The organism is Mesorhizobium sp. B2-6-2, assembly GCF_006440615.1.
Lineage (GTDB): Bacteria > Pseudomonadota > Alphaproteobacteria > Rhizobiales > Rhizobiaceae > Mesorhizobium.
The window spans coordinates 1-50,200 of record NZ_VFUG01000028.1 but is presented as its reverse complement, the minus strand read 5'-3'; the positions used below and the strand labels follow the sequence as shown (position 1 = coordinate 50,200).

The window sequence follows — 50,200 nt, the reverse complement described above, 5'->3', positions numbered from 1 at the left end:
AAGCTCCTGGTCGTCCTCAACGCCATCATTCGCGACAAAACCGCATTCGCGTGAACACAGTTGCCATTCCGTGACCTTAATCGTAGGTGTTGCGGAGCAGAATTCTGCACCGCTGCAACGCTTACAGGTCACGGAATGGATTCTATGGTCTGCGCCGCGTCGCTTCGCTCCTTGCTCCGCCATAGAATGACGAGGCGAGAGGCGTTTCGGCCAATCACGAAGGCAGGCGATCCCGCGGCGCCTTCGGCTCAGTTCACCTCGAAGCCCAGCTTCTGCCGCAATCTCAGCATCCGCTGGTCGGCGATCCTGAGGCTCTGCCCGCCGCCCTGCGCGACGCGGTTCAACATCCTGAGCAGGTCGTCCCGCTCATGCGGATCGAGGCGCTCGCGCAGGAACGGCGCCAGCTTGTCGATGACGATCGTCGTGTCGTCGATCTGCGCGGCGGCCCATTTGGCGTAGACGACCGCCTCGTCGGTCTTCTTCTGGCTGTCCGCGATCTGCGCGATCACCTCGCGAATGACCGCCTCGCGCTGCGGCAGGACCGGACCGTGCTCCGCGACGATCGCGGTGATCAGCGTCGCCGCCGCCACCACCGGATCGTCGATCGCCGTCAGCGGCGAGAGCGCGGCCTGATTGCGCAATTTCTTGCGACGGATGTTGCCTTGGACGCGTCCGACGACGTCGGCGACCTCGCGCGCGGCGTCGCTCATATATTTCAGCCGGTACCACCAGATGGCGGCCGCTCCAAGCAGGCCGAGGATGGCGATCAGAAAAGGCATGCCGATTCCCCCGAAAACGCGGCGACGATAAGAGAAGCGCGGCATCGCTTCAACACGCAACGGTTGCGGCCGGTGAAGAAACACTGAAGATGTTTCCCGCAAGAGACAGCTTCAACCGGCGCGCCGCGCCCATGCTGACCGGCGGCTATGAGCCCGGCACGTCGTAGATCGCCCTGATTTCGACCGTGCCGAGCTCCGCCAGCGGTATCTTGGCCGCAATGTCGAGCGCCTCGGCAAGGTCCGCCGCCTCGACCATGACGAAGCCCAGCAGTTGCTCCTTGGTCTCGGCGAAGGGACCGTCGGTCACCAGCGCCTTGCCATTGCGCCGCCGGAGCGATTTCGACTTTTTCACCGACTGCAGCGCCTGCGCGATGACCAGCTTGCCTTGCCGGTCGAGCTCCCGGTCATAGCCGAGCGAGTCGGCATCGAGCTTGGCCATGCGCTCGGGAGTCAGCGCGTAGAGGTCCTTTTCCTCGCCATAGACCAGCAGCACATATTTCATTTCGAGCTTCCTTTCGTTGACGCATTATAGGAGGCGACGGTGTCGGTTTTGCCTGCCGTCGCGGCATGGTCGAGCAGGCATGTCGCGACGCCTATGATGGCGATGGCCGCCGCCAGCCGGCCGAAGCCGAGCGCCGGCCGATCCAGCCAGAACTCTTCAAGTCGCCTCCCTTTTCGCTCGGGCTTTCCCCAGATCGCAAGAAACAGATTGTCCATCTTAACCTCCATCGGCCGGGAGTGGCCGCCCGCAGGACGGTCGGGCAGACGGATAGTCGACATTTTTGCATGCGCTTTTTTTGAGAATTTTCGAAGCGCCTCGCGCAAGCACAATCATACCGGGCCATGGATGGTCTTCCGCCGCACCCGCGCTATAGTTCCAGGAACGTCGGCGCCCGCCGGCGCAACCCCGACAAGGCAGGAGGATTCCATGGACCGCACCGCAAACGCCGTCTGGAAGGGCAATCTGAAGGAAGGCAACGGCACGCTGGACACCCAGAGCGGCACCTTGAAGGGCACGCCCTATTCGTTCAAGGCCCGTTTCGAGGACGAGAGCGGCAAATCCGGCACCAATCCGGAAGAGCTGATCGCCGCCGCGCATGCCGGCTGCTACGCCATGCAGCTGTCGCACTTCCTGGCCGAAAACGGCACGCCGGCCGCCGAGCTCGACGCCAAGGCAGTGGTGACGCTGGTGCCCGGCACCGGCATCACCGGCAGCGCCATCACCCTGGTCGGCAAGGTGCCGGGCATCGACGCGGCGAAATTCAAGGAATTGGCCGAGAAGGCCAAGGCCGAATGCCCGGTGTCGAAGGCACTGGGAGCGATCAAGGTGTCGTTGGATGCTAGGCTGGGGTGAGAAGCTTCTCCGCGAAGGCTGGCGATCCTTCGCCCCCCTCTCTGTCCTGCCGGACATCTCCCCCTCAAGGGGGGAGATCAGATGTCGCGTCGGCTTCCATCAATCGCCAACGGTGAAAGAAGGGCGCCGGCGCCGGAACTGCTAATCTCCCCCCTTGAGGGGGAGATGTCCGGCAGGACAGAGGGGGGCGCCTCGCGCCAACGTTTCTGGTGAGAGCCAGTCTAGCCCCCCAGCGCCTCGATCTTCGCCCGCAGCGCCGCGACCTCTTCCTCCAGCGCCTCCACCCGCGCCTCGAGGTCGGTGTCCGCAGTTGACGCCGCCGGCTGCCAGGGCGCCGCCGCCACCGCTGCTGCTTCCACCGGACCGCTCAGCAGATGCACATAGCGCTCCTCGCGCTGGCCGGGCGCGCGTTCGAGCAGCTGGATCAGTGGCGGCCGGCGGCCGATCATCAGGTCGAGATTGTCGCGCAGCTCCTCGATCGAAGCAAAGCGCGCCATGCGCTCCGAGCGCGCCAGCAATTCATGCGCCGTCTGCGCACCGCGCAACAGCAGCAGCCCGATCACCGCGATCTGCGGCGTGGTCAGCGAAAAGCGCTGCGCCATCAGGTGCTCGTAGCGTTCGACGCGCGAAGCGAAGGCCTGGCGCACGAGGCCTTTCTGCTCGAGCGTGCTCAAGGCCCGCCGGACCTCCGTCAGCTCCAGCGCCATCACCGGCTCGCGCGCCGTCTTTTGGTTGGCGGCCTGGTGCGCGCCGTTGAGCGTCAGCGGATAGACGTCCGGCGTCAGCTCCTTCTTCTCGATCAGGGAACCGAGGACTCGGGCTTCGACAGGTGAGAGGATGGGGAGATCGGTCATGGTTTGCCTATCCTTTCTGACACTGGCGGGACAGCGCCCCCCTCTGTCCTGCCGGACATCTCCCCCACTTGGGGGGAAATTAGCAGCTTCGCCGACGGCGCCTCATCCTTCAACCTTGGAGATTGGCGAAAGCCGCGGTGACGGCCAATCTCCCCCCTCGTGGGGGAGATGTCCGGCAGGACAGAGGGGGGCGCGAAGGATCGCTACCTGCGAGTAAGGCCGCGAGAAACTAAACCCTTCTCTCCACCATCATCTTCTTGATCTCGGCGATCGCCTTCGCCGGATTCAACCCCTTCGGGCAGGCCTGCGCGCAGTTCATGATGGTGTGGCAGCGGTAGAGCCGGAACGGATCTTCGAGATTGTCGAGCCGTTCGCCCGTCGCCTCGTCGCGGCTGTCGATCAGCCAGCGGTACGCCTGCAGCAGCGTGGCCGGGCCGAGATAACGGTCGCCGTTCCACCAATAGCTCGGGCAGGAGGTCGAGCAGCAGGCGCACAGGATGCATTCGTAAAGCCCGTCGAGTTTCTCGCGGTCCTCATGGCTCTGCAGCCATTCCTTGGCGGGCGTCGGCGAGACCGTCTTCAGCCACGGCTCGATCGAGGCGTGCTGGGCGTAGAAATTGGTGAGGTCGGGCACCAGGTCCTTGATCACCGGCATGTGCGGCAGCGGATAGATCTTCACCGCGCCGGAAATGTCCTCGACGCCCTTGGTGCAAGCCAGCGTGTTGGAGCCGTCGATGTTCATGGCGCAGGAGCCGCAAATGCCTTCGCGGCAGGAACGGCGCAGCGTCAGCGTCGGATCGATCTTGTTCTTGATCCACAACAGCGCGTCGAGAACCATCGGCCCGCAATCGTCCATGTCGACGAAATAGGTGTCCATGCGCGGGTTCGCGTCATCGTCCGGCGACCAGCGGTAGATGCGGTATTCGCGCAGGTTGGTCGCGCCTTCCGGCTTCGGCCAGGTCTTGCCTTGCTGGACCTTCGAGTTCCTGGGAAGCGTAAGTTCGACCATTACCTGCGGTCCTTTCGGATGACGAGCTTCAGCCCGGACCAGATTTCGTTCACGGCGGCGACTTTGACGTCAATCAGGTCGCGCTTCAGCGCCTCGGACCGGATGACGGCCTCGGTGACGTCGGTCGGCACTTTCGATGCCTTCTTCGGCCAGGAGACCCAGACCATGCCGTCGCGCTTGATCGCCGTCTCGATGCCGGCCAGGCCGTCCTCGACCTCGGCGCGCTGCCGGGTGAAGGCGTGCACGGCATCGTATTTCCGGCTGCCCGAGATCGCCGACCACGCGGCGAGCCGGTCGACGCCGGCAAAGGACACTGCCTCGGTCAGCGCATCGAGCTCCGGCGGCAGCGCGATGAAGGCGGCGACCATGCCGTCCCTGAGGCCAAGCTTGGCCGGGAGCGGCGTGCCGGAATATCCCGTGGTCGCCTGCGCCATAGTCAATACACCCGCGCCTTCGGCGCGATCTTGGCCACGCTGATGCCGCCGTCCTTTTCGGCCAGCAGCGGCTCGGTATGCACCGGCCGGTAGGTCAGCGTCACCTTGCCGTCCTCGCTCAGATGGGCCAGCGTATGCTTGCGCCAGTTGATGTCGTCGCGCGCCGAGAAATCCTCGCGCGCATGCGCGCCGCGGCTCTCCTTGCGCGCCTCGGCGCCGTAGACCGTGGTGATGGCGTTGGCCATCAGGTTTTCCAGCTCCAGCGTCTCGACGAGGTCGGAATTCCAGATCATCGAGCGGTCGGTTACCTTGATGTCCTTGAGCTCGCCCCAGAGTTCCGAAATGCGCCTGCAGCCGTTCTCCAGCGATTCCTGCGTGCGGAACACGGCGGCGTCTTCCTGCATGGCGCGCTGCATCTTCTCGCGCAGCACGGCCGTCGGCGTCGAGCCGTTGGCGTGGCGCAGCCTGTCGAAGCGCTCCATGATCTTCTCGACCGAGGCCGCGTTGGGCGACGGGATCGCCGACTTGCGGTCGATCACATGGCCGGCGCGGATCGCCGCAGCGCGGCCGAACACGACGAGGTCGATCAGCGAGTTGGAGCCGAGCCGGTTGGCGCCATGCACCGAGGCGCAGCCGGCCTCGCCCACCGCCATCAGGCCGGGCGACACGCGGTCGGGATTCTCGGCTGTCGGATTGAGCGCCTCGCCCCAGTAATTGGTCGGCACGCCGCCCATATTGTAGTGCACCGTCGGCAGCACCGGGATCGGCTCCTTGGTGAGGTCGACGCCGGCGAAGATCTTGGCCGACTCGGAAATACCCGGCAGCCGCTCGTGCAGCACGGCCGGGTCAAGATGGTCGAGATGCAGGAAGATGTGGTCCTTGTTCTTGCCGACGCCGCGGCCCTCGCGGATCTCCAGCGTCATGCAGCGCGAGACGACGTCGCGCGAGGCGAGGTCCTTGGCCGACGGCGCGTAGCGCTCCATGAAGCGCTCGCCCTCGGAATTGACGAGATAGCCGCCTTCGCCGCGCGCGCCCTCGGTGATCAGGCAGCCGGCGCCGTAGATGCCGGTCGGATGGAACTGCACGAACTCCATGTCCTGCAGCGGCAGCCCGGCTCTGGCCGTCATGCCGCCGCCGTCGCCGGTGCAGGTATGCGCCGAGGTGGCGGAGAAATAGGTCCGGCCATAGCCGCCGGTCGCCAGCACCACCATCTTCGCCGAGAAGCGATGGATAGTGCCGTCGTCGAGGTTCCAGGCCATGACGCCGGTGCAGGTGCCGTCCGGCTCCATGATCAGGTCGAGCGCGAAATATTCGATGAAGAACTGCGCGTTGTTCTTCAGCGACTGGCCGTAGAGCGTGTGCAGGATGGCGTGGCCGGTGCGGTCGGCGGCCGCACAGGTGCGCTGCACCGGCGGACCATCGCCATAGTTCATCATATGCCCGCCGAACGGCCGCTGGTAGATCTTGCCTTCCTCGGTGCGTGAGAACGGCACGCCATAATGCTCGAGCTCGTAGACGGCGGCCGGCGCCTCGCGCACCATGTATTCCATGGCGTCGACATCGCCCAGCCAGTCCGAGCCCTTGACGGTGTCGTACATGTGCCACTGCCAGGAATCCGGCCCCATGTTCGACAGCGAGGCGGCGATGCCGCCCTGCGCGGCGACGGTGTGCGAGCGCGTCGGGAACACCTTGGTGATGCAGGCGGTGCGCAATCCCTGCTCGGCCATGCCGAGCGTGGCGCGCAGGCCGGCGCCGCCGGCGCCGACGATGACGACATCGAATTTGTGGTCGACAAAGGTATAGGCGGAAGCCGCGTTGGCGGTGTTTGCATTGGCCAAGACGTCAGCCTCCGAATGCGAGTTTGAGCAGGGCGAACAGCGAAGCGACGCCGACTGCCACCGCGAAGAAGGTGTTGAGAGCGATCAGCGCCAGCCTCATGCCTTCGCCATGCACGTAATCCTCGATGATGGCCTGCATGCCGAGCCGCATATGGTAGAGGCCGGAGATCAGCACCAACGTCAGCACCAGCGCCACGAAGGGATTGGCGAGCGCCGCCCGCACTTCCGTGTAGCCGTGGCCGTTGACCGCGATGAGGAAGCCGACGAAGAACAGGATGAGCGGTATGTTGGCGATCGCCGTCAGCCGCTGGCGCCAGAAATGCTGCGTGCCCTCGCGCGCCGAGCCCAGACCCCGCACTCTCGCCAACGGCGTGCGCATGTCCGAATTGTTCGCGCTCATCACAAAGCTCCCCGCGCCATGTAGCCGGCGATCCAGATCAGCAGCGTCAGCACGATCGAGCCGGCGAGCGTCGACCAGGCGATCCTGGATGCGGTGTGTTTTTCCAATCCCGCGCCGGTGTCCCAGACGAGGTGGCGCAGCCCGCCCAGCATATGGTGCATCAGCGCCCAGGTGTAGCCGAACAGAACCAGCCGGCCGAGCCAGGAGCCGAAGGCCCAGTTGACCCAGTCGAATGCGGCCTGCGAGCTCGAAGCGGCAATCAGCCAGGCCGCCACCAGCAGTGTCCCGAAATAGAGCGCGCCGCCGGTGATGCGATGGATGATCGACATCGTCATCGTGATCGGCGGCCGGTAGATCGTCAGATGCGGCGAGAGCGGCCGTTCACGTCTGGCAACTGCGCGGGTGGCTGGTGATTTGCTCATGGCTCCCCCAGATCGGCATCCTGAATGCCGCGATGGGAATACGGCGTTTGCCGCCCTCATTTATGGCATCGGACAGCCGGTTTCTAATGCTCTTTTTGCACCGCGTCAAAGCCGGAAAATCGTTTTGGAAACATCATTTAGTCTGACAAATTGAGGGCCGCGCGCTTCAATCGATTAGCGGCTGTTTTGAAGCCGGCGCATGGTTCGCTGCAGCGCAGCAATCAGATGACCGACGCTGCGGCCGGTCGCGTCGGGATCCCGCGGGCCGGCCTCACCCGGATATCGTCGCACCTCAGCGCCTGCAAGTCTGCGGGGTGGATCCCCTCTTCATCACCAGCGCCTCGCGTCCGTCGATCACAATTGCGTCATGGGTCGCTGCTTCCTGGTAGCGGCTGCTCTGGTTGGCGGGCGAGGCCGCGAACTCTTCGGCCGTGCCATCGGGCCGCATGACGCGCAATGCGTTACCCAGATTCTGGATGGTGATCATGCCGCCATTGCCGCATCTGTAGGTGGCCGTGCCGACGCCGGAACGCGGCATGGTAAGGTCGGTGACGATCCTGGTTGCGGGCGCAGGCGTTGCAGGCGCCTTCGCCGTCGCAGGTACCGGCGCCGTTGTGGCTGCCGGGGCCGTTGCAGGTATGGCGGGCGTTGCAGCTGCCGGCGTCGTCGCGGGTGCGGCGGATTGCGGAGGAGGAGCAGGCGAGGCGGCGGGCGCCGCGGCATTCGCCACCTTCGGCGCGCCGTCCTGCGGCACGCAGGCCGCGGCCGCCAGAAGCAGCGGGATGGCGATCGACACTCGAACCGTGCGGCCAAAGCTCATGCGCTGCCCTTTCGTGCGCGGCACGCTACAGCAATTCCAGGAAATGTGTGAACGGTTGGGTTCGGCGCCTTCGCCGTGGTCTTCCGTCCGGAATTGCGTCGAAACAAAGAGATAGGCGGTTGCCCTTTCCGTGAGACGGTGGACCGCTGTAGCCATGCGGCGCCGCAAGATCAAGTTGACCCTGGGTCAGCCGGCTATCCAGAACCGCGCCCGTCGCCGGGAAGCCCGACCTTCGAAAATTAACCATGTTCTTTAAGAACCGGCGCCGAAAGCCTCCCGCCTCTTAACAAAGGTTAAGAAAGAGTTAATTTCCGATTCGAACCGGATTTCAGGCGCGATCTGCGCGCCGACCAAGGGAGAGCGACATGCGTTCGAATTCAGTGCGGATAGGCTTCGCGGCCGCAACGCTGGCGGCGCTGGCGATCGCCGCGCCGGCCGAGGCCGGCTTGCGCCATCACGACCGAGTCTATGCCGATTCCTTCGGCAATCTCGTCATCGACAGCGCCGCCGGCTACAAGCGCATCGTCGTCGGCGAAGGCAAGCTCGCGAAAAAACTTTCCGAATACACCGGCACCGGCCAGCCGGATGTCGCCTATGACGATGCGGAAGAGCCTGGCGCGCCCGGCTGCTACCAGCCGCCGGTGCTGGTCAAGGGCCGTTCCTACATGTACGGGCTTTCCGACGGCGAGATGCCCAATCTCAGCCCTTGCCGTTGAAGATAGCCGGCGTGTGGCGCCGCGCCGACACGCCTGATACGCGCACGCAGTCGCGGCCGGCATTCTTGGCGTGGTAGAGCGCGGCGTCGGCGCGCCGCAAAAGATCGGCAAAACCTTCGTCGTCGGCAAGCTCGGCCACGCCGAAGCTTGCGCTGCAGCGATGGTCGGCAGGTAGCCCGTCGATCGGCAGGGCGCCGAACGCGTTGCGCGCGCCTTCGGCAAACAGCCGCGCCGCGGCGAGATTGGTGCCCGGCAGGATGATGGCGAATTCCTCGCCGCCGATGCGGCCGGCGACATGGTGTTCGGCGGCGGCTTCGCGCAGGAATCCGGCGAAGGTCTCGATCACACGGTCGCCGCAGGCATGACCGTAGCTGTCGTTGATGCTCTTGAAGTAATCGAGATCGGCGATCACCAGCGCCACCGGCACGCCGCGACGGACGGCGTCCCGCATGGCAAGGTCGGCATGGCGTTCGAAGCCGCCGCGGTTGAACAGGCGCGACAAAGCGTCGGTTTCCGATTTCGCCGTCGCGTCGTTGAGCGCGTCGCGCACCAGCACGGCCAAGGCAAGCAGCGCCAGCGCCAGCCCGAACACGGTGCCGAGCGATTGCGACACCAACGCATAGCTGGTTTGCACATAGGCCTGCGGGTTGGCGCCCCAGCCGCCCAGCGCGCCCGCGATGAGCGGCTTGGAGGCAAACTGCACGGCGCTGGCGCCAAGCACCAGCGCCAGCACATGGTCGAGCCGCGCGAGCCTTTGCCGGGAGGACAGCACGATGCCGAGCGCGACGAACTGCATGGCGGCGTAAGGAAGCTGGTAGGCCATCATGCGCGTCAGCGACTGGCGCGGCAGGTCCTGCACCAGATAGACGGCGACCGAGGTGACGACGAGAAAGCACAGCATCGTCGCCCAGGGCGGCCGCACGCCATATTTATGGGCCAGTCCGCCATTGAAGGCGATGGTTGCGCCGAGGAACACGGCAAAGGCGGCAACCACCGGCAGCCGCGCGTCCGCGAAGGCGGGGATGCTGAATTCGATGGCGAAATAGGCCATGCCGAGCAGATAGCTGAAGGCAAGCCAACGCGCCGATACGCGTCCGCTGTCATGGACGGCAATCGCCATGAACGCCGCCGCCAGAAGCCCGGCGACGAGCAGGTTGATCATCAGAATGAAGTCGGCGCTGCCCATATTTGCTCCTTGACCGAAAAGCAAATCATCGACCGGCGAAAATCACGTTAACGCCAGGCATGGCGGAAGGGCCACGGACCGTTGCGATTGGCTCAAAGGCCCCATCCGGTCGTCAGGGCATTTGGAACGCCGCTTAGAGGTCAATGGCAATCGCCTGGTTCCGCGATTGGCCGAGCCATCCCTCCGATCGTCATCCACGGGCGAAGCAAGGAGCGAAGCGACGCGCGCAGACCCGAGGATCCATTCCGTTACTTTCGAGAGCCGCTCACGGTGCAGAATTCTGCTCCGCTGCATTCTTCGGCGAAGGTCACGGAATGGATCCTTGGGTCTGCGCTCCGCTTCGCGTCGCTCCGCCCGTGGATGACGAAGGCGCGGGTGTCCACTTGTGTCACCCGGCTGCGAGCCGCTCGGCAACGAAGGCGGTCTCGGGCCGCTCGTAAGAGAGGCGCACGCTGTCGCGGCCATTCTTCTTGGCCTTGTAGAGCGCCTCGTCGGCGCGCCGCATCAACGGCATCAGCCCTTCCCTGCCGGTGCGGGCGGCAACGCCGAAGCTTGCGGTGACCCTCGTGTCGGGTGGCAGGCCGTCGACCGCGCCAGCCGAATAGAAGGAACGGATCGCTTCGGCGAAGAGCCTTGCCGACGCCAGGTCGCTCAGCGGCAAAAGCACGGCGAACTCTTCGCCGCCGATGCGGCCGGCGGCCCCGCGCGCGCCGGTGGCGGAACGCAGCTTGGCGGCGAAGTCGGCAATCACCCGGTCGCCTGCCTCATGGCCGTGCTGGTCGTTCAGCGCCTTGAAGTGATCGAGATCGGCAAGCACCAGCGCGACGGGAAATCCGGCCTTGCCGCACTGGTCGAGCAACAGGGTCGCCCGCTCCTCGAAGCCGCGGCGGTTGAGGATGCCCGAGAGCGGGTCGGTATGGGTCTCGTCCTTCAGCGCCCTCATCACATCGAGCGCCGCGGCCGTGAACAGGCTGAGCGCGATCAGCAGCGACAACAGCGCGTGCGAAAGCAGCGCCGTCGTCCAGTAGGACGATCCGTAGAAGCCCTCATAGCTGGGGAACGGCCCGTGCGCGATGACGACGACCAGCGTGCGGGCGATGAAGTTCAGCCCCGAAAGCAGCGACAGTGCGAACAGGATTTTCTCGGTTGGGCCGTTGTTGCGCACCGTTCTCAGTTCGGCGCCGACCAGCAGGCTGAGCGCGCCGAAGCCGAAATTCATCGCAAGCACGCGCCAGGTGAGATCCGGCTGGACGAACATGAACCAGATGAAGGCGGCGAGCCCGCCGCCGGTAATCACGCCGATGCCGACATAGGGCACGCGCCGCCCGTAGCGCGCGATGATCGCGCTGGAGAGGCAGCAGGCCGCGATCGTGAAGCAGATGTTGGAAACGAGCTTGGTCAGCGCCACGCCGAGCGGAAGCGTGAAATATTGCAGCAGGAAGCCCGGTGCCGACAGGCAGTAGCTCGCGCCGAGCGCGGCCAGATACGGGCGATGGCGCTGGTAGCACCACAGCACGAGGAACGCAGCGCCGAGCGCCAGCGCTATCGTCGGATTGAGCAGCGCTATGAGCAGACCGGTGTCCAAAGGACTGCGACTTTCCCCAACTTACCCAGGGGGAGATACTAGGACGCAAGCCCAAACAAGCGGTTAAGCCTCGATGGATACGTCGCATGCCGCGCGGAACCGGCCTGCCGGAGCGGCGTTGTCCGGCCAGGACAGGAGATGCCAGACGGGAGACGATCGAGATGGCCGGCACGATCACTTTGACGAACCACGATGAAATCCGCTCCTGGGCGGCGGCGCGCGCCGGCTTCCCGGCCATCGTCGACGTCTCGCCCGAGGCCGGAACGCAGCCCATGCTGCGGCTGGTGTTCGGGGAACAGGCCTATGAAGACACCGACCGACCGGAACGTCCGATCAACACCGGCGGCTACGAGCTCGTGGAATGGGACGAGTGGTTCAGGATCTTCGACGAGCGGCAGCTGGCCTTGGTCGTCGCCGCCGACGAGCCCGGCCGGCGCGAGGAATTTCACGAGATCATCCGCAGGTAGATAGCCGAAAAGCGAAAGGCCCGGACGTCCTGTCCGGGCCTTTGTTGAGCGACGCAGCCGGGGCGCCTATTTCCAGTCGCGGATGTCGACGAAATGGCCGGCGATCGCGGCGGCCGCCGCCATGGCCGGCGACACCAGGTGGGTGCGGCCCTTGAAGCCCTGCCGGCCCTCGAAATTGCGGTTCGAGGTCGAGGCGCAGCGCTCATGCGGCTTCAGCCGGTCGTCGTTCATGGCCAGGCACATCGAGCAGCCCGGTTCGCGCCAGTCGAAGCCGGCGGCGACGAAGATCTTGTCCAGGCCTTCGGCTTCCGCCTGTTCCTTGACCAGGCCGGAGCCGGGCACGATCATGGCGTTGACGCGCGGGTTGACCTTCTTGCCCTCGACCACTTTGGCGGCGGCGCGCAGGTCCTCGATGCGGCCATTGGTGCAGGAGCCGATGAAGACGCGGTCGAGCTCGATGTCGGTGATCCTGGTTCCGGGCGTCAGCCCCATATAGTCGAGCGCCCGGATCTTCGAGGTGCGCTTGTTCTCGTCCGCGATCGCTTGCGGATCGGGGACGATACCTTGCACCGAGACGACGTCCTCGGGCGAAGAACCCCAGGAGACGATCGGCGGCAGTTTTTGCGCGTCGAGCACCACGACCTTGTCGAAATGCGCGCCCTCGTCGGACTGCAGCGTCTTCCAATAGGCGAGCGCCGCATCCCAGTCAGCGCCCTTCGGGGCGCGCGGCTTGTCCTTGACATAGGCAAAGGTCGTCTCGTCCGGCGCGATCAGGCCGGCGCGGGCGCCGCCCTCGATCGACATGTTGCAGATCGTCATGCGGCCTTCCATCGACAGCGAGCGGATCGCCTCGCCGGCATATTCGATGACGTAACCGGTGCCGCCGGCGGTGCCGATCTCGCCGATGATGGCGAGGATGATGTCCTTGGCGGTGACGCCTTCCGGCAACTGGCCGTCGACGCGCACCAGCATATTCCGGGCCTTGCGCTGGATCAGCGTCTGGGTGGCGAGCACATGCTCGACCTCGGACGTGCCGATGCCATGCGCAAGCGCGCCGAACGCGCCATGCGTGGAGGTATGGCTGTCGCCGCAGACGATGGTCATGCCGGGCAGCGTGAAGCCTTGCTCGGGCCCGATGATGTGGACGATACCCTGGCGGATATCGTTCTCGGAATAATAGTCGATGCCGAAATCCTTGGCGTTCCTGGCCAGCGCCTCGACCTGGATGCGGCTTTCCTCGTTCTTGATGCCGAACTTGCGCTCGGGCGAGGTCGGCACGTTATGGTCGACCACGGCCAGCGTCTTTTCCGGATGCCGGACTTTTCTGCCGCTCATGCGCAGTCCTTCGAAGGCCTGCGGGCTGGTGACCTCGTGCACGAGGTGGCGGTCGATATAGAGCAGGCAGGTGCCGTCGTCCTGGCGGTCGACCGTGTGGTCGTCGAAGATCTTGTCGTAGAGGGTGCGCGGTGCGCTCATGTGCGTAAATCCGTCGATATGAGAATGGGAAAAGGACGCCGGCAACCCGGCGCGACGACTGCGATCGGTCGGTTCAGCGAAGTCGGCTGGTGAGCGCGCCGCAGACGCGCGCGGAGAAACGCGACGGCAGGCGCTTTCTGTCCTGCAGCACGAAACCCTTATAGGCCGGATCGCTGAAAAGCTTTTCCATGGCGCCGTAGATAGCAATGTTTTGGCTTTTCGGCAATCAGCGCCAGCTTGCCTTCTCCCCTTGTGGGAGAAGGTGGATCGGCGCGCAGCGCCGAGACGGATGAGGGGTGTTCCAGCGAAGTGAGGCGTCGGCATTCCCTGGAGCACCCCTCATCCGGCCGCTTCGCGGCCACCTTCTCCCACAAGGGGAGAAGGGAAAGCTGGCGCTCAAACCACCTCGAACACAAACGTCTTCACCAGCGCCTCCGGGTCGCCGATGGCATAGCAGCGGAACCACGGACTTTCCTCGACCAGCCGCCATTTGCCCGCCTGCGTCAGCTCGTCGAACACCGCCTGAAAACCGCCGCTCTCGAAAACCTGGTCGCGCACGGTGAAGATGGCGTGGCCGCCGGACTTGGTGATGCGCACCAGTTCATGCAGTCCCGATGCCGGCGCGTGGCCGATGGTGAAGACGCCGGTCGAGAAGAAGGCGCGGAAATGCCGGTCGGGCCAGGGCAACGGGCCGCCGAGCATCGCTTTCTTCAGCTCGCCATAGGCCGGCTTGCCATCGGCCTGGCGGCTGCCGGCGATCTTCAGCATGTCGTCGGAGAGGTCGAGGCCGGCGATGTAGCCATAGCCCAGAGCCTTCAGCGACGGCCCCGACAGACCCGTGCCGCAGCCGGCGTCGAGCAGCGGACCTTCGCTCGCCGGCACGTGCCGCGCCACCCAGGCGGTGATGAGGAAAGGCAGGAGATAGCCCAGCGAGGCGGTCTCGCTGTCATAGGTCGCGGCCCATTCGGCATAGGCCTTGGCGAGCCTTTCCGGCGAGTCGGCCGAATAGACGGAATCCAGCGCCGCATTGGCCTTGTCGAAATTCATGGGGCTTGTCCTCCGCGATGGTGAGCTGAAGGATCGTAGCGCGCTCCGAGGCGGCCGGCTATTCCTGATGCTGGCGACGTAGCCGCTGTTCCAGCCCCCTTAGCGCCAGCGACAGGCCGACGGTGAGGATCAGGTAGATATAGGCGACGATCGAATAGGTCTCGAAGAAGCGGAAGGAGCCTGCGGCATAGACCTTGCCCATCTGGGTGATGTCGGCGACGCCGAGCACCGAGACCAGCGAGGAATCCTTGACCATGGCGACGAAGTCGTTGCCGAGCGGCGGCAGGATGGTGCGGATCGCCTGTGGGAAGACGATCAGCCGGAAACGCTGGACGCGGCTGAGCCCGAGCGCCTTGGCCGCTTCGATCTGGCCCTTCTCGACCGACTGGATGCCGGCGCGGAACACTTCCGAGATGAAGGCCGAGTAGCCGATGGTCAAAGCCATGATGGCGCGCCAGAGCAGCGAGACGTCGCGCACCAGCAACTCGCCCATCAGGCCGGCGCCCTGCAGCGGCGCGGTCAGCGCATTCCAGGCGGCGACGAAGGCCGGCGCGCCGGCGAAGGCGATCCAGAACAACAGCACCAGGATCGGCACGCCGCGGATGATCTCGACATAGAAGCGCGCGACCTGGCGCAGCCACTGCGATCCCGACAGCGCCATCAGCGCGATGCCGAGCCCGAAGGCGGAGGCCAAAGCGAAAGCGACCGCGGTGACGAAGATGGTGATGCCGATGCCCTTGGCGACTGTGCCGAAGACTTGCGCATAGAGGTCGCTGGAAGCGACGGCGACAGCGGCGGCCAAGGCAAGGATGGCCGTCGCGGCCAACCACCAGGGGAATTCGGGTTTGGATTTGGATATGGGCATCAGGCGATGCCGATGGAGCGGACGTCTCGAGAAGATAGCGCCCAGGCCCCCCTCTCTGGCCTGCCGGCCATCTCCCCCTCAAGGGGGGAGATCGAACCTCGCGTGGGCTTTCGCCAATCACCGACGTTGAATGAGGAGCGCCGTGGTCGGAGCTGCCAATCTCCCCCCTTGAGGGGGGTGAGACGTGGTCCGCATAGCGGACGAAAAGCCAATTGCTTGGCTTTTCGAACGACGAACGCCCGGAGCGACAGCGTAGGGCCGGATCCGGCAGGGCAGAGAGGGGGGCCTGGGCGCAATGTCAGCGCAATTTCCTGCAAACTCTCTGCGCGCAACAAGACGGGTTCACTGCCCCATCTTGTAGTCGAGGAACCATTTCTTGTTGAGCTTGTCGATCGTGCCGTCGGCCTTGAGCGAAGCGATGGCGGCATTGACCGGCTTCACCAGCTCCGAGCCCTTCGGGAAGATGAACCCAAAATCCTCGGTACCGAGCGGACCGCCGATCAGCTTGAGCTTGCCTTCGGAGGCATCGACATAGCCCTGGCCGGCGGTGCCGTCGGTGAGCACCACGTCGACGTCGCCCGACTTCAGCGCCTGCACGGTCGCGCCGAACGTCTCGAACAGCTTTATCCGCGGGTTCTGCTCGTTGCCGTCGAGCACGCTGTAGACGGCGGTGTAGAACGGCGTGGTGCCCGGCTGGGCGCCGATCAGCCCGTCCTTGAAGGCGCCGAAGCTCTTGGCGTCGGTGAAGCGGTTCTCGTCGCCGCGCACCAGCATGAACTGCTCCGAGCGCATATAGGGGTCGGAGAAGTCGACCTTCTCCTTGCGGTCGTCCTTGATGGTGATGCCGGTCATGCCGATGTTGTACTGGTTGTCGGAAACCGCCTGGATCATCGCGTCCCAGGAGGTGTTCTGGTACTCGACCTTGAAATTCAGCCGCTTGGCGATCTCGTCCATCGCGTCATATTCCCAGCCGATCTGCTTGCCGGTCTTCTTGTCGATGAACTGCAGCGGCGGATAGGCGTTTTCCGTCACCACCACGACCTTTTTGCCGCCGAGATCGGGCAGGTTATCGGCGAGCGCCGCGACAGGCGCGAGAAGGCACGCCATCATGGCGGCCAGCAGCAGTTTCGACTTGGTCATGACAAACTCCCCGAATGTGATTTGGCCGCGCGATGTTCGCGCGCCAAGAGAAAACCGCGCCGACTTTAGCTTGCCGCAAGCGCCTTGCAAGCCGGCCCGCGCTGCCGGGGCTCGCCAATGTGAATTCCAATGCTCTTCAGCGATGATTTCGGGGACGGCGATTGCGGCGATCAGTCCTGATCGGCCGTGGCTTCGCGCAATCCGGCGACCAGTCGTGTCAGCGTGCCGTGCAGCACCTTGAGCTCGGCCCGCTCCAGCGGCATGCTGCAGGCAAGCCCTTCCTGCACGTTGGCGGGACAGAGGGAGGTGCGAAGGGAACGCTGACCTATCACCTTCGTCATTCTAGGGGCGGAGTAAGGAGCGAAGCGACGCGCGTAGACCCTGGAATCCATTCCGTGAAATAAGAGCGATACTGCGGTGCAGACCTATCTTTTCAGGAAGGTTCGACGGAGTTCCATTCTCTACCGCCGCATCCCTCGCGAAGATAACGGCATTCTAGGGGTCTCCGGTCCGCTCCGCTTCGCGTCGCTCCGCCCCAGAATGACGAACCGCGAAGGCTTCGATCAAAATCCTTGCGATATTCGCACAACAAAAAAAGGCGGCCGAAGCCGCCTTTCCAGAATCTGTCTCGCAAAAACCTTATTCGGCCGAGGCGGCCTCGGCGGCGGCCTTCTTCTCGGCGGCTTCCTTGGCGGCCGTCTCGGCGGCCAGCGCCTGGGCGGCGGCCACCTTCTCGGCCTCGATGCGGGCGCGCTCGGCGTTCAGCGCGTCGCGCTCTTCGTCGTTCAGCTTGCGGGCGCGCACGCCGGTGTTTTCCGAAATACGGGCCGACTTGCCGCGACGGTCGCGCAGGTAATAGAGCTTGGCGCGGCGAACCTTGCCGCGGCGCACGATCTCGACGCCCTCGACCATCGGCGAGTAGACCGGGAAAACGCGCTCCACGCCTTCGCCGTAGGAAATCTTGCGTACCGTGAAATTCTCCTGGAAGCCCGAGCCGGCGCGGGCGATGACGACGCCCTCATAGGCCTGGACGCGGGTGCGGGTGCCTTCGGTGACACGCACCTGGACGCGCACGGTGTCGCCCGGCTGGAATTCGGGCAGCTTGCGCTTGGCTTCGATCTTGGCGGCCTGTTCGGCCTCGAGCTGACGGATGAGATCCATCTCAAATATCCACTTCTTGTTCTTCCGACAGTCAGAGCGTCCTACGCTCGCATTGCAGTTCCAATGACCGCTCGGCTATGCCCTTTGTCGAAACACCGGGCAGGGACGGCTACACCGCACTTGTTGACGGGTCCGAAAGATTGTTCTTCCGGTTCGGGCGGGCACATACAGCCATTTTGCCGCTTTGTCACGCCCTAATGCATGTCGCCCGGAAGTGCGCGCGGTTCCGGGACCACGACATGCATCAAAACAAGGGCGTTGCGGCATATTTTGCGCCCATGGCCCACATTTACCGCGGCCGTGCCGGGTTGCGCGCGGCTTGCAAGCTTCCTAAGCGGGGAAAATGACTTTCTTCGATGCCGCCTTGCTCTTTCTCTCAGGCTTTGTCTCCGGCGCGGTCAATGCCGTCGCCGGCGGCGGCACCTTCGTCACCTTCGGCGCCATGACGCTGGTCGGCCTGCCGCCGATCGTCGCCAACGCCACCTCCTCGGTGACGCAGTTTCCCGGCTATATCACCTCGACGCTCGCCTATCTCGATGACATCAGGCATTTCTGGCGCCAGGCGCTGCTGCTCTGCGTCATCTCCGCCCTCGGCGCGCTGGCCGGCTCGCTGATCCTGCTTGCGCTCTCCAATCCGTCCTTCCGCGCACTGGTGCCCTGGCTGCTGATCGCCGCCACCGCGCTGTTCGCCGCCGGGCCGTGGCTGAAACCGACGCCTAAACCTGGGGCCGAAGCCAAGGTCGGCTCCTTCGCCGGATCGCTCGCCCAGTTCGCGACCTCCGTCTATGGCGGCTTCTTCGGCGCCGGCATGGGCGTCATGATGCTGGCGACGCTCGGCCTGACGCAGGTCGGCGACTACCACCGGCTCAATGCGCTGAAGAACATGCTGGCCGTGGTCATCGCGGCCATCGCCATCCTGGTCTTCGTTTCGGGCGGTGTCGTCGCCTGGCCGCAGGCGATCGTCATGATTCCGGGCGGCGCGCTCGGCGGCTATGCCGGCGTCTGGGTCGCCAAGCGCGTGCCGCAGGGCGTCGTGCGCGGCTTCGTCGTCGCCGTCGGCCTGTTTCTGGCCTTCTATTATTTCACCAAGGGCTGAGCAGCCCTCAGCAGATCCGGCCGCCGCTCCCGCGTCAGCTTCTCGGCCTCCGCGCGACGCCATTCGGCAATCTTCTTGTGGTTGCCGGAAATCAGCACGTCCGGAATCGGCCTGCCTTCGAACTCCTGCGGACGCGTGTAGTGCGGATGCTCGAGCAGCCCGTTCTCGAAACTTTCTTCCTCGCCGGACACCGCATTGCCCATGACGCCCGGCAGCAGCCGCACCACGGCATCGAGCAGCACAAGTGCTGCCGGCTCGCCGCCCGACAGGATGAAATCGCCGACCGAGACCTCCTCCAGCCCCCGCGCCTCGATCAGCCGCTGGTCGACGCCTTCGAAGCGGCCGCACAGGATGACCGCGCCCGGGCCGGCGGCCAGCGCGCGCACGCGGGCCTGCGTCAGCGGTTTGCCGCGCGGGCTCATCAGCAGCCTTGGACGCTTATCGCCGGGCGGCGAGGCATGGTCGATTGCCTTGGCCAGCACGTCGGCGCGCATCACCATGCCGGCGCCGCCGCCGGCCGGCGTGTCGTCGACGGTGCGGTGCTTGTCGGTGGCGAAATCGCGGATCTGGATTGCTTCCAGAGACCATGTGCCGGCCTCCAGCGCGCGGCCGGCCAGCGACAGGCCGAGCGCGCCCGGAAACATCTCCGGATAGAGTGTCAGCACCGAGGCGGCAAAGCTCAACGGTTGCCCCCAGCATCCTTCGGTCCGCGCGGCCGACCCTTCGGGTCGAAGCCGGCATCCCTGGGCGCTTCGTCGCCTTCTTCGTCTTCGACCAGCCCCGCCGCCTGAGGGTTGACCTCAACGAATCCGTCGGCGATCGAGACATGCGGCACCGCGGCCTGCGTGAACGGGATCAGCACGCCCTTGCGACCGGCAAGCGTGACGTCGAGTATGTCGCCGCCACCGAAATTATGCACGGCGACCACCTTGCCGATGACGCCCGTATCATCCCTGACATCGAGGCCGATGAGATCGGCGTGATAGAACTCGTCCTCCTCGCCGTCGTCGGGCAGCACCGAGCGGTCGACGAAAAGCTCGGTGCCGGCCAGCGCCTCGGCGGCATTGCGGTCGCCGACGCCCTTGAAACGCACGACCACCACAGTCCCGGCCGGCCTGATATCGGTGATCTGGAAGGCGCGGCCGTCCTTGGCATAAAGCGGGCCGTAATCGGCCAGCGCCAGCGGGTCTCCGGTGAAGGTTTTCACCCGCAATTCGCCCTTGATGCCGTGCGCGGCACCGATCACGGCCATCTGTACAGGGTTTTCGAGCTTCGACATCGGCGGCGCTTCCTTTGCTCTGCTCTAACGCCCTCAAGCCGCTAATTCAACGATGCGATCGGTCGTGCCTCGATTTGAGGTCCGTATGGGGATGGATACAATGGAGTGGGAAGGCGGGAGGATAAAAATGGGTGAAGCACGATATATGGATCGAAAAGAGGCCATCAGGGCCGTCCTCAAATATTGCGCGATACAAAGGCAGACAGTCCGCTATGGAGTGCTCGGAAAAGCTGTCGGGATTCCCGCTCAAGGTCCCTGGCAACCGGTTCTTGATGAAATAGCCAAGGAAGAGAACCCTGACATCACGTTTCTGGTAGTGAACAAGGACGGTCTATCGAGTCGAATTGGTTTCGAAGCAGCAAATCCTCCTACTGACAAGCAGCGGAAAGGTGCTGAACGGACGATACAAGCTGTGTTTACCCACTACGCAAAGTAGAGGCACGACCTGCCAGCTCCATCTTGATGGGCGATTCTGCGCGGCGAGAGCCCTCGGTCCCAGTCTCTTCACCGCTTCCTAACCTGCTGGGCGGAAAATGCCACCATGCAGGAATTCCTCATCCCGGCAAAACCCGACCTTCAGGCGGCCCGCAAAACCTGGCTGAAGACGCTGGCGCATGAGCGCCGCTTGTCGCCGGAGACGGTCGAGGCCTATGAGCGCGACACCCGCCAGTTCCTGCATTTCTTGACCGGCCATTGCGGCGGCGCGCCGGGTATCTCCGACATCGCCGACCTGCGGCCGGCCGATTTGCGCGGCTTCCTCGCCGCGCGGCGCAACACCGGCGCTGGCGCCCGTACGCTGGGGCGCGGCCTTGCCGGTATCCGCTCGCTGCTGCGCTTTCTCGAAAAACGCGGGATGGTCAACGCGGCAGGCGCCGCAGCCCTGCGCGCGCCGCGCCAGCCGAAATCGTTGCCCAAGCCGCTGACGGCAAGCGACGCGAAACAGGTCGTGGCGATGGAGGGCCAACTGGCGGAAGAGCCGTGGATCGCCGCACGCAACGCCGCCGTGCTGACGCTGCTCTACGGCTCCGGCCTGCGCATCTCCGAGGCGCTGGGCCTGACCGGCGCCGACCTGGCGACAGGAGCCGACAGCGTGCTGCGCGTCACCGGCAAGGGCGGCAAGACGCGGCTGGTGCCGGTGCTGCCGGTGGCCCGCAAGGCGGTTGCCGAATACCGCCGGCTCTGCCCTTTCCATATGGGTCCCGACGGCCCGCTGTTCCGTGGCGCCCGTGGCGGCCCGCTCAACCCGGCCATCGTCCAGCGCGAGATGGCGAAGCTGCGCTCGGCGCTCAACCTGCCCGACACCGCGACGCCGCACGCCCTGCGGCATTCCTTCGCCACCCACCTGCTCGGCCGCGGCGGCGACCTGCGCACCATCCAGGAACTGCTCGGCCACGCCAGCCTGTCGACCACCCAGATCTACACCGGCGTCGACACCGCGAGGCTGCTCGATATCTACGAGAAGGCACATCCAAGGGCGTGAAACCGCTGGGGTGGCGCGAAGCCCCGCGACTTCGTCATTCCAGGGCGAAGCGATAGACGTTTCGGTCAACGCATTCCTTCCGACAACCCGAGCGAACATCAAAGCTCACCGGATCGGAAACAATTTCATCCTCCCGGTTAACCGTTTTGCCGCTTTTCGGCGCTAAGACGCTTCTTCATGAAACGCGTCATCGCCATCGCCGACCGCGCGGCCCTGGTTTCGTTGAAGCTGCTTGCAGCGCTCAACCTGCTGTTTTTCCTGTCTTTCCTCGCCGTTCTGCTGCTCGCCAGCCGGGCCCATGCCGAGGCACCCAATTGCGCCGGCGCCGATCTGTTGACGGCGCTGGAGAAGAACGATCCCGCCGCCTTCAAGAAGGTCGAGACCGAGGCGGCGGCCGTTCCCAACGGCAAGGGCCTGCTGTGGAAGCTGGAGAAGCCCGGCGAAAAACCGTCCTATCTGTTCGGCACCATGCACATGACGGATACGCGCGTCACGACGCTGCCGGCAGCGGCGCAGAAAGCCTATGACGGCGCCGGCACAATCGTCATTGAAACCACCGACGCAATGGACAAGACCAAGATCATGGCCGCGATGGCCAGCGAACCCGGCCTGATGATGTTCACCGACAACACCACCCTGTCGTCGCTGTTGTCGCCGGACGATGCGGCGGCGCTGGACAAGGGGCTCGACGCGCGCGGCATCCCGCCGGCGACGGTCGCCAAGATGAAGCCGTGGATCCTGTCGGCGATGATGGCGTTGCCGGCCTGCGAGGTGGCGCGCCAGAGCGCCGGCGAACTCGTGCTGGACGTCAAGCTTGCCTCGGACGCCAAGGCTTCGGGAAAGGACGTCGAAGGGCTCGAAACCGCCGTCGATCAATTGCGCGCCATGGCCTCGCTGCCGATCGAATTCCACATGAAGAGCCTGGTCGAGACGATGAAGCTCGGCGACAAGGTGAACGACGTCAACGAGACGATGATCGTGCTCTACCAGCGTGGCGAGGTCGGCATGTTCTGGCCGCTGTTCCGCGCCGTGCTGCCGGAGACGGCGGACGACAAGGCCGGCTATGCCGCCTTCGAGCAGACCATGATCACCAGCCGCAACAAGGTGATGGCGGCGCATGCCGGGCCGATATTGACCAAGGGCAACGTCTTCATGGCCGTCGGCGCCATGCATCTGCCCGGTTCGGAAGGACTGGTCGAGGATTTTCGCAAGGCAGGGTATATTGTTACCGCCGTCAACTGAGTCGTCTGGCGGCTGGCGGACCTGAAAACGCCGGTTTTTCAGCGCTTTCCGTCCGTCCGCGTGAAACCCGATGCGGGCTCAGCGCGTTGATGGCTGTTATTTTGATGACTTTCATCCAAGGAGGACACGTTTCATGGCGAACCCTAACGACCCGTTCACCCCTTCGAGCACGCCTCCCACCTCGAGTGGCGGTGGTGGCGGCAGCGGATGGCTGATCGCCCTTGTTGTCATTATCCTGGCCGTGGTTGCGTATTATGTCTTTGGCAGAAGCGGCGGCGAGCATGCGCCCGCCCCGGCTGAGCCGCCGGCCGCCAGCACGCCGGCTCCGGCCCCTGCAACGCCTGCTCCGGCGCCTGAGCCAACTCCGGCGCCTGCCCCGGCTCCCGCGCCAGCTCCGGCACCTGCGCCCGCGCCCGCGCCCACCCCTGCGCCAGCCCCGGCACCTGCGCCGGCTCAGTAACCTGGCAACAGCTTGAAGATGAACGGCCCGCCGAGAGGCGGGCCGTTTTGGTTGGGGCAGGCAAATCGCGGAGAATGGTGGCATGACCGGGTGTTCGGTAGCGGAAGTTGCTATAATGTTCTCGTGCAACCGAGTCGGGCATCCTTATGACTGATGATGAAAATGAACCGGTACATCTGGTAGAAGACGAAGAGACTGGCGATCGGTTTCTCGTCTACAGCACCGAAAAAGGCATTCAGCTCGATATCCGCTTCGAAGGTGACACCCTGTGGATGACGCAGGCGCAGATTGCCGACCTATTTGGGCGGGATCGCACCACGATCACGCGGCATATCAACAATGTAATTGAGGAGGGGGAACTCGACGAAGCGACTTCTGTGCAAAAAGTGCACATAAGTCTGGGCAGGCCGGTCGCTGTCTACAACCTGGATATGGTGATCTCGGTTGGCTATCGGGTGTCATCGACCCAGGCCACTCTTTTCCGTCGCTGGGCCACGGGCATCCTGGTCCAGTTCGCCAAGAAGGGATTCATTGTCGATTCTCCACGTCTAAAGCGTCCCGAGAGTGCAGATCGGGTCGCTGAGCTACGTGAGATAATCCGTGACATTCGTTCCGACGAGGCGAACATCTACCGCGAGCTGCGCAGCATTTGCGCCATGTGCCAGGACTACGACGGCACCACCGAAGCGGCGCGCGAGTTCTATCAACGGACGCAAGCCAAGCTGGTCTACGCGGTCACATCGCAGACGCCCGCGGAAATAATCGCCGCCAGGGCAAACTACCAATTTGAAAACATGGGCTTACGGTCGTGGCCAAACGACAACATTAGAAAGACTGATGTCGCCGTTTCGAAGAACTATCTCGCTGAAGGCGAGATCAAAGAGCTAAACCGGCTCACGACCATCTTGCTCGACATATTCGAAGACCAGCTCGACATGGGCAGGCTTGTCGTGATGCAGGATGCGCAGACCCTTCTCGACCAACAGTTGCGTCAGCTTGGGCGAACAGTCCTGCGATCCGGCGGCTCCGTGAAAACCTCTGACGCAAAGCGTATCGCTGAAGCGCAGTACGAGAAATTCGATCGGCAGCGGAAGCTTGAACGCCATCAGGAAGCTGACGAACGCATCGCCTCCTTGGCCAAGGAGGCGAAGAAACTGCCGAAGTCGCCACGCCGATAGCAGACAAAGAAAGAAGAAGCCTATGACGCCTTTCAGATGTGAATAGGCTTGAAGAACGTGGCCAGCGCCGCTTCCTTGACCGCTTCCGACATCGTCGGATGCGCGTGGCAGGTCCGCGCCAGGTCTTCGGACGAACCGCCGAACTCCATCAGCACCGCCGCCCCGTGGATCATCTCGCCGGCGCCGAAGCCGACGATGTGGACGCCGAGCACGCGGTCGCTTTGTTTGTCGGCCAGGATCTTCACGAAGCCGTCGGTATGCAGCATGGCGCGCGCGCGGCCATTGGCGCTGAACGGGAATTTCCCGGCCTTGTAGTCGATGCCGGCCTTCTTCAGCTCCTCCTCGGTCTTGCCGACCGAAGCGATCTCCGGGCTGGTGTAGACGACGCTCGGGATGACGTCGTAGTTCACATGGCCGGCCTGGCCGGCGATCGTTTCGGCCACCGCGACGCCCTCGTCCTCGGCCTTGTGCGCCAGCATCGGCCCGGCAATGACGTCGCCGATGGCATAAATGCCGGGCACATTGGTCCTCAAATGCCCGTCGGTCTTGACTCGGCCGCGCTCGTCGACCTCGACGCCGGCTTCCTTCAGCCCGAGGCTGTCGGCATAGGGGCGCCGCCCCGTGGCGACCAGCACGACGTCCGCCTCGATGGTTTCGGCCGCGCCGCCCTTGACCGGCTCGAAGGTGACGCTGGCGCCCTTCTTGACCTTGGAGACGCCGGTGACCTTGGCGCCGAGCTTAAACTCGAAACCCTGCTTGGAAAGCAGCCGCTGGAACTGCTTCGACACCTCGCCGTCCATACCGCCCAGGATAGTGTCGAGGAACTCGACCACGGTGACCTTGGCGCCGAGCCGGGCCCACACCGAGCCGAGTTCCAGCCCGATGACGCCGCCGCCGACGACGACGAGGCTGGCGGGCACCTTGGCCAACGACAACGCGCCGGTGGAGGAGACGATCGCCTTCTCGTCGAAATCGACCTTGACGCCCGGAATGCCGGCGACATCCGAGCCGGTGGCGATGACGATGTTCTTGGTCTCGATCTCCTCGACCTTGCCGTCCTCGCCCGTCACTGAAACCTTGCCGCCGGAAATCACCTTGCCGGTGCCGCGAAAGGAATCGATCTTGTTCTTCTTGAACAGGAACGCGACGCCGTTGACGTTGGACGTCACCGTCGCGTCCTTATGCGCCATCATCTTCTTCAGGTTGAGCTTCGGCGCCGGTAGCTCGATGCCCAGCGTATCGAAGGCATGGCCGGCTTCCGCGAACATCTCGGAGGCGTGGAGCAGCGCCTTCGACGGGATGCAGCCGATGTTGAGGCAGGTGCCGCCGAAGGTGGCGCTCTTCTCGACCACCGCCGTCTTCAGCCCGAGCTGTGCCGCCTTGATGGCGCAGACATAGCCGCCCGGGCCCGATCCGATGATAACGACGTCATAAGCCATGATGGTGTCCTTCTGGTCTGGCCCTCAGCGGCCGCCGCTCACATTCAGGATCGCGCCCGTTATATAGGAGGCCGCATCTGACAAAAGATAGAGAACCGCGCTGGCGACTTCGTCGGCTGTCCCGGCGCGTTTCATCGGCAGCAAATCCTGCATCCGCGCCACCCGGTCGGGCTGGCCGCCCGAGGCGTGGATTTCGGTCTCGGTGATGCCGGGGCTGACCGCGTTGACGCGGATGCCTTCGAGCACCACCTCACGCGCGAGCCCGATGGTCATGGTGTCGATCGCGCCCTTGGAGGCGGCATAGTCGACATATTCGCCGGGCGAGCCCAGCCTCGCCGCCGCCGAGGATAGGTTGACCATGGCTCCACCTTTGCCGCCATGCCGCGTCGACATGCGCTTGACCGCTTCGCGCGCGCAGAGGAAGGAGCCGACGATGTTGATGCGCATCATGCGCTCCAGCCGAGCGACGCTCATCTCGTCGACCCGCGCCTTGACATCGACGATGCCGGCATTGTTGACGAAGGCGTCGAGCCGGCCGAACGCCCGGTCGACGGCTTCGAACATCGCCAGGACATCGGCCTCGTTACCGACATCGCCTCTTGCCGCGAAAGCATCGCCGCCACCGGCTTTGAGCTCGGCGACCAGCATGTCCGCCGCCATCTGGTTGGAGACATAGTTGACCGCCACCCGGTAGCCGGCCTGGCTCGCCTGTCGGCAGATAGCTGCGCCGATGCCGCGGCTGCCGCCGGTAACCAGCAGCGTCTTCCTGTGCGCGCTCATTCCTGGCAGCCTTTCAGCACGAAAATGTCCCAAGGCACCTTGGAGAAACCGGCCGGGCCATAGGCGGCCGACATTTCAAGCGACGCTCCAAGATCGGGAAAGATCAGGCTTTTCGGTGCCTCGGCGCCTTCGGCCGGCAGCAGGCCGATCATGCCCTTGTCGTCGGCGCTGTAGACGACGCCTTCCCAAACCGTGCAGGCGGCAAGCTCATCGCCGGTGACGTCGCCGGTCGGGCATTGGTACATCAGCGAGCCATGCGGCCGCGCGGCCGATCCCTCGGTCCACATCGCGATGCCGTCGAGCACGGTATTGTTGTCGAGGATCATGCGGAAATTATTGGTGATCGTCGCCGAGGTGCCGGCGGGCGTGAAATCGATCTCGGCGCCGCTCTTTGCTTCGCCATAGATGGCAAGCTGGATCGGGCAGGCGGCCTGGGCGCTGGAATTCACCGCCGTGAGCGCCAGCGATCCGGCCATCAATCCGATCATGGGCGAGGCGGCATTCGTCATCACTTGCCCTGGTCGCTTTCGCGGCCGTCGGCGTTTTCGAGCACGCCGAAGTCGGTCATCAGGACCACCGGCTCGCCCGCCGCGTCCAGTCCCCAGAAGGACGGATAGAAGCCATCGCCCCAGCCGCTCCAGAACATCGCGATGTTGACCGGATTGCCGGCGGCCGGACGGTGCATGACGAATCGGTCCTGGTTGGGCGCGAACTCGGCCGCCAGCACATCGTCATAATAGTTCTGATCGGGCTTCAGCTTGTCCTGCGCGGCCGTCATCAAGGCCATCGCCGCCTTGTCCATGAACGAGCCGAGGCCGGCGTCGACGGGATAGCCGAAGATCTCGTCGCCGTTCAGCGTCGAGACGTCCTGGCCGGGCAGAGTGGCGAGCTCCCAGCGCACCGGCACGCCGGGTCGGAAGCGAAGGAACGCCGCGGCGACCCGGCCCTGCGCCTCGAACAGCGCGACCGGATAGTGCCCGGGTTTCACCCTGCGGGCCAGCGCCGGCCAGTCGTCGGTCGTGATCAGAGGATCGCAGGCGATGATCTCGCCGGTCGGGAGTTCGAGCTCGCCGATCGGCGTGACGGTGATCTTACGCTCCGCCAGTTGCGCGTCGGAGAGCGCAAAGATGCCGAAATTGCTGCTCGCCGTCGCCGGATCCCAGTCGGCGGCCGTTGCGGGCGACGGGATGGCGGCGGAGAGGCCAAGCAGGAAGATGCTGCGCCGCAAGCCGCGTGCCGTCCGGCCGAGTCCGAACCCGAACCGTTCCAGCCAGCCGCTCATTGCGGATCGGCTCCGATCACAGATCGAGCACCAGCCGCTCGGGGTCCTCCAGGCTTTCCTTGACCCGCACCAGGAAGGTCACCGCTTCCTTGCCGTCGACGATGCGGTGGTCGTAGCTCAGCGCCAGATACATCATCGGCCGGATGACGATCTGGCCGCCGACCACCATCGGCCGCTCCTGGATCTTGTGCATGCCAAGAATGCCCGACTGCGGCGCGTTCAGGATCGGCGTCGACATCAGCGATCCGTAAACACCACCGTTGGAAATCGTAAACGTCCCGCCTTGCATATCCGCCACCGACAGCTTGCCGTCGCGCGCGGCGAGGCCCAGACGGCCGATCTCCTTCTCGATCTCGGCGATGGACATCTGGTCGGCATCGCGCACCACCGGCACCACCAGCCCCTTGTCGGTGCCGACGGCAACGCCGACATGGGCGAAGTTCTTGTAGATGAGGTCGGTGCCGTCGATCTCGGCATTGACCGCCGGGATCTCCTTCAGCGCGTGCGTTACAGCCTTGGTGAAGAAGCCCATGAAGCCGAGCTTCACGCCATGCTTCTTCTCGAACACGTCCTTGTACTTGGACCGCAGCGCCATCACCGCGCTCATATCCACCTCGTTGAAAGTGGTGAGCATGGCGGCGGTCGACTGCGCCTCCTTCAAGCGGCGTGCGATGGTCTGGCGCAGCTTGGTCATGCGCACGCGTTCCTCGCGCGGCGCATCGGCGGTCGAGGACGGCGCCCGGGCAACGACCGGCGCTGGAGCCGGAGCAGCCTTCGGCGTCTCGGCCGGCTGGGAAGGGGCGCCCTTGGCGATGGCGTCGAGCACGTCGCCCTTCAGCACCTGGCCGCGCTTGCCGGAGCCGGACAACTGGTCGACCGAGAGATTGGCCTCCGCGATCAGCTTGGCGGCGGCAGGCGCCGGCGGCATGGTGCGCGGCTCGATCTGGCCGGCATCGCCAGCGATTCTGGCGGTTTCGGCCGCGGCCTGCTTGCCGGTGGATGCGGCATCCGGGCTGGAAGCCTGGGCGACTGCCTGCGGCTTGGTCGCCGGGGCCGCGCCGCCCGCCGAAATCGATCCGAGCAACGCCCCGACATTGACCGTCTCGCCTTCCTTGACGGCGATCTCGGCCAGCGTTCCGGCGCCCGCGGCGGGCACTTCCACCGTCACCTTGTCGGTTTCGAGCTCGACCAGTGGCTCGTCGGTGGCGATCGCGTCGCCGACCTTCTTGAACCACTTGCCGACAGTCGCCTCGGTGACGGATTCGCCGAGAGTGGGGACGCGGATTTCGGTAGCCATTGTGCCTGTCCGTTGTCTTCTTGAGGTCTGTTTCGTCCGGTCTGCTTACCCGCCCGGCGCCCTTATTCGCCGAGAGCGTCGTCGAGCAGCGCGGCCAGCTGGCTGAGATGCTTCGACATCAACCCAGTCGCCGGCGAGGCCGAGGCCGGCCGGCCGGTGTAGCGCACCCGCTGATGCTTGGCGTCGATATGCGCCAGCACCCATTCGAGATAGGGATCGATGAACGACCAGGCGCCCATGTTCTTGGGCTCTTCCTGGCACCACACCATCTCGGCGTTGCGGAAGCGTGACAGCTCGGTGATCAGCGCCTTGGCCGGGAACGGATAGAGCTGTTCGACGCGCAGCAGGTAGATGTCGTTGATGCCGCGCTTCTCGCGCTCCTCATAGAGGTCGTAATAGACCTTGCCCGAGCACAGCACGACACGGCGGATCTTGGAGTCCTTCACCAGCTTGATCGGCTGGTCGGCCAAGAGCTGCGCGTCGTCCCAAAGCAGGCGGTGGAACGAGCTTTCGCCCGACATTTCCGGCAGCGTCGACACCGCCCGCTTGTGGCGCAGCAGCGACTTCGGCGTCATCAGGATCAGCGGCTTGCGGAAGTCGCGCTTCAACTGCCGGCGCAGGATATGGAAATAATTGGCCGGCGTGGTGACGTTGGCGACCTGCATATTGTCTTCCGCGCAGAGCTGCAGGAAGCGCTCCAGCCGCGCCGACGAATGCTCCGGCCCCTGGCCCTCATAGCCATGCGGCAGCAGGCATACGAGACCCGACATGCGGAGCCACTTGCGCTCGCCCGACGAGATGAACTGGTCGAACACGACCTGGGCGCCGTTGGCGAAGTCGCCGAACTGCGCCTCCCAGAGCGTCAGCGCCTTGGGCTCGGCCAGGCTGTAGCCATATTCGAAGCCGAGCACCGCCTCTTCCGACAGCATCGAGTTGATGACCTCGTAGCCGGCCTGCGCCGCCGACAGGTTGTTGAGCGGGATGTAGCGGTTCTCGTCGCGCTGGTCGTAAAGCACCGAATGGCGCTGCGAGAAGGTACCGCGCTCCGAATCCTGGCCGGAAAGCCGGATCGGATTGCCGTCGAGCAGGATGGCGCCGAAGGCCAGCGCCTCGGCCGTCGACCAATCGATGCCTTCGCCCGACTCGATCGCCTGGCGGCGGTTTTCGAGGAAGCGCAGGATGGTCTTGTGCGCCTCGAAATCCTTCGGCACCTCGGTCAGCTTCTTGCCGATCTCCTTCAGCGTGCGAACCGGCACGGCGGTCTTGCCGCGCCGCTGTTCGTCCTGGTTGTCGGCGGTGCGCAGGCCCGACCACGCGCCGTCCAGCCAGTCGGCCTTGTTGGGCTTGTAGTGCTGGCCGACTTCCCATTCGGCTTCCAGATGCGCGCGCCAGTCGGCCCGCATCTTGTCGACCTCGGCCTGGGTGACATGGCCTTCGGCGATCAGCCGGTCGGCATAGATCTGCACCACCGTCTTATGGCTGCGGATGTTGCGGTACATGATCGGCTGGGTGAAGGACGGTTCATCGCCCTCATTGTGGCCGAAGCGGCGGTAGCAGAACATGTCCACCACCACCGGCTTGTGGAACTTCATGCGGAATTCGGTCGCAACCTTCGCGGCATGCACCACCGCTTCCGGATCGTCGCCATTGACGTGGAAGATCGGCGCCTCGATCATCTTGGCCACATCCGACGGATAGGGCGAGGAACGCGAGAAGCGCGGATTGGTAGTGAAACCGATCTGGTTGTTGATGATGAAATGCAACGTGCCGGCAACGCGATGCCCGCGCAGGCCCGACAGGCCGAGGATTTCCGCGATCACGCCTTGGCCGGCAAAGGCGGCGTCGCCGTGCAGCAGTAGCGGCATAACCTTGGCGCGCTCCGACAGCGGCACGATCTCGCCGCGCTCACGGCCGGACAACTGATCCTGCTTGGCGCGCGCCTTGCCCATCACGACAGGGTCGACGATTTCCAGATGCGAGGGGTTGGCCGTCAGCGACAGGTGCACCTTGTTGCCGTCGAACTCGCGGTCTGACGAGGCGCCGAGGTGATACTTGACGTCGCCCGAGCCTTCGACTTCGTCGGGAGCCGCCGAGCCGCCCTTGAATTCGTGGAAGATGGCGCGGTGCGGCTTGGCCATCACCTGGGAGAGCACGTTGAGGCGGCCGCGATGCGCCATGCCTAGCACGATTTCCTTCAGGCCGAGCTGGCCGCCGCGCTTGACGATCTGTTCCAGCGCCGGGATCAGCGACTCGCTGCCATCGAGGCCGAAACGCTTGGTGCCCTTGTACTTGACATCGATATATTGCTCGAAGCCCTCGGCCTCGACCAGCTTCGACAGGATCGCCTTCTTGCCGGTGGCGGTGAAGGTGATCTCCTTGTCGGCGCCTTCGATGCGCGCCTGGATCCAGGCCTTCTCTTCCGGATCGGAAATATGCATGAACTCGACGCCGAGCGTCGAGCAATAGGTGCGGGTCAGGATATCCAGCATCTGCCGGATGGTGCCGAATTCGAGGCCCAGCACATTGTCGAGGAAGATCGGCCGGTCGTAATCGGCTTCGGTGAAGCCATAATTCTCCGGCGACAACTCGTTGTAGTCCTCGAGCGGCTTGGCGATGCCGAGCGGGTCGAGATTGGCGTGCAGGTGGCCGCGCATGCGGTAGGCGCGGATCATCATGATGGCGCGCACGGAATCGCGCGTCGCCTGGTGCACGTCGGCGTCGGAAAGCACGGCGCCGTTGATGACGGCCTTTTCCTTGACCTTCTTTTCGATCGCCTTTTCGACCAGACCCCAATTGCCGTCGAGCGCCGAGACCAGCTCGCCATTGGCCGTGAGCGGCCAGGAAGGCTTCGCCCAGGACGCACCCTTGGCGTTCTTGCGGACATCGCCCGCGTCGTCCTTCAGCGCGGCGAAGAAATCCTGCCACTCCGGATCGACGGAGGCGGGATTGTCCTCATAGGCCGCGTAGAGCGCGTCGATGTAATCGGCATTGCCGCCATAAAGGAATGAGGTGAGCGAGAATTGGTCGTTGGCCTGATCTTGTCTTGCCATTTTCGTCTGCGGAGCCTGGCTCCGTCTCCTTTTCTGGAAGGGAGTAGGGGAGTAAGGCAGTAGGGGAGTAGGGCATTTTTGCCGCTGATCTTTCCCTACTCCCCTATTCCCTTACTCCCCTACTCCCTTAACCCTTGATCGCCTCGACCAGCGTCGTGCCGAGCCGCGCCGGCGACGGCGACACCTTGATGCCGGCCGATTCCATCGCCGCGATCTTGTCTTCCGCGCCGCCCTTGCCGCCGGAGATCACCGCGCCCGCATGGCCCATGGTGCGGCCGGCCGGCGCCGTGCGCCCGGCGATGAAGCCCGCCATCGGTTTCTTGCGGCCGCGCTTGGCTTCGTCCTTGAGGAACTGCGCGGCGTCTTCCTCGGCCGAGCCGCCGATCTCGCCGATCATGATGATCGACTTGGTCTCGTCGTCGGCGAGGAACATCTCCAGCACGTCGATGAATTCGGTGCCCTTGACCGGGTCGCCGCCGATGCCCACCGCCGTGGTCTGGCCGAGGCCGACATTGGTGGTCTGGAAGACTGCCTCATAGGTAAGCGTTCCCGAGCGCGAAACAACGCCGACCGAGCCCTTGCGGAAGATGTTGCCGGGCATGATGCCGATCTTGCATTCGTCGGGCGTCAGCACGCCCGGGCAGTTCGGGCCGATCAGCCGCGAGGTGGAGCGGTCGAGCCGCGCCTTGACCTTGACCATGTCCATCACCGGGATGCCTTCGGTGATGCAGACGATGAGCGGGATCTCGGCCTCGATCGCCTCGATGATGGCTTCGCCGGCTCCCGCAGGCGGCACGTAGATGACGGAAGCGTTGGCGCCGGTCTTTGCCTTGCCCTCGGCGACGGTGGCGAAGATCGGCAGGCTTTCGCCTTTCGAACCGGTCCAGGTCTCGCCGCCCTTCTTGGGATGGATGCCGCCCACCATCCTGGTGCCGTGATAGGCCAGCGCCTGCTCGGTGTGGAACGTGCCGGTCTTGCCGGTCAGACCCTGAACCAGCACCTTGGTGTTCTTGTCGACGAGAATGGACATGCGGGGAGCTATCCTTTGGATTTATGGAGGCCTACGTGCCGGCCTTATTCGGAACGGAGTTGCAGTCGGTTGATTCCAAGTTCGTCGCGCCAGTTCGGCGAGGTTTGCTGACGGGCCTGTTCGTCGAGGGTGATCGGTCCGTCCCGATGGATGCCTCGACGCGTGTGCCGGCCCTGCGATTCGGGAAAATCGACGTCGAGCCAGTCCTCGACATAGGCCTTGGCCAGTTCTTCGATGGAAACGCCGCGCCACTTCGCACACGCGGCCAGCATGTCCATCGTTTCCCGATCAAATGTCATTTGGACTGTTTGATTGTCACCCATGACGCCCGTCCCCTATAGCCGCTTCAGCTCGCTGACGGTCAATTCACTTTTGACATTGCCGGTGTTCAAGGTCGTCGCCGGCTCGAACATCAGCACCACCGGCTCCTTCGTCAGCGAGCGCGGCCGATGCTCGACGCCGCGGGGAACGACGATGAAGTCGCCCTCGCCGAGCTCGACCGGCCCGTCGCGAAAATCGATGGCGATCCTGCCGCGCAGCACCAGGAAAGCCTCGTCCTCATTGTCATGCGCATGCCAGTCGAAAACCTCGCCGAACTTGGCGACCTTGGCCTGGGCATCGTTGACGTCGCCGGCGATATGCGGATCGAAGACGTTGGTGATCGTCCGATCCGCCGCCTCGACCAGGTTTATCTTGCGCGGAGGCATCCGCTTAGCCCTTCACCGCCGCCACGATCTTTTTGGCCGCGTCATCGAGATCGTCGGCCGACACCACGTTCAAGCCGCTGTCGTTGATGATCTTCTTGCCGAGCTCGGCATTGGTGCCTTCGAGCCGCACGACCAGCGGCACCTTCAGGCCCACTTCCTTGACCGCGGCGATCACGCCCTCGGCGATGACGTCGCACTTCATGATGCCGCCGAAGATGTTGATCAGGATGCCTTCGACTGCCGGATCCTTGGTGATGATCTTGAACGCCGCCGTGACCTTTTCCTTGGAGGCGCCGCCGCCGACGTCGAGGAAGTTAGCCGGCTCAGCACCGTAGAGCTTGATGATGTCCATCGTCGCCATGGCAAGGCCGGCGCCGTTGACCATGCAGCCGATATTGCCGTCGAGCGCGACATAGGCGAGGTCGTATTTCGACGCCTCGATCTCCTTCTCGTCTTCTTCGGAGGTGTCGCGCAATTCCATCACGTCCGGGTGGCGGAACAGGGCATTGTTGTCGAACGACACTTTGGCGTCCAGCACGCGCAGATGCCCGTCCTTCATGACGATCAGCGGATTGACCTCGAGCAGGCTCATGTCCTTCTCGGCAAAGGCCTTGTAGAGGATCGGGTACAGCGTGCCGCCGTCCTTCGCCGCATCGCCGTCGAGCTTCAGCGCGGCGTTGAGCTTCTTCACGTCATCGGCGCTCACACCATTTTCCGGATCGATGGCGACGGTGACGATCTTTTCCGGCGTGTCATGCGCGACCGTCTCGATGTCCATGCCGCCCTCGGTCGAGACGACGAAGGCGATGCGGCCGACCGAGCGGTCGACCAGGATCGACAGATAGAGCTCGCGCTCGATGTCGGCGCCGTCCTCGATATAGAGGCGGTTGACCTGTTTGCCGGCAGGTCCCGTCTGCTTGGTGACCAGCGTGTGGCCGAGCATCTCGTTGGCGTTGGCGACGACTTCGGCCGCCGACTTCGCCAGGCGCACGCCGCCCTTGGCATCGGGGCCGAGTTCCTTGAACTTGCCCTTGCCGCGGCCGCCGGCATGGATCTGGCTCTTCACGACATAGAGCGGGCCGGGCAGCGCTTCTGCCGCCGCTTCCGCCTCGCCGGCCTTGAACACCGGAACGCCGCTTGCGACCGGCGCGCCGAACGTCTTCAGCAGCGCCTTGGCCTGATACTCATGGATGTTCATGCGCGTGGTCTCCGGGGGAAGGACGTTTTATTTGCCGGCGAGATGCGGGGCGATCTTGGTGCAGGCCTCGGTCAGGCCCTGGACCGCCGCGACCGAGGAATCGAACATCTTCTGCTCGGCCTTGGAGAGGTCGATCTCGATGACGCGCTCGACGCCGCCGGCGCCGATCACCACCGGAACGCCGACATAGGTGTTCTTCACGCCATACTGGCCCGAGAGGTGCGCGGCGCAGGGCAGCACCCGCTTCTTGTCCTTGAGGTAGGATTCGGCCATCATGATCGCCGAGGCCGCCGGCGCGTAATAGGCCGAACCGGTCTTCAACAGGCCGACGATCTCGGCGCCGCCGTCGCGGGTGCGCTGCACGATCTGGTCGAGCTTTTCCTTTGAGGTCCAGCCCATCTTGATGAGGTCGGGCAGCGGGATGCCCGAGACGGTCGAATAGCGGATCATCGGCACCATGGAATCGCCGTGACCGCCGAGCACGAAGGCGGTGACGTCCTCGACCGAGACCTTGAACTCTTCGGCCAGGAAGTAGCGGAAACGCGCGCTGTCGAGCACGCCGGCCATGCCGACGACATGGCTGGTCGGCAGGCCGGAGAACTTCTGCAGCGCCCACACCATGGCGTCGAGCGGGTTGGTGATGCAGATGACGAAGGCCTTCGGCGCATATTTCTTGAGGCCGGCGCCGACTTGTTCCATCACCTTCAGGTTGATACCGAGGAGGTCGTCACGGCTCATGCCGGGCTTGCGCGGCACTCCGGCGGTGACGATGCACACATCCGCGCCCTCGATGCCAGCGTAGTCATTGACGCCGGTCAGCCGGGAATCGAAGCCGTCGACCGGCGAAGATTGCGCGATGTCGAGACCCTTGCCCTGCGGAATGCCCTCGGCAATGTCGAACAGCACCACGTCGCCGAGATCCTTGAGGCCGATCATATGGGCGAGCGTGCCGCCGATCATGCCCGAGCCGATGAGCGCTATCTTGTTACGTGCCATGTGAGGATGTTTTCCTTTGTCTGTGACGAAGTCGTGACGGGCCGGAGGGGCCGAAAGGATGCGGGAAACCGCGAGATTTGGCCGCACCGAATAACTCCGGCGCGGAAGAAATTCAAACGATTATTTTGACCTCAGTATTTTCAATCGGTTAGATGCTTTGGGAATTACGTAAACGTCAAAGTTTGTGAGCCGACTGAGGAGAATTTACACAATGAACGTCGAAATCAGAAGGCTTCATCCGGGCGATGACGCGGTTGTGATTTAAGCAGGGCACCCTCTAACGCCAGCGGGACAGCGCCCCCCTCTGGCCTGCCGGCCATCTCCCCCACTTGGGGGGAGATCGACGGCGCGTCGGCTTTCGCCAATCTCCAACGCCTCAAGATGAAGCGAGGCGCCGCAATGTCCAATCTCCCCCCTCGTGGGGGAGATGTCCGGCAGGACAGAGGGGGGCGCGAAGGATCGCGGCCTTCTGGAAATATCTTCTATCCCTGCGCCTGCCTTGCCTCCGAAGGCTGCGCCCCGTCCTGGCGCCGTTCCGCCCAGCCGTCCAGCCAGTCGCGGCTCTGCATCTCGACCAGGCGCGAGGCGGTGCGCTCGAATTCGAACACTTCCGTGCCGCGCTTGGCCGTATAAAGCCGTTCGGGCGGCGCCGCGGCGCTCATCACCAGCCGCATGCGGTGGTCGTAGAGCGTGTCGATCAAAAGGATGAAGCGCTTGGCCTCGTTGCGCTTGCCTTCGCCCAGCACCGGCACATGGTCGATGAAAACGGTCGAGAAACGGCCGGCGATCGCCAGATAGTCGCGCGCGCCGAGCGGCTTCTCGCAGAGGTCGGCAAAGGAAAAGCGCGCGACATCGCCGGCGGCGCGCGGCACGACAAGCTGGCGGCCTTTCAGCGTCAAGGTGACTTCGTCGGCCGGCTGGCCATGCGTCATCGCCTTCCAGGCTTCGTCGAGCGCACGGTCGGCCGCGGCGTCGTCCGGCGTGACATAGACCGGCTGGCGGTTGAGCTTTTCCTGCCGGTAGTCCTTCTCGGCATCCAGCGCCATCACATGGGCGTTGCGCTCGAGCAGCGAGATGAACGGCAGGAAGAGCTGACGGTTCAGCCCGTCGCGATAAAGGTTCTCCGGCGCGACGTTGGAGGTGGCGACCAGCACCACGCCGTTGGCGAACAGCGCCGAGAACAGGCGCGACAGGATCATCGCGTCGGCAATGTCGGTGACCGAGAATTCGTCGAAACACAGCACCCAGGCTTCATCGGCGAGCGCCCGCGCCACCGGCGGGATCGGGTCGTCTTCCTTGACCGTGCCTTCCTTGCGCGCCTGCCGGTGCTTCTGGATACGGTCCTGCACATCGGCCATGAAGTCGTTGAAATGCACGCGGCGCTTGCGCCGGACCGGCAGCAGCTCGAAGAACATGTCCATCAGCATGGACTTGCCGCGCCCGACGCCGCCATGGATGTAGAGGCCTTTGACGGGCTCGCGCGACTGCCGCTTGGCCGCGAACAGCCAGCCCAGCGCGCTCGATTTATGTGCCAGCCTTTTTGCCGAGATCTCGTTGGTCAGCCGGTCGAGCGCAGCGACGACGCGCTCCTGCGCCGGGTCGCGCTCGGCCGCGCCGCTCTGGACGAGATGCTCGTAGCGCTGCCTGACGGTCGCGTGGGTCTGGATACCGTCGCGCAGATGCATGGGTCCGGTCTTTTGCATTTTTTTGCGCGGAACGCCTGAGGAAGGGCCGGGGGGTGTTGAGATTCAGGTCAGGCCGAGTCGAAAATGGCGGGTTCCGAGAACCGGAGCGGAGCGTACTTGAAGTACGTGAGCACCGGCCTTCGCCGGCCATAGCCTTAATTTAACTGCCACGCCACTCCTAAGTGCTTCGGCCGGCGAAGGCCGGAAGCGCAGGAAGCCGGCATCTGCAGGCCGGCCTCACCTGAATATCAGCACACCTTCGCGTTATCTTGTAAGCGAGATGGGCTGCCCGTTGGAAGTCTGGCCGTCGAACTTTTCGCCGCCGGACGAATAGAGCCTGGCCAGCGTGCCGCCGTTCTCATCGTAGAGCGTCAGCTGCTTGCCGGCGACATTCCACGACTTGATGCCGTCGATCGGCGCCGGGCAGTGCAGCGGACCGGCGCGGTAGCCGGCGCCGAACTTGGTCTGCGGCGTCGCCACCTTGCAGCTCTGCCCGGAGACATTGACGTTCCAGACGCCGGCGACGCTGGCCGCGGTGAGATCGGTGGCGCCGGCAGGCGCGGTGCCGTCCGGCGGCAGCGACGCGACCTGGGTGTTCTTCGGAGCGGTCGGGAATTGCGACGCATCGGCGGCGCCGGGGGAAGCCGGCGGCGGCAGCTGATTCTGCGTCACCGTGCCGGAGGGTGCCGGCGTCAGCGGCGCCGGCTGCTGATCGTCCATCGACGAGAAGCGCGAGGTCGAGCAGCCGCTCGCAACGAGCGCGGCCAGCGATACGGCCACAAGGCCAGTCCTTGAAAAATGCATTTACCACCTCCGTCGGATCTGGCCGGGGGGAGCCATCCGCGTAATCTCCGCTTCACCAAGACGGCGAAGGTGGCAGAATTTCAACCCGATATGGTTAAAATAGGGTTTTCGAAGCGGCTGTTGCAAATTTATCGCAGCTGAGGGCCACGGTCCGGAAGCTGCCGCTGAAAACCTTATAATCTATTGAAATATCAACATTAAATCCTGGCGCTCGGCACGAAGACATAACCATCCGGGCCGACGATGTAACATTCGCGCAAGCCATGCGGCTTGTCGATCGAGCCGGCCAGCACGATGTGGCCGAGCGCGGCCGCCTTTTTCTCGACCGAGTCCGGATCGGCGCCGTAAAGGCGCAGTTCGATACCGGCCCCGCGAGTCTCGGCGCCTGCGGTGACGCCGGTCATCGGATTGTCCAGATAGGAATGGTCGGCGTGGAGCATGAAGATCGAGCCCAACAGCTCGATCGCCGCAAAATCCTCGTCGCCATAGATAATCCGGGCGCCAAGCACGTCGCGGCAGAAGGCCTCCATAGCCGCCATGTCGGTGACCAGCAGGTTGACGCCGACCCCAAGCGGCAGCGAGCGGCCGAAATCCTCGGCCTTCATCCACGGTGTCTTGGTTCGCTTCATTACCAATGACGATCACCCCTGTCTGCCGATCCTAGACGAGCCCGGCTTCGGCCATTGGCATGCGGCGGCAAAAATGCTTGCGCCAGGCCGGCGCGTCCTTATCTCAGGAAACGACGCAAGCGGGCGGGAGACAGCATGGCCGCGAGAACGGGAACCGCCAACCGCTACTACAGCGGGCCGCCCAGCGATCATTTCGACGGCGCCCTGTTCTTCAATCCCGGCGGCAAGCCGCCCGGGAGCTTCACCGATCTCCTCAAATGGCAATTCGGCGGCGGGCGGGCGAACTGGCCGGCTTCGGTTCCGAGCCCGTATCCCCCGGCGAAGCCGGACATACGGGTGGAAGGCAGCGCGCTGAGGCTCACCATGGTCGGCCATGCTTCGCTTCTCATCCAGACGGCGGGGTTGAACATCCTGACCGATCCGGTCTGGTCGGAGCGCGCCTCGCCTTTCGCCTTCGTCGGGCCGAGAAGGGTTAATGCGCCGGGGATTGCCTTTGCCGACCTGCCGCCGATCGATCTGGTCCTGGTCAGCCACAATCACTACGACCATCTCGACCTCGCCACGCTGAAGCGGCTGGGGGAGAGACACGACCCGCTGGTGATCGCGCCGCTCGGCAATGACTCCATCATCGGCCGCGCGGCGCCCGGCATGCGGCTCAGCGTGCATGATTGGGGCGACAGGCTCGATGCCGGCACGGCAGCCATCCATGTCGAACCGGCGCATCACTGGTCGGCACGCGGCGGGCGCGACCGCCGCATGGCGCTGTGGGCGGGCTTCGTCATCGAGACGATGGCCGGCAACATCTATTTCGCCGGCGACACCGGCTTCCATGACGGCATCAACTACCGCCTGATGGCGCAAAAGCATGGCGGCTTCCGCCTCGCCATCCTGCCGATCGGAGCCTATGAGCCGCGCTGGTTCATGGCGCCGCAGCACCAGAACCCGCAGGAGGCCGTTCAGGGCATGAAGCTGTGCAATGCCGCCTTCGCCGCCGGCTGCCACTGGGGCACCTTCCACCTCACTGACGAGCCAGTCGATGAGCCGGCCAGGAAACTGGCCGAGGCGCTGGCCGCCGAAGACCTGCCGCCGGAGCGTTTCCGTGCCATGCGACCGGGAGAGCTATGGGACGTGCCAGCCATCTACAAAGGAACCCAAACCGGCCAAACGCGTTGATCGGACGACGCAAACCGCTGGAGCTTCCCCATGATTAGGTGGATCATCATCCTTCTCATCATTGCCGCCGCCGCGAGCCTGCTCGGCATGCCGGCTTTGGCAGGCGCGGCCGCTACCGGCGCGCGCATCCTCATCGGCATCGTGCTGATCATCTTCCTGCTGATCGTGCTCGGCGTCTTCGCGGTAACATAAGCGCGACCACTTGGTCGTCGCTGCGCGATCACTTGGTCGTCGCGGCGCGACCGGTCGCTGCGCGGCCTCTTCTTCGTCGTCGCCAGAGCCACGCCGGACTGGTAATTCCCGCCCGTTTCCGCCATATAGCGCCCAAACGGATTGGCCAACGGATTGGAACGACCGGTTAGATGGCAGGCAGCGCCCCCTTCGCCAAGATGAACGGCATCGGCAACGAGATCATCGTTGCCGATATGCGCGGCCGCGCCGACAAGGTGACGGCGGCGTCCGCGATCGCCCTCAATGGCGACGCGGCGACCAAGTTCGACCAGATCATGGCGATCCATGATGCGCGCACGCCGGGCACGGCCTATTATATCGACATCCTGAACTCCGACGGCACCAGCGCGCAGGCCTGCGGCAACGGCATGCGCTGCGTGGTGCAGGCTCTGGCCGCCGAGACGGGCAACAAGAGCTTCACCTTCGAGACCCGCGCCGGCATTTTGAATGCGCAGGAGCATGCCGACGGCCTTATCTCGGTCGACATGGGCAAGCCGCGTTTCGGCTGGCAGGAGATCCCGCTGGCGGAAGAGTTCCGCGACACCCGCATGATCGAGCTGCAGATCGGCCCGATCGACGCCCCGGTGCTGCATTCGCCCTCGGCGGTGTCGATGGGCAACCCGCACGTGATCTTCTGGGTCGACAACGACGTCTGGTCTTATGAGCTGGACCGCTTCGGCCCGCTGCTTGAGAACCATCCGATCTTCCCCGAGCGCGCCAACATCACCATCGCCGAGGTGACTTCGCCTCGCACGATGATCATCCGCACCTGGGAGCGCGGCGCCGGCCTCACCAAGGCCTGCGGTTCGGCGGCTTGCGCCGCCGCGGTGGCGGCGGCCCGCACCAGGCGCACCGGCCGCAGCGTCTCGCTGCTCACGCCCGGCGGCGGCGAGCTCAATGTCGAATGGCGCGACGACGACCACGTCGTCCTGACAGGTGCCGCCGAATGGGAATTTTCCGGCAGCTTCGATCCCTCGACCGGCGCCTGGGCCCGCGACACCGAAAGCGCCGCCTGATGTCCGCCCTTGGAAAAGGCGTGGTATCCCAAGTCTCCACCACGACAGGTATCGACGTCGTCACCTTCGGCTGCCGCCTCAACACCTATGAATCGGAAGTGATGCGCCGCGAGGCCGAAAACGCCGGCCTGGGCGAGCTCAATGGCGGCGCCTTCATCTTCAACACCTGCGCCGTCACCGCCGAAGCGGTGCGCCAGGCCAAGCAGGCGATCCGCAAGGCGCGCCGCGAGAACCCTTCAGCCCGCATCATCGTCACCGGCTGCGCGGCCCAGACCGAGCCGCAGAATTTCACAGCAATGGACGAGGTCGACCTGGTGCTCGGCAATGAGGAGAAGCTCAAGGCCAACTCCTACCGCGCGCTGCCCGATTTCGGCGTCAACGACACCGAGAAGGCGCGCGTCAACGACATTTTTTCGGTGCGCGAGACGGCAAGCCACATGGTCGACGCCATCGAGGGCCGCGCGCGCGCCTTCGTGCAGGTGCAGAATGGCTGCGACCATCGCTGCACCTTCTGCATCATCCCTTACGGCCGCGGCAATTCGCGCTCCGTGCCGATGGGCGCGGTGGTCGAGCAGGTCAAGCGCCTCGCCGGCAACGGCTATGCCGAGATCGTGCTGACCGGCGTCGACATGACCAGTTTCGGCGCCGACCTGCCGGGCGCGCCAAAACTGGGAAAACTGGTGAAGACGATCCTGCGCCAGGTGCCGGATGTGAAGCGGCTGAGATTGTCCTCCATCGATTCCATCGAGGCCGACGACGACCTGCTCGACGCCATTTCCACCGAGCCGAGGCTGATGCCGCATCTGCATCTGTCGCTGCAGTCGGGCGACGACATGATCCTGAAGCGCATGAAGCGCCGCCATCTGCGCGACCAGTCGATCCGCTTCTGTGAGGACGTGCGCAAGCTGCGTCCCGGTGTCGTCTTCGGCGCCGACATCATCGCCGGCTTCCCGACCGAGACCGAGGCGATGTTCGAGAATTCGGAGAGAATAGTCGAGGAATGCGGCCTGACGCATCTCCACGTCTTTCCGTTCTCGCCACGCGAAGGCACACCGGCCGCGCGCATGCCGCAGGTTCGCCGTGAGGTGGTGAAGGCGCGCGCCGCCAGGCTGCGCGCCGCCGGCGAGACAGCCTATCGCCATCATTTGTCGTCGCTCTCCGGCACACGGCAATCGATCCTGGTCGAGCGCGACGGGCTCGGCCGTACCGAAGGTTTTACGCTGGCCGCGATCGACGCCGGCGCGCCCGGCGAGATCGTCGACGCCATGGTCGCCGGCCATGACGGCGCCCGACTGATTGCGGCCCCGCTTGCCGCGCAAGCCGCCTGAGACTGCGAGACGCATGGCTGGTTTCTTCAAGAAGATATTTTCGTTCGGCAGGAAAGAGGTCGTCGAGGAGCGCGTCGACGAAGCGCTGCCGCCGATCAAGTGGGACGCGCTGGAGGCGCTGAAGCCGGAGGCTGAGCCTCAACCGGTCCCCGAAGAGCCGAAGCCCGAGCCCGCTCCAACCATCCCGCCGGTGCCGGAGCCCAACATTCCCGCCGAGCCGGAACCGCTGCCGCAGCCCGAGCCGGAAGAAGAGCCGCAACCGGCGCCCGAAAAGCCGGAGCCGCCGGCCCCCGAAGAAGTGCCGCCGGCACAACCTGAGCCTTTACCTGCACCGACACCCGAACCTGCTCCGCAGGAAGTGCCCGCACCTGCGCCGACGCAACCTGACATCGACCCTTCGCGTCCGGAACCGCTGCCTGAGCAGCCACCGGTCGAAGTGCCGACGCCGCCTGCCGAAGTCCCGGTCGAAACGCCAGCGTCCATCGAGGTGCCGCCAGCGGCGCCGCCCTCTGTGGAACCATCCGCCGAAGCCGTAGCGGAAATCGCGCCTCCTATTCGACAGCCCGCGCCCGTGGAGCTGCAGCCGATCCATGCCGAGATCGCACCGGAGCCGGAGGCTTTGCCGTCGCCGCCGACACCCGCCCCCCCTGCCGGCAAGGTAACGGTCTCAAAAAAGGTCGAGCAGAAGGCCGAGCCGGTGAAGGCGCCGGAGCCGGCGCCGCGGCGCTCCTGGTTCCAGCGCATGCGCGACGGGCTGGCCCGCTCCTCGCGCGAGCTTACCGGCAACATCGCCGGCGTCTTCACCAAGCGCAAGCTGGACGAGGACACGCTGCAGGACCTGGAGGACGTGCTGATCCGCGCCGATCTCGGCGTGGAAACCGCGCTGCGCGTCACCGATTCGCTTGCCTCCAGCCGCTACGGCAAGGATGTCTCGGACTCGGAAGTCCGCGCCGTGATGGCGGCGGAGGTGGAAAAGGTGCTGGCGCCGGTCGCCAGGCCGCTCGAGCTCGACCTCAGCCATAAGCCGCATGTCGTCCTGGTCGTCGGCGTCAACGGCACCGGCAAGACCACCACCATCGGCAAGCTGGCCGCCAAGCTCACCGATGGCGGCCTCAAGGTGATGCTGGCCGCCGGCGACACGTTCCGCGCCGCCGCGATCGAGCAGCTCAAGATCTGGGGCGAGCGCACGAAATCGCCGGTCGTCGCCTCCAAGCTTGGTGCTGATGCGGCGGGCCTCGCCTATGACGCCTTCGACAAGGCGAAGGAGGCGGGCTCCGACGTGCTGATCATCGACACGGCCGGGCGCCTGCAGAACAAGACCGAGCTGATGGCCGAGCTGGAAAAGATCGTGCGCGTGCTGGGCAAGCTCGATCCGGAAGCGCCGCACACGGTGCTGCAGACGGTCGATGCCACAACCGGCCAGAACGCGCTGAACCAGGTTGAGATCTTCCGCAACGTCGCCGGCGTCAACGGCCTGGTGATGACCAAGCTGGACGGCACGGCGCGCGGCGGTATTCTGGTGGCGATCGCCGCCAAGCACCGGCTGCCGGTCTATTTCATCGGCGTCGGCGAGCAGGTCGACGACCTTGAACCGTTTTCCGCCAGCGAATTCGCGAGAGCCATCGCCGGCGTGGCTTGAACAAGGCGCGATCTTGCAAGGCCGCCTGCTTTTCGGCCAGATCGTGCGCAAGAAGGACTTTTATGAACATCATCGAACGCGACCCGTCCGATCCACGCCGCAAGCCGATCAATCCCGGCTTGAAGTTCCTGCTCGAGCTTGGGCCTGGCCTGGTGTTCTTCTTCACCACCATCCGCGGCGAGTGGCTGGCCGGGAAATTCCCGGTGCTCGCCCATCTCGGCGAGCCGATCCTGATCGCCACCGCCTTCTTCATGGCCGCGACGGCGCTTTCGCTGAGCGCCTCCTGGCTGCTGACGCGCAGCCTGCCGCTGATGCCGCTGGTCTCGGCGATCGTCGTGTTCGTCTTCGGCGCGCTGGCGCTTTACCTGCAGGACAAGACCTTCGCTTTCATGAAGCCGACGATCATCAATTCGCTGTTCGGCGTCACGTTGCTCGGCGGGCTGCTGTTCGGCCGGTCGCTGCTCGGCTACGTCTTCGATTCCGCCTTCCAGCTCGATGCCGAGGGCTGGCGCAAGCTGACCTTCCGCTGGGGACTGTTTTTCCTGTTCCTCGCTGCGCTCAACGAGGTCGTGTGGCGCAACTTTTCCGAGGCGACCTGGCTTTATTTCAAGGTCTGGGGCACCATCCCGATCACCTTGCTGTTCACCTTCAGCCAGATGCCGCTGATCATGCGCCACTCGCTGGAGGAAAAGTCCAAGCATGAGAAGGCCGGAAACTAAAGCAATTCGAGGAAAAGCGACTGCCGGTCGGGTTCGGCGACTTCGCCGTAATCTCCGTCCGGAATTGCGTCAGAAAGGGGGGCAGTATGGAATTCCTCACCACGCATGACGAGCTGAGGACGGTCTACAAGACGCCCCGGCCGACCGACGGCTCGATCCGCAAGGAGCTCAAGGCCCTCGACGGCCATTGCCGCTCCTTCATCGGCAAGAGCCCCTTCGTGCTGATCGGCTCCTCCGACGGCGCCGGCAATGCCGACGTCACACCCAAGGGCGACAAGCCCGGCTTCGCCGCCATCCTCGACAACTCCACCATCGCCATTCCCGACCGTCCCGGAAACAACCGTCTGGACACGCTGGAAAACATCATCCGCAACCCATCGGTCGGACTGCTTTTCCTCATCCCCGGCATGAACGAGACGCTGCGCGTCAATGGCGGCGCCCGCATCACCGTCGATCCCACCTTGCGCGAACGCCTGGCCGTCGACGGCAAGGAGCCGCTGAGCGTGATCGTGGTGACGGTCAAGGCCGCCTATATGCATTGCGCCAAGGCCTTCATGCGCTCCGATCTGTGGAAGCCGGAGACCTGGTACGACCGCGCGACCCTGCCGACGCTCGGCCAGATCATCCGCGACCAGCTGGCGCTCAGCGAAAGCGCCGGCGAGATCGACCGCGAGCTGGACCACGATTACCGCCAGACCATGTGGTAGGCTTGCCGGACGACTCAACCCTTCGTCCGGCTCTCCCTTGATCGAGATCATCGCCATATCGGGCAGCCTGCGCGCCGCCTCGACCAACTCGGCCCTGATTGCCGCATTGGCTGCCAACGCGCCCACGGACTGCCGCGTCGAGGTTTATGACGGTCTTGGCCGCTTGCCGATCTTTAATCCCGACGACGAGGGCGCGCGCACGCCGCCCGAAGCAGCGCGACTGATCGAGGCGGTGACCCGCGCCGACGGCATCGTCGTCTCCTGCCCGGAATATGCGCATGGCGTGCCCGGCGGCATGAAGAACGCGCTGGACTGGCTGGTCTCGCGCGACGCCGCGGTCGGCAAGCCGGCGATGCTGGTCCACGCCTCGCCCCGCTCGCTCTATGCGCGGGCGGCGCTGGCCGAGATCATGCGGACGATGTCGTTCGCGATGTATGAGGAGACGGCGCTGGAGATCGCGCTGCTGGGCAAGAAGCCGGCGGAGGTGGAGGCGGTCCTTGGCGAAGATGCGAACCGGCAGGCGATGTGGGGAGCGATCGAGGCTTTCTCTGGCTTTATTCGATCACAGTGACCTGCTTCGCTTGCGATCCTTCGCGCCCCCCTCTGCCCTGCCGGGCATCTCCCCCACAAGGGGGGAGATTGGCAGTTTCCGCGCCGGCGCGCTTCCTGCGACGTCGGCGATTGGCGAAAGCCGAGGCGACATCTGATCTCCCCCCTTGTGGGGGAGATGTCCGGCAGGACAGAGGGGGCGCTGTCCCGCCGACCTCTCGCAACTTCCGGGCTGCGGCGTGCGGCGTCCTACCCCTTCCTCCGCGTCTCGACATCGGTCTTGCCGACATACCAGTCGCGGGCGTTGACCTCCTCGAACACCACCCAGACATCGTCGTTGCCGAGCCCGGTGGCGTCCATGATGGCCGCAGTCACCTTCTTGGCGATGTCAGCCTTCTTGCCGGCCGGATCGGCGGCGATCACTTCCTTGACAATGCGGATATTGACGAACGGCATTTTTCTCTCCCGCTGATATGCCTCGCTGTCAGTACGTCTTGGCCCCGTTCACCATGAGCCGCACCATGTAGAGCGAGGTGGTGCCGGCGATGTAGAGGCAGTTGAGCTTGCTGCCGCCGAACACGCAGTTGGCGGTCACCTCCGGCACCTTGACCTTGCCGATCAGCGTGCCGTCGGGATCGTAGCAATGGATGCCGTCGGCAGCACTTGTCCAGATGCGCCCGTCCGAATCGAGCCTGAACCCGTCGAACAGGCCGGCGGCGCAGTCGGCGAACACCTTGCCGCCGGAAACTTTCTTGCCGTGCTTGCCGACATTGAAGACGCGCATATGCGCGGGATTCTTCTCGCCATGCGTGCGGCCGGTGTCGACGACATAGAGCAGGCTTTCGTCGAGCGAGAAGGCGAGCCCGTTCGGCCGCACCATATCGGTGATGACGGCCTCGACATCGCCGGTCTCGGGATCGACGCGATAGACATTGCAGGCGCCGATCTCGCTTTCGGCCTTGTCGCCCTCATAGTCGGTGTCGATGCCGTAGCTCGGATCGGTGAACCAGATCGAGCCGTCGGAGCGCACCACCACGTCGTTGGGCGAGTTCAGCCGCTTGCCCTTCCACGTCTCGGCGATGGTGGTGACTGAGCCGTCGAATTCCGTTCGGCTGACGCGGCGGCCGGAATGCTCGCAGGTCACCAGCCGGCCCTGCCGGTCGACCGTGTTGCCGTTGGAATTGCCGGACGGCTGGCGGAACACGCTGACGCTGCCGTCGGTCTCGTCATAGCGCAACATGCGGTTGTTCGGGATGTCGGACCAGACGACATAGCGGCCGGCGGCGAACCAGGCAGGCCCTTCCGCCCAGCGGCAGCCGGTGAACAGCTTCTCCACCTGCGCGTTGCCGTTGAACAGGCGCGCGAAGCGCGGATCGAGAACTTCGTAATAGTCAGCGGCCGCCATCAATTTCCTCCCGGCATCAGGTGACGGGCGGATCAAGCCAGCCCGCAGCCGTTCTGGCAAGACGGCAGGCCAGCAATTTGTATGACAAAAACGGATGAGAACTGCGTGAAGCCGAATGACCCTGCATGGCCGCGCGTCGGATGCAGGGCCTGTTAGCGTGCAATTAACCGGCTATGCGCTGACTGCAATGGTGCATTGCAACATCTTTCTTTTGCAATGCATCATTCCTATGTCATGCTGGCAATCGTCAGGGAGGAATAACGAAGAAGGAACCCTGTCATGTTCGACAATCTTGTCTCCCGCGCCCGCGCCACCATGGCCAAGCGCCGTCACTACAACCGCCTCGTCGCCGAAATCGAGAACCTGTCCAGCCGCGATCTCGCCGATCTGCGCGCCGACCGTTCCGAGATGCTCTACCAGATCCACAAGCAGATCTACGGCTGAGTCATTCCGGTCGAGGGGAATTCCCCCTCACCCGGATTGCCAACCGAATTGCGAAGGGCAATTCGGGGCAATCCGACCTCTCCCCAAGGGGAGAGGAGCAGGTATGCGCCGACGTCAACCTCTTCTCCCCTCGGGGAGAAGGTGGCCGCGAAGCGGCCGGATGAGGGGGCGCGTCAACCCGGCGCCGCCAGCGCCTTCTCGATCTGCGGCAACAGCAACGCTCTCACCGACTCCGGCGTCAGTGGCCCGACATGCTTGTAGGCAATCTTGCCGTCCTTGCCGATGACGAAGGTCTCCGGCACGCCATAGACGCCCCAGTCGATCGCCGCGCGCCCGGCCGGATCGGCGCCGATCGCCTGATAGGGATTGCCGAGCTCGCCAAGGAAGCGGCGGGCGTTTTCCGGCTGGTCCTTGTAGTTCAGCGCGGCAAGCGTGAAGCGCTTGTCCTGCGACAGGCCGAGCAGCACCGGATGCTCCTCGCGGCACGGCGCGCACCAGGACGCGAACACGTTGACCAGCGTCACCTTGCCGGCAAAGTCTTTCGACTCGAGCCCCGGCAGGCTCGTCCCTTCGAGCGGCGGCAGGCTGGTCGGCGGCGCCGGCAGGCCGATCAGCGCCGAGGGGATTTCCGAAACGTCGCGGCCCGACAGAAGTTGCGACAGGAACAGCCCCGCCAGCCCCAGGAACACCAAGAGCGGCAGAAGCACGAACAGGCGGCGGCGCGGTGCCGGAGCTTCGCTTTCGAGGCTCATGGCTTGACGGCCTTGTCGGAACGCCGCCGCACCCCGGCCGCTTCCAGCGCTGCAAGCTCACGCCTGCGCGCCCGCTGGTCGAGCAGGATCCAGCCGATCAGTCCGGCCAGCACGACGGCGGTGATGGCATAGGCAGCGGTGACGAACAGGGCGTGCGCGCTCATAGCGACCGCTCCCTGCTCGTGGCCATGTCAACCGTTCCGATCATGTCTTTCCATAACCCCGCGTCGGCCGGTCCGCAATTTGCCGCGGTGCCGCAGTGAGGCAACGCCTTCGTCGCCTCAATCCGTTCCGTGCCGCAACGCCAGCGCCGCCGCCAGTGGACCGAGCACCGCAAGAAACAGCGTCAGCGCGGCAAGAATGAGGAAAGGCTGCAGGAACGGCGCCGGATCGGCCACCGCGCCATAGCTTGCCGAAACGCCGAAGATCAGAACCGGAATGGTGAGCGGCAGCACCAGCACCGAAATAAGCAATCCGCCGCGCGGCAGCGCCACCGCCACCGCTGCGCCCGCCGCGCCGATGAAGGTGATGGCCGGCGTGCCGACGAGCAATGTGAGCGCCGTGGCGCCGATGCCCAGCGGCTCCATATTCATGAACAGGCCGAGCAGAGGTGCCGCGACCACCAGCGGCAGCACGCTGCCCGTCCAGTGCGCCAGGCATTTCGTCAGCACCGTCAGCGCCAGCATGTGGCGATCGCCATTCAGCACCAGCAGATCGAGCGAGCCGTCCTCGCGGTCGGCCTGGAACAGCCGGTCGAGCCCGAGCAGGCAGGCAAGCAGCGCAGCGATCCACAGGATCGCCGGGCCGATGCGGGCGAGCAGATTGAGATCGGGACCGACGCCGAACGGGATGGTGACGATGACAGCGAGGAAAAAAATCACGCCGATCAGCGCCCCGCCGCCGGCACGGATCGAGAGGCGAATGTCGCGCAGGAAGAGAGACCACATTACCGGGTACCTCTTCGGTGAAGTCGGAGTTCCTTCGCGCCCCCCTCTGTCCTGCCGGACATCTCCCCCACGAGGGGCAGGGATGTCCGGGGAAAGTTATTCATA

General features: G+C 64.6%; 56 protein-coding genes. 17 read left to right on the top strand and 39 right to left on the bottom strand.

The annotated features are described in order from the left end of the window. Positions 1 to 248: 248 nt before the first annotated feature. The 3 genes from FJ419_RS29420 to FJ419_RS29410 form a co-directional block, all read right to left on the bottom strand. Complete coding sequence (locus tag FJ419_RS29420; protein WP_140700723.1) at positions 249 to 779, bottom strand: hypothetical protein; 531 nt, start codon at positions 777 to 779, stop codon at positions 249 to 251. 145 nt (positions 780 to 924) lie between these two features. Then, entirely contained in the window at positions 925 to 1,281 is a 357-nt protein-coding gene (locus tag FJ419_RS29415) for a YciI family protein (protein WP_140700722.1), read from the bottom strand. Beyond that, a complete protein-coding gene (locus FJ419_RS29410; RefSeq protein ID WP_246679424.1) occupies positions 1,278 to 1,604 on the bottom strand; it encodes a hypothetical protein in 327 nt (108 codons plus the stop codon). The genes FJ419_RS29415 and FJ419_RS29410 overlap by 4 nt, the downstream gene beginning before the upstream one ends. Positions 1,605 to 1,707: 103 nt before the next feature. Between FJ419_RS29410 and FJ419_RS29405 the strand changes: the two genes are divergently transcribed. Then, the gene (locus tag FJ419_RS29405) at positions 1,708 to 2,133 is read left to right on the top strand and encodes an OsmC family protein (RefSeq protein WP_124998336.1); all 426 of its coding nucleotides are present in this window, start codon (positions 1,708 to 1,710) and stop codon (positions 2,131 to 2,133) included. Between the two features lie 221 nt (positions 2,134 to 2,354). On the opposite strand, the gene FJ419_RS29395 is transcribed toward FJ419_RS29405, so the two are convergent. The 7 genes from FJ419_RS29395 to FJ419_RS29360 all read right to left on the bottom strand — a co-directional run bounded on the left by FJ419_RS29395 (position 2,355) and on the right by FJ419_RS29360 (position 7,934). Further along, a complete protein-coding gene (locus FJ419_RS29395; protein ID WP_140700721.1) occupies positions 2,355 to 2,987 on the bottom strand; it encodes a DUF480 domain-containing protein in 633 nt (210 codons plus the stop codon). Between the two features lie 229 nt (positions 2,988 to 3,216). After that, on the bottom strand, positions 3,217 to 3,996 hold the full coding sequence (locus FJ419_RS29385) for a succinate dehydrogenase iron-sulfur subunit (protein WP_140634833.1): 780 nt from the start codon (positions 3,994 to 3,996) through the stop codon (positions 3,217 to 3,219). Then, entirely contained in the window at positions 3,996 to 4,430 is a 435-nt protein-coding gene (locus FJ419_RS29380; protein ID WP_140700720.1) for a DUF3052 family protein, read from the bottom strand. The genes FJ419_RS29385 and FJ419_RS29380 overlap by 1 nt, the downstream gene beginning before the upstream one ends. A gap of 2 nt (positions 4,431 to 4,432) precedes the next feature. Further along, complete coding sequence (sdhA, locus tag FJ419_RS29375) at positions 4,433 to 6,268, bottom strand: succinate dehydrogenase flavoprotein subunit (RefSeq protein WP_140700719.1); 1,836 nt, start codon at positions 6,266 to 6,268, stop codon at positions 4,433 to 4,435. A 4-nt stretch (positions 6,269 to 6,272) separates the two neighbouring features. Continuing rightward, entirely contained in the window at positions 6,273 to 6,668 is a 396-nt protein-coding gene (sdhD, locus tag FJ419_RS29370) for a succinate dehydrogenase, hydrophobic membrane anchor protein (RefSeq protein ID WP_140545484.1), read from the bottom strand. After that, complete coding sequence (sdhC, locus tag FJ419_RS29365) at positions 6,668 to 7,090, bottom strand: succinate dehydrogenase, cytochrome b556 subunit (RefSeq protein WP_140700718.1); 423 nt, start codon at positions 7,088 to 7,090, stop codon at positions 6,668 to 6,670. Before sdhC ends, sdhD begins: the two co-directional genes overlap by 1 nt. 292 nt (positions 7,091 to 7,382) lie before the next feature. Further along, positions 7,383 to 7,934 carry a hypothetical protein gene (locus FJ419_RS29360; RefSeq protein WP_246679423.1) on the bottom strand — a complete coding sequence of 184 codons (552 nt, stop codon included), beginning with the start codon at positions 7,932 to 7,934 and terminating at the stop codon, positions 7,383 to 7,385. Between the two features lie 341 nt (positions 7,935 to 8,275). Between FJ419_RS29360 and FJ419_RS29355 the strand changes: the two genes are divergently transcribed. Further along, positions 8,276 to 8,626 (top strand): hypothetical protein, encoded by a 351-nt coding sequence (locus FJ419_RS29355; RefSeq protein ID WP_140545487.1) that lies wholly within the window; start codon positions 8,276 to 8,278, stop codon positions 8,624 to 8,626. On the opposite strand, the gene FJ419_RS29350 is transcribed toward FJ419_RS29355, so the two are convergent. Further along, complete coding sequence (locus FJ419_RS29350; protein WP_140700717.1) at positions 8,610 to 9,812, bottom strand: GGDEF domain-containing protein; 1,203 nt, start codon at positions 9,810 to 9,812, stop codon at positions 8,610 to 8,612. The genes FJ419_RS29355 and FJ419_RS29350 overlap by 17 nt on opposite strands. A 388-nt stretch (positions 9,813 to 10,200) precedes the next feature. Beyond that, on the bottom strand, positions 10,201 to 11,397 hold the full coding sequence (locus FJ419_RS29345) for a GGDEF domain-containing protein (protein WP_140700716.1): 1,197 nt from the start codon (positions 11,395 to 11,397) through the stop codon (positions 10,201 to 10,203). Between the two features lie 161 nt (positions 11,398 to 11,558). Here FJ419_RS29345 and FJ419_RS29340 point away from each other — a divergent pair, with 161 nt between their 5' ends. Then, positions 11,559 to 11,864 carry a hypothetical protein gene (locus FJ419_RS29340; protein WP_140700715.1) on the top strand — a complete coding sequence of 102 codons (306 nt, stop codon included), beginning with the start codon at positions 11,559 to 11,561 and terminating at the stop codon, positions 11,862 to 11,864. Positions 11,865 to 11,930: 66 nt separating this feature from the next. Here the strand turns inward: FJ419_RS29340 and leuC are convergent, their stop codons facing one another. The 6 genes from leuC to rplS all read right to left on the bottom strand — a co-directional run bounded on the left by leuC (position 11,931) and on the right by rplS (position 17,553). Continuing rightward, on the bottom strand, positions 11,931 to 13,340 hold the full coding sequence (gene leuC, locus FJ419_RS29335; RefSeq protein WP_140700714.1) for a 3-isopropylmalate dehydratase large subunit: 1,410 nt from the start codon (positions 13,338 to 13,340) through the stop codon (positions 11,931 to 11,933). A gap of 396 nt (positions 13,341 to 13,736) precedes the next feature. After that, a complete protein-coding gene (locus FJ419_RS29325; protein WP_140700713.1) occupies positions 13,737 to 14,387 on the bottom strand; it encodes a methyltransferase domain-containing protein in 651 nt (216 codons plus the stop codon). 58 nt (positions 14,388 to 14,445) lie between these two features. Then, positions 14,446 to 15,252, bottom strand: a complete 807-nt coding sequence (locus FJ419_RS29320; RefSeq protein ID WP_181170839.1) for an amino acid ABC transporter permease — start codon at positions 15,250 to 15,252, stop codon at positions 14,446 to 14,448. A 342-nt stretch (positions 15,253 to 15,594) separates the two neighbouring features. Next, positions 15,595 to 16,392: a transporter substrate-binding domain-containing protein gene (locus FJ419_RS29310; protein ID WP_140547007.1), complete on the bottom strand. Its 798-nt coding sequence runs from the start codon at positions 16,390 to 16,392 to the stop codon at positions 15,595 to 15,597. A 170-nt stretch (positions 16,393 to 16,562) separates the two neighbouring features. After that, positions 16,563 to 16,724, bottom strand: a complete 162-nt coding sequence (locus FJ419_RS30955) for a hypothetical protein (RefSeq protein ID WP_181170838.1) — start codon at positions 16,722 to 16,724, stop codon at positions 16,563 to 16,565. A gap of 307 nt (positions 16,725 to 17,031) precedes the next feature. Continuing rightward, positions 17,032 to 17,553, bottom strand: coding sequence for a 50S ribosomal protein L19 (gene rplS / locus FJ419_RS29305; protein WP_095769549.1), 522 nt, complete (start codon positions 17,551 to 17,553; stop codon positions 17,032 to 17,034). A 343-nt stretch (positions 17,554 to 17,896) separates the two neighbouring features. Between rplS and FJ419_RS29300 the strand changes: the two genes are divergently transcribed. Further along, a complete protein-coding gene (locus tag FJ419_RS29300; protein ID WP_140700710.1) occupies positions 17,897 to 18,649 on the top strand; it encodes a sulfite exporter TauE/SafE family protein in 753 nt (250 codons plus the stop codon). Here FJ419_RS29300 and trmD read toward each other — a convergent pair. Then, positions 18,631 to 19,332: a tRNA (guanosine(37)-N1)-methyltransferase TrmD gene (gene trmD, locus FJ419_RS29295; protein WP_140700709.1), complete on the bottom strand. Its 702-nt coding sequence runs from the start codon at positions 19,330 to 19,332 to the stop codon at positions 18,631 to 18,633. The genes FJ419_RS29300 and trmD overlap by 19 nt on opposite strands. Then, complete coding sequence (gene rimM, locus FJ419_RS29290; protein WP_140547010.1) at positions 19,329 to 19,928, bottom strand: ribosome maturation factor RimM; 600 nt, start codon at positions 19,926 to 19,928, stop codon at positions 19,329 to 19,331. Before rimM ends, trmD begins: the two co-directional genes overlap by 4 nt. Positions 19,929 to 20,055: 127 nt before the next feature. Here rimM and FJ419_RS29285 point away from each other — a divergent pair, with 127 nt between their 5' ends. From FJ419_RS29285 to rhuM, 4 genes are all read left to right on the top strand, one after another. Continuing rightward, positions 20,056 to 20,364 carry a hypothetical protein gene (locus FJ419_RS29285; RefSeq protein ID WP_140700708.1) on the top strand — a complete coding sequence of 103 codons (309 nt, stop codon included), beginning with the start codon at positions 20,056 to 20,058 and terminating at the stop codon, positions 20,362 to 20,364. A 105-nt stretch (positions 20,365 to 20,469) separates the two neighbouring features. Continuing rightward, positions 20,470 to 21,408, top strand: coding sequence for a tyrosine recombinase XerC (locus FJ419_RS29280; RefSeq protein ID WP_140700707.1), 939 nt, complete (start codon positions 20,470 to 20,472; stop codon positions 21,406 to 21,408). Between the two features lie 177 nt (positions 21,409 to 21,585). Continuing rightward, positions 21,586 to 22,650, top strand: a complete 1,065-nt coding sequence (locus FJ419_RS29275) for a TraB/GumN family protein (RefSeq protein WP_140700706.1) — start codon at positions 21,586 to 21,588, stop codon at positions 22,648 to 22,650. 606 nt (positions 22,651 to 23,256) lie between these two features. Continuing rightward, positions 23,257 to 24,288, top strand: coding sequence for a RhuM family protein (gene rhuM, locus FJ419_RS29265; protein ID WP_140700705.1), 1,032 nt, complete (start codon positions 23,257 to 23,259; stop codon positions 24,286 to 24,288). A 32-nt stretch (positions 24,289 to 24,320) separates the two neighbouring features. Here rhuM and lpdA read toward each other — a convergent pair whose 3' ends face one another. The 14 genes from lpdA to FJ419_RS29190 all read right to left on the bottom strand — a co-directional run bounded on the left by lpdA (position 24,321) and on the right by FJ419_RS29190 (position 39,185). Beyond that, a complete protein-coding gene (lpdA, locus tag FJ419_RS29260; RefSeq protein WP_140700704.1) occupies positions 24,321 to 25,727 on the bottom strand; it encodes a dihydrolipoyl dehydrogenase in 1,407 nt (468 codons plus the stop codon). Between the two features lie 24 nt (positions 25,728 to 25,751). Next, positions 25,752 to 26,507: an SDR family oxidoreductase gene (locus FJ419_RS29255; RefSeq protein WP_140700703.1), complete on the bottom strand. Its 756-nt coding sequence runs from the start codon at positions 26,505 to 26,507 to the stop codon at positions 25,752 to 25,754. Next, positions 26,504 to 27,016, bottom strand: a complete 513-nt coding sequence (locus FJ419_RS29250) for a hypothetical protein (RefSeq protein ID WP_140700702.1) — start codon at positions 27,014 to 27,016, stop codon at positions 26,504 to 26,506. The genes FJ419_RS29255 and FJ419_RS29250 overlap by 4 nt, the downstream gene beginning before the upstream one ends. Further along, positions 27,016 to 27,789 (bottom strand): DUF4241 domain-containing protein, encoded by a 774-nt coding sequence (locus FJ419_RS29245; protein ID WP_140700701.1) that lies wholly within the window; start codon positions 27,787 to 27,789, stop codon positions 27,016 to 27,018. Before FJ419_RS29245 ends, FJ419_RS29250 begins: the two co-directional genes overlap by 1 nt. Before the next feature lie 16 nt (positions 27,790 to 27,805). Next, positions 27,806 to 29,086: a 2-oxoglutarate dehydrogenase complex dihydrolipoyllysine-residue succinyltransferase gene (gene odhB, locus FJ419_RS29240; RefSeq protein WP_140700700.1), complete on the bottom strand. Its 1,281-nt coding sequence runs from the start codon at positions 29,084 to 29,086 to the stop codon at positions 27,806 to 27,808. 62 nt (positions 29,087 to 29,148) lie between these two features. Next, positions 29,149 to 32,136, bottom strand: coding sequence for a 2-oxoglutarate dehydrogenase E1 component (locus tag FJ419_RS29235; protein WP_140700699.1), 2,988 nt, complete (start codon positions 32,134 to 32,136; stop codon positions 29,149 to 29,151). 127 nt (positions 32,137 to 32,263) lie between these two features. Then, positions 32,264 to 33,166 carry a succinate--CoA ligase subunit alpha gene (sucD, locus tag FJ419_RS29230; protein WP_140700698.1) on the bottom strand — a complete coding sequence of 301 codons (903 nt, stop codon included), beginning with the start codon at positions 33,164 to 33,166 and terminating at the stop codon, positions 32,264 to 32,266. Positions 33,167 to 33,210: 44 nt separating this feature from the next. Beyond that, the gene (locus FJ419_RS29225; RefSeq protein ID WP_140700697.1) at positions 33,211 to 33,489 is read right to left on the bottom strand and encodes a hypothetical protein; all 279 of its coding nucleotides are present in this window, start codon (positions 33,487 to 33,489) and stop codon (positions 33,211 to 33,213) included. Between the two features lie 12 nt (positions 33,490 to 33,501). After that, a complete protein-coding gene (locus FJ419_RS29220; RefSeq protein ID WP_140700696.1) occupies positions 33,502 to 33,873 on the bottom strand; it encodes a cupin domain-containing protein in 372 nt (123 codons plus the stop codon). A gap of 4 nt (positions 33,874 to 33,877) precedes the next feature. Continuing rightward, positions 33,878 to 35,071, bottom strand: coding sequence for an ADP-forming succinate--CoA ligase subunit beta (sucC, locus tag FJ419_RS29215; protein WP_140700695.1), 1,194 nt, complete (start codon positions 35,069 to 35,071; stop codon positions 33,878 to 33,880). 27 nt (positions 35,072 to 35,098) lie between these two features. Next, positions 35,099 to 36,067: a malate dehydrogenase gene (gene mdh, locus FJ419_RS29210; RefSeq protein WP_140700694.1), complete on the bottom strand. Its 969-nt coding sequence runs from the start codon at positions 36,065 to 36,067 to the stop codon at positions 35,099 to 35,101. Between the two features lie 482 nt (positions 36,068 to 36,549). Further along, positions 36,550 to 37,752, bottom strand: coding sequence for a cell division protein ZapE (gene zapE, locus FJ419_RS29200; protein ID WP_140700725.1), 1,203 nt, complete (start codon positions 37,750 to 37,752; stop codon positions 36,550 to 36,552). Between the two features lie 264 nt (positions 37,753 to 38,016). After that, the gene (locus tag FJ419_RS29195; RefSeq protein ID WP_140700693.1) at positions 38,017 to 38,556 is read right to left on the bottom strand and encodes a protease inhibitor Inh/omp19 family protein; all 540 of its coding nucleotides are present in this window, start codon (positions 38,554 to 38,556) and stop codon (positions 38,017 to 38,019) included. 197 nt (positions 38,557 to 38,753) lie between these two features. Next, a complete protein-coding gene (locus tag FJ419_RS29190) occupies positions 38,754 to 39,185 on the bottom strand; it encodes a VOC family protein (protein WP_246679422.1) in 432 nt (143 codons plus the stop codon). Positions 39,186 to 39,320: 135 nt separating this feature from the next. On the opposite strand from FJ419_RS29190, the gene FJ419_RS29185 reads away from it, so the two are divergent. The 8 genes from FJ419_RS29185 to FJ419_RS29150 all read left to right on the top strand — a co-directional run bounded on the left by FJ419_RS29185 (position 39,321) and on the right by FJ419_RS29150 (position 46,569). After that, a complete protein-coding gene (locus FJ419_RS29185; RefSeq protein ID WP_140700692.1) occupies positions 39,321 to 40,358 on the top strand; it encodes an MBL fold metallo-hydrolase in 1,038 nt (345 codons plus the stop codon). A 30-nt stretch (positions 40,359 to 40,388) separates the two neighbouring features. After that, positions 40,389 to 40,550 carry a DUF1328 family protein gene (locus FJ419_RS29180; RefSeq protein WP_031195454.1) on the top strand — a complete coding sequence of 54 codons (162 nt, stop codon included), beginning with the start codon at positions 40,389 to 40,391 and terminating at the stop codon, positions 40,548 to 40,550. Positions 40,551 to 40,720: 170 nt separating this feature from the next. Beyond that, on the top strand, positions 40,721 to 41,605 hold the full coding sequence (gene dapF / locus FJ419_RS29175) for a diaminopimelate epimerase (protein ID WP_140700691.1): 885 nt from the start codon (positions 40,721 to 40,723) through the stop codon (positions 41,603 to 41,605). Next, positions 41,605 to 42,933, top strand: coding sequence for a tRNA (N(6)-L-threonylcarbamoyladenosine(37)-C(2))-methylthiotransferase MtaB (gene mtaB, locus FJ419_RS29170; protein ID WP_140700690.1), 1,329 nt, complete (start codon positions 41,605 to 41,607; stop codon positions 42,931 to 42,933). The genes dapF and mtaB overlap by 1 nt, the downstream gene beginning before the upstream one ends. Before the next feature lie 13 nt (positions 42,934 to 42,946). After that, positions 42,947 to 44,572: a signal recognition particle-docking protein FtsY gene (ftsY, locus tag FJ419_RS29165; protein ID WP_140700689.1), complete on the top strand. Its 1,626-nt coding sequence runs from the start codon at positions 42,947 to 42,949 to the stop codon at positions 44,570 to 44,572. 62 nt (positions 44,573 to 44,634) lie between these two features. Then, on the top strand, positions 44,635 to 45,291 hold the full coding sequence (locus tag FJ419_RS29160; protein ID WP_140700688.1) for a septation protein A: 657 nt from the start codon (positions 44,635 to 44,637) through the stop codon (positions 45,289 to 45,291). 86 nt (positions 45,292 to 45,377) lie between these two features. Then, the gene (locus FJ419_RS29155) at positions 45,378 to 45,998 is read left to right on the top strand and encodes a pyridoxamine 5'-phosphate oxidase family protein (RefSeq protein ID WP_140700687.1); all 621 of its coding nucleotides are present in this window, start codon (positions 45,378 to 45,380) and stop codon (positions 45,996 to 45,998) included. A 37-nt stretch (positions 45,999 to 46,035) separates the two neighbouring features. Beyond that, positions 46,036 to 46,569 (top strand): NADPH-dependent FMN reductase, encoded by a 534-nt coding sequence (locus FJ419_RS29150; protein WP_140700686.1) that lies wholly within the window; start codon positions 46,036 to 46,038, stop codon positions 46,567 to 46,569. Between the two features lie 227 nt (positions 46,570 to 46,796). On the opposite strand, the gene FJ419_RS29145 is transcribed toward FJ419_RS29150, so the two are convergent. Continuing rightward, positions 46,797 to 47,003 (bottom strand): 4-oxalocrotonate tautomerase family protein, encoded by a 207-nt coding sequence (locus FJ419_RS29145; RefSeq protein ID WP_140684309.1) that lies wholly within the window; start codon positions 47,001 to 47,003, stop codon positions 46,797 to 46,799. A 28-nt stretch (positions 47,004 to 47,031) separates the two neighbouring features. After that, a complete protein-coding gene (locus FJ419_RS29140) occupies positions 47,032 to 47,952 on the bottom strand; it encodes an SMP-30/gluconolactonase/LRE family protein (protein ID WP_140700685.1) in 921 nt (306 codons plus the stop codon). Between the two features lie 279 nt (positions 47,953 to 48,231). Here FJ419_RS29140 and FJ419_RS30950 point away from each other — a divergent pair, with 279 nt between their 5' ends. Next, the gene (locus FJ419_RS30950; RefSeq protein WP_181165005.1) at positions 48,232 to 48,396 is read left to right on the top strand and encodes a hypothetical protein; all 165 of its coding nucleotides are present in this window, start codon (positions 48,232 to 48,234) and stop codon (positions 48,394 to 48,396) included. Between the two features lie 173 nt (positions 48,397 to 48,569). On the opposite strand, the gene FJ419_RS29135 is transcribed toward FJ419_RS30950, so the two are convergent. The 3 genes from FJ419_RS29135 to ccmB all read right to left on the bottom strand — a co-directional run bounded on the left by FJ419_RS29135 (position 48,570) and on the right by ccmB (position 50,095). Next, positions 48,570 to 49,148 carry a DsbE family thiol:disulfide interchange protein gene (locus FJ419_RS29135; RefSeq protein WP_140700684.1) on the bottom strand — a complete coding sequence of 193 codons (579 nt, stop codon included), beginning with the start codon at positions 49,146 to 49,148 and terminating at the stop codon, positions 48,570 to 48,572. Beyond that, positions 49,145 to 49,312, bottom strand: coding sequence for a heme exporter protein CcmD (ccmD, locus tag FJ419_RS29130; RefSeq protein ID WP_140700683.1), 168 nt, complete (start codon positions 49,310 to 49,312; stop codon positions 49,145 to 49,147). Before ccmD ends, FJ419_RS29135 begins: the two co-directional genes overlap by 4 nt. A 117-nt stretch (positions 49,313 to 49,429) precedes the next feature. Beyond that, entirely contained in the window at positions 49,430 to 50,095 is a 666-nt protein-coding gene (gene ccmB, locus FJ419_RS29125; protein WP_140700682.1) for a heme exporter protein CcmB, read from the bottom strand. Between the last annotated feature and the right edge of the window lie 105 nt (positions 50,096 to 50,200).

Excerpts from the sequence above, each read along its gene's own strand:
- FJ419_RS29420 (WP_140700723.1), bottom strand. The coding sequence starts at position 779 with ATGCCTTTTCTGATCGCCATCCTCGGCCTGCTTGGAGCGGCCGCCATC.
- FJ419_RS29415 (WP_140700722.1), bottom strand. The coding sequence starts at position 1,281 with ATGAAATATGTGCTGCTGGTCTATGGCGAGGAAAAGGACCTCTACGCG.
- FJ419_RS29405 (WP_124998336.1), top strand. The coding sequence starts at position 1,708 with ATGGACCGCACCGCAAACGCCGTCTGGAAGGGCAATCTGAAGGAAGGC.
- FJ419_RS29395 (WP_140700721.1), bottom strand. The coding sequence starts at position 2,987 with ATGACCGATCTCCCCATCCTCTCACCTGTCGAAGCCCGAGTCCTCGGT.
- FJ419_RS29385 (WP_140634833.1), bottom strand. The coding sequence starts at position 3,996 with ATGGTCGAACTTACGCTTCCCAGGAACTCGAAGGTCCAGCAAGGCAAG.
- FJ419_RS29380 (WP_140700720.1), bottom strand. The coding sequence starts at position 4,430 with ATGGCGCAGGCGACCACGGGATATTCCGGCACGCCGCTCCCGGCCAAG.
- sdhD (WP_140545484.1), bottom strand. The coding sequence starts at position 6,668 with ATGAGCGCGAACAATTCGGACATGCGCACGCCGTTGGCGAGAGTGCGG.
- sdhC (WP_140700718.1), bottom strand. The coding sequence starts at position 7,090 with ATGAGCAAATCACCAGCCACCCGCGCAGTTGCCAGACGTGAACGGCCG.
- FJ419_RS29355 (WP_140545487.1), top strand. The coding sequence starts at position 8,276 with ATGCGTTCGAATTCAGTGCGGATAGGCTTCGCGGCCGCAACGCTGGCG.
- FJ419_RS29350 (WP_140700717.1), bottom strand. The coding sequence starts at position 9,812 with ATGGGCAGCGCCGACTTCATTCTGATGATCAACCTGCTCGTCGCCGGG.
- FJ419_RS29340 (WP_140700715.1), top strand. The coding sequence starts at position 11,559 with ATGGCCGGCACGATCACTTTGACGAACCACGATGAAATCCGCTCCTGG.
- leuC (WP_140700714.1), bottom strand. The coding sequence starts at position 13,340 with ATGAGCGCACCGCGCACCCTCTACGACAAGATCTTCGACGACCACACG.
- FJ419_RS29325 (WP_140700713.1), bottom strand. The coding sequence starts at position 14,387 with ATGAATTTCGACAAGGCCAATGCGGCGCTGGATTCCGTCTATTCGGCC.
- FJ419_RS29320 (WP_181170839.1), bottom strand. The coding sequence starts at position 15,252 with ATGCCCATATCCAAATCCAAACCCGAATTCCCCTGGTGGTTGGCCGCG.
- FJ419_RS29310 (WP_140547007.1), bottom strand. The coding sequence starts at position 16,392 with ATGACCAAGTCGAAACTGCTGCTGGCCGCCATGATGGCGTGCCTTCTC.
- rplS (WP_095769549.1), bottom strand. The coding sequence starts at position 17,553 with ATGGATCTCATCCGTCAGCTCGAGGCCGAACAGGCCGCCAAGATCGAA.
- FJ419_RS29300 (WP_140700710.1), top strand. The coding sequence starts at position 17,897 with ATGACTTTCTTCGATGCCGCCTTGCTCTTTCTCTCAGGCTTTGTCTCC.
- rimM (WP_140547010.1), bottom strand. The coding sequence starts at position 19,928 with ATGTCGAAGCTCGAAAACCCTGTACAGATGGCCGTGATCGGTGCCGCG.
- FJ419_RS29285 (WP_140700708.1), top strand. The coding sequence starts at position 20,056 with ATGGGTGAAGCACGATATATGGATCGAAAAGAGGCCATCAGGGCCGTC.
- FJ419_RS29280 (WP_140700707.1), top strand. The coding sequence starts at position 20,470 with ATGCAGGAATTCCTCATCCCGGCAAAACCCGACCTTCAGGCGGCCCGC.
- FJ419_RS29275 (WP_140700706.1), top strand. The coding sequence starts at position 21,586 with ATGAAACGCGTCATCGCCATCGCCGACCGCGCGGCCCTGGTTTCGTTG.
- rhuM (WP_140700705.1), top strand. The coding sequence starts at position 23,257 with ATGACTGATGATGAAAATGAACCGGTACATCTGGTAGAAGACGAAGAG.
- lpdA (WP_140700704.1), bottom strand. The coding sequence starts at position 25,727 with ATGGCTTATGACGTCGTTATCATCGGATCGGGCCCGGGCGGCTATGTC.
- FJ419_RS29255 (WP_140700703.1), bottom strand. The coding sequence starts at position 26,507 with ATGAGCGCGCACAGGAAGACGCTGCTGGTTACCGGCGGCAGCCGCGGC.
- FJ419_RS29250 (WP_140700702.1), bottom strand. The coding sequence starts at position 27,016 with ATGACGAATGCCGCCTCGCCCATGATCGGATTGATGGCCGGATCGCTG.
- FJ419_RS29245 (WP_140700701.1), bottom strand. The coding sequence starts at position 27,789 with ATGAGCGGCTGGCTGGAACGGTTCGGGTTCGGACTCGGCCGGACGGCA.
- odhB (WP_140700700.1), bottom strand. The coding sequence starts at position 29,086 with ATGGCTACCGAAATCCGCGTCCCCACTCTCGGCGAATCCGTCACCGAG.
- FJ419_RS29235 (WP_140700699.1), bottom strand. The coding sequence starts at position 32,136 with ATGGCAAGACAAGATCAGGCCAACGACCAATTCTCGCTCACCTCATTC.
- sucD (WP_140700698.1), bottom strand. The coding sequence starts at position 33,166 with ATGTCCATTCTCGTCGACAAGAACACCAAGGTGCTGGTTCAGGGTCTG.
- FJ419_RS29225 (WP_140700697.1), bottom strand. The coding sequence starts at position 33,489 with ATGGGTGACAATCAAACAGTCCAAATGACATTTGATCGGGAAACGATG.
- FJ419_RS29220 (WP_140700696.1), bottom strand. The coding sequence starts at position 33,873 with ATGCCTCCGCGCAAGATAAACCTGGTCGAGGCGGCGGATCGGACGATC.
- sucC (WP_140700695.1), bottom strand. The coding sequence starts at position 35,071 with ATGAACATCCATGAGTATCAGGCCAAGGCGCTGCTGAAGACGTTCGGC.
- mdh (WP_140700694.1), bottom strand. The coding sequence starts at position 36,067 with ATGGCACGTAACAAGATAGCGCTCATCGGCTCGGGCATGATCGGCGGC.
- zapE (WP_140700725.1), bottom strand. The coding sequence starts at position 37,752 with ATGCATCTGCGCGACGGTATCCAGACCCACGCGACCGTCAGGCAGCGC.
- FJ419_RS29195 (WP_140700693.1), bottom strand. The coding sequence starts at position 38,556 with ATGCATTTTTCAAGGACTGGCCTTGTGGCCGTATCGCTGGCCGCGCTC.
- FJ419_RS29190 (WP_246679422.1), bottom strand. The coding sequence starts at position 39,185 with ATGAAGCGAACCAAGACACCGTGGATGAAGGCCGAGGATTTCGGCCGC.
- FJ419_RS29185 (WP_140700692.1), top strand. The coding sequence starts at position 39,321 with ATGGCCGCGAGAACGGGAACCGCCAACCGCTACTACAGCGGGCCGCCC.
- FJ419_RS29180 (WP_031195454.1), top strand. The coding sequence starts at position 40,389 with ATGATTAGGTGGATCATCATCCTTCTCATCATTGCCGCCGCCGCGAGC.
- dapF (WP_140700691.1), top strand. The coding sequence starts at position 40,721 with ATGGCAGGCAGCGCCCCCTTCGCCAAGATGAACGGCATCGGCAACGAG.
- mtaB (WP_140700690.1), top strand. The coding sequence starts at position 41,605 with ATGTCCGCCCTTGGAAAAGGCGTGGTATCCCAAGTCTCCACCACGACA.
- ftsY (WP_140700689.1), top strand. The coding sequence starts at position 42,947 with ATGGCTGGTTTCTTCAAGAAGATATTTTCGTTCGGCAGGAAAGAGGTC.
- FJ419_RS29160 (WP_140700688.1), top strand. The coding sequence starts at position 44,635 with ATGAACATCATCGAACGCGACCCGTCCGATCCACGCCGCAAGCCGATC.
- FJ419_RS29155 (WP_140700687.1), top strand. The coding sequence starts at position 45,378 with ATGGAATTCCTCACCACGCATGACGAGCTGAGGACGGTCTACAAGACG.
- FJ419_RS29145 (WP_140684309.1), bottom strand. The coding sequence starts at position 47,003 with ATGCCGTTCGTCAATATCCGCATTGTCAAGGAAGTGATCGCCGCCGAT.
- FJ419_RS29140 (WP_140700685.1), bottom strand. The coding sequence starts at position 47,952 with ATGGCGGCCGCTGACTATTACGAAGTTCTCGATCCGCGCTTCGCGCGC.
- FJ419_RS30950 (WP_181165005.1), top strand. The coding sequence starts at position 48,232 with ATGTTCGACAATCTTGTCTCCCGCGCCCGCGCCACCATGGCCAAGCGC.
- FJ419_RS29135 (WP_140700684.1), bottom strand. The coding sequence starts at position 49,148 with ATGAGCCTCGAAAGCGAAGCTCCGGCACCGCGCCGCCGCCTGTTCGTG.
- ccmD (WP_140700683.1), bottom strand. The coding sequence starts at position 49,312 with ATGAGCGCGCACGCCCTGTTCGTCACCGCTGCCTATGCCATCACCGCC.
- ccmB (WP_140700682.1), bottom strand. The coding sequence starts at position 50,095 with ATGTGGTCTCTCTTCCTGCGCGACATTCGCCTCTCGATCCGTGCCGGC.